This is a genomic window from Sinomonas sp. R1AF57 (assembly GCF_002224485.1).
Lineage (GTDB): Bacteria > Actinomycetota > Actinomycetes > Actinomycetales > Micrococcaceae > Sinomonas > Sinomonas flava.
This window is the reverse complement of sequence record NZ_CP022463.1, coordinates 2,244,661-2,300,808: the sequence shown is the minus strand read 5'-3', so window position 1 is coordinate 2,300,808 and position 56,148 is coordinate 2,244,661. Positions and strand designations below refer to the sequence as shown.

Here is a 56,148-nt window from a genome sequence, read left to right as displayed (position 1 = left end):
CGTAGTCGGAGAACGTCTTCTGGCTCTCCTTGCGCACGGGTGCGTCGTTGGTGATGGTCTCCTCGGTCTCGAGGACCTCCGTGCCCGAATCGTCGGTCAGGAGTTCGTGCGTGTGAACTTCGTTCAAGGGGTAGGGTCCCTCTCCATCGGGGCCCGAGCGGGTCTGGCTCGACGGACGCAGCACAGCCTGATGCTGTCGGCGTCCGGAGCAGGAACGCGCCGGCCATCCAGTGGAAGCCGATCGCGGGCTATCAGGGTGCCGGCGTGCCGGCCGGCAAAATGAAAGAGGATCGCGGCGGTACGATCGGGCATCCAATAACTGTCCAAGGATACCGCGAGCCTGTGGATTCCCGGGAATCGTGGCCCGCGACACACCCTCACGCCTTCTCGAACAGGACCTTCCGCCGCCGCACGTTGGCCTCGACGAGGCGGACGCGGATGGTCGTGCCGGACTCCATCTCGCCCTCGCAGCGCGCCGTGACCGGGGGCTCCGAGAGCTGGACCGTCCCGAACGGCTTCGACTCCGCCGCCCCGTTCGCGTGCCTGCCGTTCTGGGAGCTCGCGATGCGGTCCAGGGGCTGTGCCGGGCGCCCGTTGCCGCCGTTGCCGCCGCCGTCCGCGGCCGGCTTGGACCCGGACACGACCACGGCGTCGAACTCGTGCCCGATGCGGTTCGTCAGGAGCGCTGCCTCGACGATGTCGATCGCGGCCCGGTCCACGCGCGCCGCGAGCTGGTCCGAGGAGGCCATGAGGCCCGGCAGTTCGGGCAGGGCCGCGCGCACCCAGTCGGGGACCTCGCGGTCGTTCGCGATCGCCTCGCACAGCACGAGCACGAACCGGTCCACGAGCCGCCTCAGGGGTGCGGTGGTGTGGGCGTAGGGCGCCCCGATCGCCGCCTGCACGCGCTCGGAGGGCAGCTCGCCGTCGAACGGGGTGTAGGCGGCGCCGCGGAACAGCGCCGCGGCGGCGTGCAGGATCGCGAGCTGGCGGGGATCCGTCGCGTCGAGCGAGCGCAGGTACTCGCCGTACGCCTGGCCGTCGTCCCAGGGCCGGCCGAGCGCCTGCGTCTGCCTGCGGAAGTGCCGCAGGGAGCGCTCGTCCGGTGCGGGCATGGTGCGCAGGATCCCGACGCCCGCGTCCAGCATGAGCTGCGCGGCAGCCATTCCGGTCATGAGCGAGATCTGCGCGTTCCAGTCCTCCACAGGCCGCGGAGCGGACGCGGCGATCCGGTACCCGCCGTCCTCGGTCGGGACGATCTCCTGGTCGGGGATGTTCAGGCTGGCGCCTCCTCGCGCGCGTTCGAGCTCGATCCGCTTCGCGCCGACCTCGCGCAGGAGCAGCAGGGGCTCGACGGCGGTGCCGGCGTCGATCTCCTCCTGCACCTGGGCGTAGGAGAGCTTCGCGCGGCTGCGGACCCGCGCGCGGGCGAGGCCGACCCGTGTCACCGCCCCGTCGGCGCCGAGCGAGAAGTCCCATACGAAGGCTCCGCGCACAGCGTCCTCGAGGAGGCTCCCGGCGTCGTCGGAGATCCCGTGCGGGTGGAGTGGGACCTTCGCGTCCGGTGCGTAGACGGTTTGGCCCCGTCGGCGGGTCTCGGCGTCGAGCTCCCCGTGCGGCCGCACGAAGGCCGGGACGTCGGCGATCGCGTAGCGGACGCGGTACCCCGTGCCATCCCTCTCGATGTGGAGGGCCTGGTCGAGGTCGGTCGAGCTCGGCGGGTCGATCGTCACGAACTCCACCCCAGTGGCGTCGGCCTCCGGCAGCCTCAGGTCCGCGATGGCAGCTTCCGCCTCCCGCAGCGCCGGGGCCGGGTACTCGGAGGCGAGCTGGAACTCCTCGCGGAGCGCGGCGAAGGCCTCGGCGAGGGCGGCGCCGCCGGCCTCCGCCCGGGGTCCCTCGGGGCGGCCTGCCTTCGGGGTGACGTGAGAGTGGCCCATGACGGCCAGCCTAGCCCCGACTAGGCGCCGTGGCCCCCGAAGCGGCGGGGATGGGCGGGAAAGACGCCGAGGATCCGCAGCTCGGTCGAGAAGAACGTGAGCTCCTCGAGTGCACGCGCGAGGGGCGGCTCGTCGGGGTGGCCCTCGACGTCGACCATGAACATCGTCGCGGCGAACTTCCCCTCGACCATGTAGCTCTCGAGCCGGGTCATGTTGACGCCGTTCGTCGCGAACCCGCCGAGCGCCTTGTACAGCGCGGCGGGGATGTTGCGCACCCGGAAGACGAAGCTCGTCACGAAGGGGCCGCCTCCGGCCTGGGGGTACTCGCGCGGCGGGGCCAGGACCACGAACCGTGTGGTGTTGTGCCGGTGGTCCTCGATGTCGCTGGCCAGCACGGTCAGCCCGTAGCGCTCGGCGGCCAGCGGCGGCGCGATCGAGAGCTTCGCGGGATCGGCCCATTCGGCGACCTCCCGCGCCGATCCGGCCGTGTCGCCCGCGACGACGGGCGTCAGCCCGTGCTCGCGGATGAACCCGCGGCACTGCGCGAGCGCATGCACGTGGCTGTGCACCTCGCGCGCGCCCTCGAGCGTCGCTCCCGGGATGCCCATGAGGCTGAACCGGATGCGCAGGAAGTGCTCGCCGATGATCTGGAGGCTCGTGTCCGGAAGGAGCAGGTGGATGTCCGCGACGCGGCCCGCCACAGTGTTGTCGATCGGGATCATCGCCAGATCGGCCTCGCCCGAGGTCACGGCGGCGAACGCATCCTCGAAGGTTGCGCAGGCGAGCGTCCCGGCCTCGGGGAACGCCTCGATCGCCGCCATGTGCGAGTTGGCGCCGGGCTCGCCCTGGTACGCGACCCTCGTCATGCGCGGGTGGAGGATAGCGCCGGAAGCTGCGCGCGGAGGCGTGCGGCGGCGTCGGCCGGATCGTCGGCATCGGTGATCGCGCGCACGACGACGACCCTGCTCGCCCCGGCCTCGACCACCTGGGCCACGTTCGAGTGGTCGATGCCCCCGATCGCGAACCACGGAAGGGGGGAGAGCCCGGCGTCCAAGGTCTCACGGGTGCGGCGCGCGGCGTGCTCGACGAGTTCGAGCCCGACGGCGGCGCGGCCCGGCTTGGTTGGGGTGGCCCAGAGTGGCCCGGTGCAGAAGTAGTCGAGGCGAGCGCCAGGGGCCTGGGCGGCAGAGAGGGCCGCGTCCACGAGGGCCGGGGAGTTGGTCGACAGGCCCACGAGCGGCACGTCGCCGACCACGCGGCGCAGGGCCGCCGCCGGCAGGTCCTTCTGGCCCACATGGAACACCGGCGCGCCCGAGAGGAGCGCAATGTCGGCGCGGTCGTTGACCGCCCACAGCTTCCCGTGGCGCTCGGCGACTGAACGGAGCACTCCGAGGAGCTCGAGCTCCTCGGCGGCCTCGATCTGCTTGTCGCGCAGCTGGATGATGTCCACCCCGCCGGAGAAGGCCGCGTCGAGGAAGGACTCGAAGTCGCCGCGGTCCCTGCGGGCATCGGTGCAGACATAGAGCTGGGCGTCAAGAGCGGGCATTGAACTAGACTAGTCGGCAGTACTGCGGGAGCCCGTGACTGTGACGCCCTGGCAGACGGCCCGACCGGGCCGCGCCGGACGCCACGACGCCGGGCTGAGAGGGCGCAACGCCGACCGCCACACCTGATCCGGGTCATGCCGGCGGAGGGAAGGAACCATGGAGGAAGTCCACGCCGACGTCATCGTCGTGGGGGCAGGCGTCATCGGCCTCGGGATTGCGTGGGAAGCCGCCCGCAGCGGCCGGCGCGTCACCGTCGTCGACCCGGCGCCGGGCAGCGGGGCGAGCTTCGCCGCGGCCGGGATGCTCGCGGCCGTGAGCGAGTACCACTACCAGGAGGAGCAGCTCCTCGAATTCATGGTGCACTCCGCCGCGCTCTGGCCCGCGTTCGCCGCGTCAGCGGGGCCAGGGTGCGGCTACCTCAGCACCCCGACCCTGTGCCTCGCCGGCGATGCCGCCGACAGGCAGGCCTTCGCCGACCTGCGCTCCGTCCAGCAGGCCCATGGCCTCGACGTCCGCCCCCTGACCCTCCGCGAGGCCCGCACGCGCGAGCCGCTGCTTGCCCCCGCGCTCGCGGGTGCGTTCGAGATCGAGGCCGACCACCAGGTCGACCCGCGCCGGCTGGTCGCGGCGCTGCTCGCCCGGCTCGGCGAGAAGTCCGTGGTGAGGGCGCGCGCGGCGCGGCTCGCGTGCGACGGCGGGCGGGTGGCCGGCGTCGTGCTCGAGGACGGCCGGGAGCTGCGCGCAGCCGAGACGGTGGTCGCGAACGGCCTGGGCGCCCGCGACTTGGCCGGGCTTCCCGTGTCCCTGCCGCTGCGTCCGGTCTACGGCGACGTGCTGCGCCTGCGGGTGCCGGCGCGCGTGCGGCCGCTCGTGACGGCAACCGTGCGCGGGCTCGTCCGAGGCCGGCCGGTATACATCGTCCCCCGCGAGGACGGCACGGTGGTGATCGGGGCGACCCAGCGCGAAGACGGCTCCGACGCGGTGTCGGCTGGCGGAGTGTACGAGCTCCTGCGGGACGCGCAGGCCCTCGTCCCGGCCGTCGCCGAGCTCGAGCTCTACGAGACCACCGCCCGCGCACGCCCCGGCACCCCGGACAACGCGCCGCTGCTCGGACGCGTCCCCGCTGCCGCGGGGGAGACGCACGACGGCGCCGGGTGCGTCCCGGGGCTCATCGTCGCCACGGGCTTCTTCCGCCACGGGGTCCTGCTCACGCCCGCCGCGGCGAGCGTGTGCCGGGGGCTCCTCGAGGGCGTCGCGGACCCGCGCTGGCAGGGCTTCCGCCCGGACCGATTCACGAGCACGACACGGCCGCTGGCGGAACGCTCCGCCTCCGCACGCAGCGCGGCCCCTCAAGGAGGCATCCGATGAACATCACGGTCAACGGCGAGCCGCGGGCCCTCCCGCAGCCCGCCACCGTCCGGGCCCTCGTGGCCGAGACGATCGGGCGGGAGATCGGCGACGACGGGCGGCCAGCCGACGGCGGCCGGCTCGGGGTCGCCGTCGCACTCAATTCCGAGGTGGTCCCGCGGGGCCGCTGGGCAGGGACCGTCCTCGAGGCGGGAGACGCCGTCGAACTCGTCACGGCGATGCAGGGAGGCTGACATGACGCAGACAGGAATCAACGCCGCCACGGGGCAGGTGCTGCGGGACGACCCCTTCGTGGTCGACGGGGTGACGCTGGGTTCGCGGCTCATCATGGGCACGGGTGGGGCGCCGAGCCTCGAGGGACTCGGCGACGCGCTCGAGGCGTCGGGGACCGAGCTGACAACCGTCGCGATGCGCCGCTACTCGCCCGCGGAGCAGGGCTCCCTGTTCCAGCTCCTCGTCGACAGGGGGATCCGCGTCCTCCCGAACACGGCAGGATGCTTCACGGCCCGCGATGCGGTCCTGACCGCCGAGCTTGCCCGCGAGGCCCTCGAGACCGACTGGGTCAAGCTCGAGGTGATCGCCGACGAGACAACGCTCCTCCCGGACCCCATCGAGCTCGCCGACGCGGCCGAACAGCTGGTGGGGCGGGGCTTCAAGGTCTTCGCCTACACCAACGACGATCCCGTGCTGGCCCGCCGGCTCGAGCAGCTCGGCGCCGTCGCCGTCATGCCCCTCGGGGCGCCGATCGGCACCGGCCTCGGCATCCTGAACCCCCACAACATCGAGCTCATCGTCGCGCGCGCCGAGGTGCCCGTGGTGCTCGACGCCGGGATCGGGACGGCCTCCGACGCGGCGCTCGCAATGGAGCTCGGGTGCGACGCCGTGCTCCTGGCCACCGCGGTCACGAGGGCACAGGATCCGGTGCGCATGGCGCACGCGTTCCGCCACGCCGTCGCGGCCGGACGGCTCGCCGCGGGCGCGGGACGCATTCCGCGGCGCGAGCATGCCCTCGCCTCGAGTCCCATGGAGGGCCGGGCCCAGTTCCTCTGAGCGTCCACTCGAGGGGCGTGTCCGGGGCTCCTCAGATGAGGACTGCCAGAAGAGGGGCCGTCAGACGAGCGCGGTGAAGCCGCCCCAGCCCCAGCCGACCGCCTCCGCGCCGGTCCAGCCGCCGGCCCCGTCGGAGTAGTAGACGAGGAGGGTCCCGGCGGAGTCGATGGCGTAGAGGTCCGGGGTGCCGTCGCCGTCGAAGTCCCCGCTGCCGCCGATCCTCTGCATGCCGCCCCAGCCGGTGCCGACGATGCTCGAACCGCTCCAGCCGCCAGCGCCGTCGCCGCTGTACAGGCGCAGGTTGCCGGCGCGGTCCCGCGCGATGATGTCGCGGCCCGGCCTGCCGTCGATGTTGCCCGGCGTCGCGAGCGCGTTCAGGGCATCCCATCCCTGGCCGACCTGACGGGCTGCGCCCCAGCCGCCGCGGCCGTTGCCCGGGTACAGGATGAGGGCGCCGCCGGGCTCGCGGGCGAGGATGTCGTTCGCGCCGTCCCCGTCGAAGTCGCCTGGGCCGAGGATGGCGTCGAAGCGGTTCCAGCCCCAGCCGATGGCGCGTGGGCTCCCGAGGCCGCCCGAGCCGGTGCCGGGGTACAGGTACAGCGTTCCGTCCGCCGACCGGGCCAGGAGGTCGTTGACGCCGTCGCCGTCGAAGTCGCCGGGCGAGAGGACGATGGACATCGCGTTCCAGCCGGGTCCGACGGTCCGCGGGGCCTCCCAGCCGGAGCCCCGGGGGTACAGGACGAGCGCGCCGTCGGAGGTGCGGGCCATGAGCTCGGCGGTATCCCGGCCGGTGAAGCCGCTGTTCCTGCTCGAGGCCGCGACCGGTTCCGTCGGCTCACTGGTGGCCTCCATGCCCCAGCAGGCTCCGTTGGCGGCCACCGTCAGGGTGAACTGCGCGCCGAGGTCGGCCGTGGTGAGCGGGTACTGGGAGATCCCGACGGGGGGATAGACCCGGACGCCGTCCCTGTACCATTCCACCCTGTAGTCGGGGCCTGCTCCCTGTCCGCAGCCCCGGTAGGATGCGGGGTCGAAGGACGCGGTGAGCACCGAGCCCACGGCGGCCTCGCCCTGGAGGACCGGGGGTGCAGGGTCGGTGACCGCGTGGGCGGGGGCGGCGAGCGCGGCGGCGGCGGCCATGGCTGCCACGGCTCCGGCAGCGGCTCGTCGGAGGAAATGTGTGACCGTTAGCATGGGATCCCCTCAGCTCCTGGAGCGCAAGCCTGTGACCGATTAGTTGATCCCATTGTCGCACGGTGTCACAGAATCCGTACCGGATGTCGCGGTTTGTTGACTCGCGCCGGCGTTACCCTGTGGTCCATGGGAGAGAATGCTGCGCTGGGCCCGGCCCAGATCGAGGCGGAACTGGAGCGGCTGCCCGGTTGGCGGCATGTCGGCGGCGCCCTTGCCACGGTGTACCGGCTGCCCGGCCCCGCGGCCGCGCTGACGTTCATCGCCGCTGTGGGCGAGGTCGCCGAAGAGCTCAACCACCACCCGGACCTCGACTGGCGCTACAACCGGGTCGTCCTGCGCTTCAGCACCCACGAGGCCGGCTCGGCGGTGACCAGCAACGACATCGAGGCCGCTCACCGCTGCATGCTCAGGGCCGCGGCCCTGGACGCCATCGCGCAGCCCGAGAGGCTGCCGGACGCCTAGGCGCCCGGTGCCCTCGGTGATGCGGCGCGCACCGCCCTCAGGCCCGGAAGCTCCGCAGCAGCTGGGTGAGGGCCTCGCCGTCGTGCTTCACCCGGCGCCGGCCCACGAGCGTGGGCACGGCCACAGCGGCCGCCACCGCGGCCGCCATGGGGAGGACCCAGGGCATCCAGGTGAGGCCGGTCAGATACCCGGTTCCGGCCCACACGAGGATGATCCAGAGGATGCACGCGGAGGCGACCGCCGATGCGATCGGGAGCATGATCCCGTACGCCGAGTGCCGCTTGTCCACGGCCCATACGACGAGGCCCGCAGCCACCGCCACGATCACGACGATGACAAGGGACCAGACGGTCTCCACCCGCTGCCTCAGAGTGCGCCGAAGCCCACGCGGCGCTGCTCCTGGGCGCCGAGCTCGACATAGCCGATGACACTGGCGGGGACGATCACCTGACGGCCCTTCTCGTCCTCGAGGCGGAGCTCCTTGCCGCCCGAGATCGCCTCGGAGACCAGCGCGGCCACCTCGTCCGCGTCCTTGGCGGAATCGAGCACGATCTCGCGGCCGATGTTCTGGATGCCGATCTTGATTTCCACGCCGTTGACTCCCTTGGTTCTGATGACGGTGCAGGCCCTGCGCGGGCTCTCTATGTACCTTAGGCCTTTTCGTTCCCGGCGCCGGGCTCTTTCGGGAACCGCGAGATGCCGCGCCACGCCAGCCGGGAGACGAGGTCTGCCGCGACGTCGATGTCGAGGTCGTTGGACTTCTCGAGCCAGTACCGGGCGCTGACCTGCGCCATGCCGGCGAGGGCGCGGCCCAGGAGCTGGGCCTCGACGAGCGGGAGCTTCGTGTCCGAGGCGATCACCTGGGCGATGGCCTCAGAGAACCCGCGGTTGAACGTCTCGAGCCGGGCGGCGACCTCGGCATCGTTGACCAGGTCCGACTGGAAGACGAGCCGGTGCGCCTGGTCGTCCGCTGCGATGAAGTCGTAGTAGGCGCGGATGACCGCGTTGACCCGTTCCCGGTTCTCGTCGGTGGAGGCCAGCGCGGACCGCATGAGGTCGGTCAGGGACGCGAGGTGGCTGTCCAGGAGCGCGAGGTACAGCTCGCGCTTGGAGGGGAAGTGCTGGTAGAGGACGGGCTTGCTGACCTGGGCGGTCTCGGCGATCTCGTCCATGGCCGCGCCGTGGTATCCATTGGCGGCGAAGACCTCGAGGGCGGCAGCGAGCAGCTGCGCCCGCCGTTCGTCGCGGGGGAGGCGGGGCGATCGTGCGGTAGCGGCTCGCGGTTCGGTGCTCACTGATGGTGCCTTCCTGGGGGTTCGGGCGTGTGGAGCATGGCCCAAACGGTAGTCCTACTCTACTCGCGGGGAGGTGCAGGGATGCGCCGTGTCCCGCGCGCAGGCCTTCCGGGACGCGGACCCGACTGGGGGAGCCGCGCAGTCGGGGCCTAGATTGTCTGTATGGCATCTCAGGAGAACACCACTCTGCCGCCCCTTGTCGACCCGGCGGAGGCGCTCACGCCGGAGGAAGTGCAGCGGTACTCCCGCCACGTGATCATCCCCGAGATCGGCGACGTGGGGCAGCGGCGCCTCAAGAACGCGAAGGTGCTCGTCATCGGTGCCGGAGGGCTCGGCTCGCCGGCCCTGCTCTACCTCGCCGCTGCCGGGGTGGGGACGCTCGGGATCGTCGACGACGACCTGGTGGACCTCACCAACCTCCAGCGGCAGGTGATCCACCGTGTTGCCGATGTGGGACGCCCCAAGGCCGAGTCCGCGCGCGAGAAGATCCTCGAGCTCAACCCCCACGTGGAGGTCCGGCTCCACGAGGTGCACCTCGACTCGTCCAATGCCCTGGAGGTCTTCGCCGGCTATGACCTCGTCCTCGACGGCACTGACAACTTCGCGACGCGCTACCTCGTCAACGACGCCGCCGCGATCCTCGGAAAGCCCTACGTCTGGGGCTCCATCTTCCGTTTCGACGGGCAGGTGAGTGTCTTCTGGGCGGAGCACGGTCCCACCTACCGGGACGTGTTCCCGGAACCGCCCCCTGCAGGCTCCGTGCCGTCCTGCGGCGAGGGCGGGGTGTACGGCATGCTGTGTGCCGCGATCGGCGCCTCCATGGTCACGGAGGCCGTGAAGCTGATCACCGGGGTGGGGAAGACCCTTCTCGGACGGATCCAGCTCTACGACGCGCTCACGGCGACGTGGCGCGAGATCAAGGTCGCAAAGGACCCGGATGCCGCGCCGATCACCGAGCTGACCGACTACGAGGCCTTCTGCGGCGTGGCCCCTGCGGCCTCCCCTGGCACGGACGAGTCGGTGACCGCCGCGCAGCTGGCCACGATGCTCGCCGCGCGCGGCGCCGGGCTCAGGGACTTCGAGCTCATCGATGTCCGCGAGGCGGGCGAGGCCTCTATCGTGGCGATCCCTGGCGCGCGCCTCATCCCGCAGGGCCGCCTGCTCTCCGGCGAGGCGTGGGACCAACTTCCCCGGGACCGCGAGGTGGTCTTCCACTGCAAGGGCGGGGTGCGCTCCGCCAATGTCCTGGCCGCCGCGCACGAGGCCGGGTTCACGAACGTCAAGCACCTCGAAGGCGGCGTGCTCGCCTGGGTCCGGGACGTGGAGCCGGACAAGCCGGTCTACTGAGCGCGAGGCCGGCCTCCTGAGCACCAGGGCCGCCCCGCGAGTGCGGGGCGGCCCTGGAGCGCGTCAGGAAGGCGGTGTCAGCTCACGCGGCTGTGGTCCACCGGGCAGTCCGCGGGGTCCCCGGCAGGCGCGTCCCGGCCGTCCTGGGAGATCATTCCCGGCAGCGCGACGCTGATTCCGTACAGGGCCTCCAGGGCGGCGAGGTACTCGTCCTCGCGGCCCTCGGCGGCGAGCTGCCGGGCGCGCACGGTGGGCGTGTGGAGGAGCTGCTTGACCATGCGGCGCATCGCGAACTCGACTTCCTCGGAGGCTGCTGTGCAGCCGTGGCGCGCGCGGACCTTCTCGATCTCGGCATCGAGGACCGCCATGGTGTGCCGCCGGAGCGCGACGATGGCGGCGTCGGCCTGACGCGCCTGGCGCTGGGACTCGAAGTCCTCGGTTGCCGCGGACACGATGGCGCTGGCCTGGGCGAGGGATTCCGACTGCTCCTGCGGAGCCGCGAGGCGGACCGACTCGAGGGTGATGAGCTCGACGCCGTCGAGCGTGCCGACTGCCGGGTCGAAGTCGTGCGTGAGGGCAAGGTCGATCACGATGAGCGGCTGGGGGGACTCCTCGCGGATGGCCGCAAGCTCCACGGCCTCCATCGCGCTGTCCGATCCGCTGCAGCCGATCAGGACGTCCGCCTCGGCGATCGCGCCGGGCAGCTGCTCGGCGGTCAGCGCGGCGGCGCCCCGGGCGGCCGCGAACTCCTCGGCCCGGCCGGACGAGGAGTAGACAGCCACATCCGCGCACCCGCGCTCGCGCAGGAGGGCCATGGTGGCGCCCGCGTACGCCCCGGTGCCGAACAGGACGGCCTTCTTGGAGGTCCACGCGGGGTCGACGGCGACGTCCTCGGCGAGGTCCAAGGCCACCGAGACGATCGAGAGGCCCCGGCTTCCCAGCGCCGTCTGGGCGCCGACGTCCTTCGCGGTCTTCGACGCGGTCTGGAACAGCCTGACGAGGGAGGGGCTCGCCGTCCCGGTCTGCTGGGCGGAGATCAGGGCCCGGCGCACCTGGCCGGCGATCTCCCGCTCGCCCACGACTGCGGAGTCGAGCCCGGAGCTCACCGCGAACAGGTGACGCGTGACGTCCCGTCCGTGGTTGAGGCTGAAGGAGGAGGACACCCGGTCCTCGGGGAGGCCGCTGCGTGCGCTGATCTCGGCGACGAGCGCCGAGCGGGCGGCGTCGACGTCCGCGGGGGTGGGCGCCTCGGCGTAGATCTCGTAGCGGTTGCAGGTCGCCAGCACCACCGCGCCGCTCAGGGCGCCGGACTGGGTGGCGGCCGAGGCCACGGCGGAAGCGCCGTTGCTCAGTTGGGCAACGGTTTCAAGGTCTGTATCGGCGTGAGTCGCCACCAAGGAGAAAACAACCACAGCCCTCCCATCATAGCTTTTCGCTCGCGTGTAGAAAGTGAGGCGTAGGGCACAATGTCCGTGACAGCCTGTCGCCATCGGCCACCGGGCCCTCTGAGAGAATCGCGGATATGAATCTCAGCGCAGACCACCCCCTCAAGGACGGGCGGACGGCTCAGTCGCCCCTCATCACTGCATACCGCGGGGGCCGCCCGAGCCGGAAGCCCGTGTGGTTCATGCGCCAGGCAGGGCGCTCGCTCCCCGAGTACCGCAAGGCCCGCGAGGGCGTCGGCATGCTCGACTCCTGCCTGCGCCCCGAGCTGGCCTCGGAGATCACCCTCCAGCCCGTGCGCCGCCACGACGTCGACGCAGGCATCTTCTTCTCTGACATCGTCATCCCGCTCAAGCTCGCCGGCGTCGGCGTGGACATCGTCCCCGGCGTGGGGCCCGTCCTCGACACGCCGATCCGCACCGAAGCCGACGTCGCGGCGCTGCCCCGGCTGCAGGAGGCGGCGCTCGAGCCCATCCGGGAGGCCGTCCGCCTGACGGTCGCCGAGCTGGGGAACACACCGCTCATCGGGTTCGCGGGAGCACCCTTCACAGTCGCCGCCTACATGGTGGAGGGCAAGCCGTCCCGCGACCATCTCGGGCCCCGCACGATGATGCACGGCGATCCTGGGACCTGGGCCGCCCTCATGGAGTGGGCTGCGGACGCCTCGGGCCGCTTCCTGCGCGCCCAGATCGAGGCCGGCGCCTCGGCCGGCCAGCTGTTCGACTCGTGGGCGGGCTCGCTCGGCCTGGAGGACTACCGCCGCAGCGTCGCGCCGTACTCGTCCCGGACCCTCGACCACGTGCGCGACCTGGGCGCCCCGCTCGTGCACTTCGGCACCGGCACCTCCGAACTGCTCGGGGCCATGTACGAGGTGGGGGTCGACGTCGTCGGCGTCGACTACCGCCTGCCGCTGCACGAGGCCAACCGCCGGCTCGGCGGCCGCGTGGTGCTGCAGGGCAACATCGACCCCGCGCTCCTCGCCGCGCCCTGGAACGTGCTCGAGGCGCACGTCCGCGAGGTGGTGCGCGCCGGAGCGTCCGCTCCCGGCCACGTGGTCAACCTCGGCCACGGCGTCCCCCCCGAGACCGACCCCGACGTGCTGACCCGGGTGGTCGAGCTCGTCCACTCGATCACCCACTGATGCCCGGAAGCGAGCCGGCGCGCGCCGTCGTGGTCGGCGGGGGGATCTCGGGGCTCGTCGCGGCGCTCGAGCTCCGGCGCGCAGGCCTCGAGGTGACCGTCCTGGAGGCGGCCGACCGCTGGGGCGGCTGCATCGGCGAGCACGAGGTCGCCGGCCTCACGCTCGACTCCGGCGCCGAGTCCTTCGCGACCCGCACCGACGCGGTGCGGACCCTCGTCGACGAGATCGGACTCTCCAGCGACATCGTCCCGCCGCATCCCTCCGGTGCCTGGGTGCTCCTCCCCGACGGCCCCGAGGAGCTGCCCAAGACCGGCGTGCTGGGCATTCCGGCCAATCCCTGGGACCGGGAAGTCCGTTCCGCCCTGGGCCTCTGGGGATCGCTGCGGGCGTCCCTCGACCGCTGGCTTCCGGTGCAGACCGGCAGGGCGCACCAGAGCGTGGCCCAGCTCGTGCGCGCCCGCATGGGGCGGCGGGTCCTCGACCGGCTCGTGGCGCCCGTCGTCGGCGGAGTGCACTCGGCCGACCCTGCCCTCCTGGACGTCGACATGGTGGCGCCGGGCCTGAGGCAGCTCATGGGGGAGAAGGGCTCGCTCGCCGCCGCCGTCGCCGCCCAGCGCGGCGCGTCCCGCGGGACGAAGGCCGGCTCCGCGGTCGCCGGCATCCGCGGAGGGCTGCACCGGATCGTCGGAGCCCTCGTGGATCGGCTGCAGCGCGAGGGGGTGCGGCTTCGGCTCGGTGAGCGCGCCGAGCGCCTCGAGCGGACCACGGACGACGCCGGCAGGAGCCTCTGGCGCGTCGGTTCCACACCGGGCACGGCCGGTGGGTCCGGCGGCGCCTATGACGCCGAGGCGGTCGTCGTCGCGCTCGGGGGGCCCGCCGCCGTCGAGCTCCTGTCGGACGCCGTGCCCGAGCTCGCAGGCCACGAGCCGATCCCGGGCCCGGAGGTCAAGCTCGTGACCCTCGTCATCGACTGCCCGGCTCTGGATGCGCGCCCGCGCGGCACGGGAATCCTCGTCGCCCCCCAGGTCCCCGGCGTGGCCGCGAAGGCCCTCACGCACGCGAGCGCGAAGTGGGAGTGGGTCCAGGCTGCGGCGGGACCCGGCACCCACGTTGTGCGCCTCTCCTATGGGCGCGCGGGCGAGCCGGACGGCGGCGAGGACCCGGAGCGCTGGGAGCCGGAGTCGGACGACGAGCTGTTCGAGGCAGCGCTCGGGGACGCGTCGACGCTCCTCGGCGTCGTGCTGACCCCGCAGGACGTGCTGGGGTGGGACGTGGTCCGCTGGGAGGGGTCGCTGCCGTTCGCCGCTGTCGGACACCGTGACCGCGTGACCGCGATCCGCGGCCTCGTCGCCGCGCGGCCGGGGCTCGCCGTCGTGGGCGGATGGGCTGCCGGGAACGGCCTCGCGGCCGTCATCCCCGACGCCCGGGCACAGGCGATCGCCCTTGCTGCCGCACTCGCCCGCGAGGCGGACGGGTGATCTTCAGCACTTCTACACTTTGTAGAAGAATCTGATTTCGATTTGCCGATGCGTTAGGAGCACACTGGAGACCATGAGCCACACTTCCGCCGAATCTGTCACCAAAAGCCCGACGGGCGAGGAGGCAGCCGAGACGCTGTACTTCACGCTCTGGACGGTGTTCCGCCGCGTCCCCGGGGCCGGAGCCCCGACCGAGGACGCCGTGACCGACTTCGAGGCCTTCGTGGCCCGCCTCGGCGACTCCGGCGTGACCCTGCGCGGTGCCTACGACGTCTCGGCCATGCGGGCCGACGCCGACGTCATGGTCTGGTTCCACGGCGCCGCGCCCGAGGCCCTGCAGCAGGCCGTCCGCGACCTGCGCCGCACCGCGCTCTTCTCGGGCACCGAGCTCGCCTGGTCCGCGATGGGTGTGCACCGCGAGGCCGAGTTCGCCAAGAACCACACGCCCGCGTTCTCCCGCGGCGTCGAGCCGAGCACGTGGCTCACCGTCTACCCGTTCGTCCGCTCCTACGAGTGGTACCTCCTCCCGGCGGAGGAGCGCGGGCGGATGCTCCGCGACCACGGCATCCTCGGCCGCGACTTCCCCCAGGTCCTCTCCAACACCGTCTCCGCGTTCGCGCTCGGCGACTGGGAGTGGATCCTCGCGCTCGAGGCTCCCGAGCTCGTGGACCTCGTCGACATGATGCGCCACCTGCGCTACACCGACGCCCGCAACCACGTCCGCGAGGAGGTGCCCTTCTACACCGGGCGCCGGATCACCGCTTCAGAGATCGCCGAGGTGCTCGCGTGAACGCCGGCAGCCCCGAGACCGCGGTCGACGGCGCCGTAGCGCCGCTCGCGGTCAGCACGGCTCCCAACCCGGTCACCTCCGCGGGCCGCGTGGCGCCGACCGAGTACGACGCGATCCTCCTCGCGTCCTTCGGCGGCCCGGAGGGACAGGACGACGTCATCCCGTTCCTGCGCAACGTCACCCGCGGGCGCGGCATCCCCGACGAGCGGCTCGAAGAGGTCAGCCACCACTACCGCGCCTTCGGCGGCGTCAGCCCCATCAACGGGCAGAACCGCCAGCTCAAGGCGGCCCTCGAAGCCGAGCTCGCAGCCGCGGGCATCGACATCCCCGTGTACTGGGGCAACCGGAACTGGGAGCCCTACATCCCCGCGACGCTGCAGGAGATCTACGACGCCGGGCACCGCACGGTCCTGATGCTCACCACGAGCGTGTACTCGTGCTACTCGAGCTGCCGCCAGTACCGCGAGGACATCGGCGTCGCGCTGACCGAGACCGGACTCGCAGGGCGGCTGCGGGTCGACAAGATCCGCCAGTACTTCGACCACCCCGGCTTCGTCGCCCCGTTCGTCGAGGGCACCGCCGCCGGCCTGGCGACCGTGCGCGAGGCCCTCGGCGCCGCCGACGGCTCCCGCGACGCGGAGATCCGCGTCCTCTTCTCGACCCACTCGATCCCCACGCGGGACGCGGAGGCCGCCGGCCGGTCCGAGGCCGAGCCGCGCTCCTTCGAGGGCGGCTCAGCCTACGTGGCCCAGCACCTCGCGAACGCGCGCGCCATCATGGCGGCCGTGGCCCCCGGCGTGAAGTGGGACCTCGTGTACCAGTCCCGCTCCGGCGCCCCGCACATCCCGTGGCTCGAGCCGGACATCAACGACCGTCTCCAGGCCATCGCCGGAGCCGACGGAGAAGGCGTCAAGGGCGCGGTCATCGTCCCGCTCGGCTTCGTGAGCGACCACATGGAGGTCGCCTGGGACCTCGACACCGAGGCCCTCGAGACCTGCAGGGAGCTCGGCGTCGAGGCCGTCCGTGTCCCGACCCCCGGGGTCCACCGCGACTTCGTTGCCGGCCTCGTGGAGCTCATCCGCGAGCGGACTGCGCAGGGCACCGTCACGGACCGTCCGCACGTGACCGAGCTCGGCCCGTGGTACGACGTGTGCCGCCCCGGCTGCTGCGAGAACTTCCGCGGCGCGAAGCCCGTGATCGCCGAGGAGGGCGTCGAGCTGGGGACCGCCCACGACGGCCGCTCCCCGGCTGCGGGGAAGGGTGCTGAGGCCTGAGCATGTCTGTGCGCATCGGCACGCGCGGCAGCGCGCTCGCCCTGACCCAGTCCCAGCAGACGGCGGACCGCCTGGCCGCTGTGGGAGGCTTCGCCACCGAGCTCGTCCGGATCAAGACCGAGGGCGACGTCAAGACCGGTTCGCTCGCCTCGCTCGGCGGGACCGGCGTGTTCGTCGTCGCCCTCCGCGAGGCGCTCCTGGCCGACCGCTGCGACGTGGCCATCCACTCGCTCAAGGACCTCCCGACCACCGGGGAGCCGGGACTGTCCATCGCGGCCATCCCGGTCCGGGCCGACGCGCGGGACGTCCTGTGCGCCCGTGATGGGCTGACCCTCGCCGGGCTCCCGGCGGGCTCGAAGGTCGGCACCGGCTCGCCGCGCCGGGCGGCCCAGCTGCGCGCCCTGCGCCCTGACCTCGAGGTCCTGGACATCCGCGGCAACGTGGACACGCGGCTCGGCCGCGTTCCCGGCCTCCCAGGGAACGCCCCCGAGGCACCCGGCGACCTCGACGCCGTCGTCCTCGCGGCCGCCGGGCTGGCCCGGCTCGGCCGGACCGAGGTCGTGACCGAGTACTTCGAGCCCGAGGTCATGCTGCCCGCCCCGGGGCAGGGCGCGCTCGCGGTCGAGTGCCGCCTCGAGGACGCGCCCGAGCGCCCCGCCGGGGGAGCGGCCGCCAGCGCCGAGGGCGTGCTCGCCCAGGCGCTCGCCGCGATCGACGACGCCGACACCCGCCTCGCCGTGACTGCCGAGCGCGCCCTCCTGGCCCGGCTCGAGGCAGGCTGCGCTGCGCCGGTGGGCGCGCTCGCACGGCGCAAGGGCAGCATGCTGCGGCTCGAGGCTGTGGTGTGCGCGGTCGACGGGACCAGGTCCGTCCGCCTCGCGAAGGCTACGGATGGGCTCACCGAGGTCGGCGCGACGTTGCTCGGCATCGAGCTCGCGGAGGAGCTCCTCGCCCAGGGTGTGGCCGACTTCGCGGATCTCGGCGCCTGATGGCCTCCGGTGCCGAGGGGGCGCATCCCGGCGTCGAGGGCGCGCCTCTCGCCGGCCGCCGGGTGCTCCTGACCCGCAGCCCCGACCGCGCGGGTGCCATGGCACAGGCCCTCGCCCACGCGGGCGCCGAACCGCTGCTCCTGCCCGTGATCGACTTCGAGCGCGCCACCGACCAGCCCGCGCTGTCCGGGGCCCTGGACCGGCTTGCGGCGGGAGCGTACGGCTGGCTCGTCATCTCGAGCATCACCACGGTCCGGGCGCTCAAAGAAGTCGCGGCCGCACAGGGCCGCGAGCTCGCGGCCATCGTCCCGCCCGGGGTGCACGTCGCGACCGTCGGGCCCAGCTCGCGCCGTGTCCTCGAGGCCGAAGGGCTCCGCGTGGACCTCGCGCCCGAGGGGAAGCAGTCCGCCGAGGGACTCGTCGAGCTGTGGGCCTACGCCGACGACTCCGGTGCGTCCGGGGCCGACGGGGCTGGAACTGTCCGCGTGCTGATCCCCCAGAGCGACATCGCCGCCCCCACGCTCGCCGAGGGCCTCGATGCCCGCGGCTGGGATGTCGAGACCGTCACGGCCTACCGCACGGTGGACTACCCCGCTGACCCCGACCTCCGGCTTGTCGCGAGCCTCGCGGCCGGCGAGCCGGCGGGGGAGGAGGCGCGCGCCGTCGTCCTCACCCCGGGCGAGGCGAACGCGGAGCTGCAGGCGGGCCGGCTCGACGCCGTCGTCGCCGCCTCCCCGAGCGCTGCCCGGCGCATCCATGCCGTGCTGAGTCCCCTCGACGCGACCGCCCTCATCGCGATCGGCGAGCCGACCGCCGGGGAGCTGAACCGCCTGGGCCTCGCCGTCGGCGCCACGGCCGCGACCCCGACTCCCGAGGGCATCGTGGACGCCGTGGCCCGCGCACTGGCCTCCCATCCAACCGTTTCGAAGGAGACACCGTGAGCTTCCCCCAGCACCGGCCCCGCCGGCTCCGCCAGAACTCGGCCCTGCGCCGGCTCGTCGCCGAGACGCGCCTGTACCCGGCTGAGCTCATCCTGCCCGCGTTCGTCCGCGAGGGCCTCACGGAGCCCCAGCCGATCCAGGCGATGCCCGGCGTCGTGCAGCACACCACCGACACGCTGCGCCGCGCCGCCGCCGAGGCGGCCGAGGCGGGCCTCGGCGGCATCATGCTCTTCGGCGTCCCCGAGGAGCGCGACGCCGAGGGGTCGGCGGGCCTCAACCCGGACGGCGTGCTCAACGCCGGCATCCGGGCCGTGCGCGAGGAGGTCGGCGACTCCCTCGTGGTCATGAGCGACGTATGCCTGGACGAGTTCACCGACCACGGCCACTGCGGCGTCCTCGACGCCCAGGGCCGCGTCGACAACGACGCGACGCTCGAGGTCTACGGCCGGATGGCGGTGGCGCAGGCCGAGGCGGGCGCGCACGTGCTGGGGCCCTCCGGCATGATGGACGGCCAGGTTGCCGTGATCCGGCAAGCGCTCGACGCCGCCGGGCACCAGGATGTCTCGATCCTCGCCTACGCCGCGAAGTATGCTTCCGCGTTCTACGGGCCGTTCCGCGAGGCGGTGGACTCGCAGCTCCAGGGCGACCGCCGCACGTACCAGATGGACGCGGCGAACCGGCGCGAGGCGCTGCTCGAGGTCGAGCTCGACCTCGAGGAGGGCGCGGACATGGTCATGGTCAAGCCGGCGATGAGCTACCTGGACATCCTCGCCGACGTCGCCGCGATGAGTCCCGTGCCGGTGGCCGCGTACCAGATCTCGGGTGAGTACTCGATGATCGAGGCTGCAGCCGCCAACGGCTGGATCGACCGGAAGGCGTCCATCCTCGAGTCCGTCCTCGGCATCCGCCGGGCCGGGGCCAACATGGTCCTGACGTACTGGGCTCCCGAGATCGCACGCTGGCTCACGGAGGCCTGACGCTTCGGCGTCGAGGGAATGAAGGCGGAGCGGCCGGGGTTTGAATGCATATGCATGGAACTGATCCGGGTTCTCCCGTCCTCCTCGGCCTCAACACCTTCGGCGACGTCGGGCTCAACGAGCACGGTGCGCCCAAGCCGCACGCGCAGGTGATCCGCGAGATCGTCGACGAGGCGGTGCTCGCCGACCAGGTCGGCCTACACGCGTTCGATGTCGGCGAGCACCACCGGCGGGACTTCGCGGTCTCGGCGCCCGAGGTGGTCCTGGCGGCCATCGCGTCGAGGACGGAGCGCATCAGGCTCGGGTCCGCCGTCACCGTCCTCTCGTCCGACGACCCGGTCCGCGTCTTCCAGCGCTTCTCGACCCTGGACGCTGTCTCCAGCGGGCGCGCCGAGGTCATCCTGGGCCGCGGGTCCTTCATCGAGTCGTTCCCGCTGTTCGGCTTCGACCTCGAGGACTACGAGACACTGTTCGAGGAGAAGCTCGAGCTGTTCGACCGCGTCCGCTCGCAGAATCCGGTCCGCTGGGAAGGCCGGCACCGCGGGCCCATCAATGGACTCACGGCCTACCCGCACCTCGAGAACGGGCTGCTGCCCGCCTGGATCGGCGTCGGCGGGACCCCCCAGTCGGTCGTGCGCGCGGCGCACTACGGCTACCCCGTGAGCTTCGCGATCATCGGCGGGGAGCCCGCCCGGTTCGCACCCTATGTCGAGCTCTACAAGCGCTCGCTCGAGAAGTTCGGCCGGCCCTACACGATGCTCGCCACCCACTCGCCCGGGCACGTCGCCGACACCGACGAGCAGGCCCGTGAGGAGCTCTTCCCGCACTGGCTCGCGATGCGCAACCGCCTCGGCGAGGAGCGCGGCTGGGGCCCCGGCAGCCGGACGGAGTTCAACGCCCAGGCCTCCCGGCCCGGCGCGCTCTACGTGGGCTCGCCAGAGACCGTGGCGCGCAAGATCGCCGACACCCATCGGGCCCTCGGGACGGAGCGGTTCGACCTCAAGTACTCCAACGGGACCCTCCCGCACAGCGCGATGATGAAGAGCATCGAGCTCTTCGGCACCAAGGTCGCCCCGCTCGTGGCGGACATGCTCGCGTAGGCGCCACGCCGCCGTCGTCCGTGTGGCGCGGACGACGGCGGGTGCGCCCCTCCCCGTTCCGGCCCACCGCCCGGCGTGCGGGAGAATGGGGGGCATGACCACCTCCGAGGACCTCTTCGCCCGCGCCCGCTCGCTCATGCCGGGAGGGGTGAACTCGCCCGTGCGCGCCTTCGGCTCCGTAGGCGGCACGCCCCGCTTCCTGGTCTCCGCGAAGGGCGCGTACGTGACCGACGCCGACGGCCGCGACTACGCGGACCTCGTGTGCTCGTGGGGGCCGGCGCTGCTCGGCCACGCAGTCCCCGAGGTGCTCGAAGCCGTCCACGCCGCCGTTGACCGCGGCCTCTCCTTCGGCGCGTCCACCCCCGACGAAGCGGCCCTGGCCGAGCTCGTCATCGGGCGAGTCCCCGCCGTCGAGCGCCTGCGCATGGTCTCCACCGGCACGGAGGCCACAATGACCGCCATCCGGCTCGCGCGGGGCTTCACCGGCCGGGACCTCGTGGTGAAGTTCGCGGGCTGCTACCACGGCCATGTCGACGGCCTGCTCGCGTCCGCCGGGTCGGGCGTCGCGACCCTCGCCCTCCCCGGCTCGGCCGGCGTCACGGCGTCGACGGCGGCGGAGACCCTCGTGCTCCCGTACAACGACCTGCCCGCGGTCGAGGCCGCGTTCGCCGACCACGGCCACCGCATCGCCGCGGTCATCACCGAAGCTGCCCCGGCCAACATGGGGGTCGTGACGCCGGGCGAGGGCTTCAACGAGGGTCTGCGGCGCATCACCGCAGAGCACGGTGCCCTGTTCATCATGGACGAGGTCCTCACTGGCTTCCGGACCGGCCCCGCGGGGTACTGGGGCCTCACGGGGCAGCGGGAGGGCTGGGCCCCTGACCTGTTCACGTTCGGCAAGGTGATCGGCGGCGGGATGCCGGTGGCCGCGCTCGGCGGCCGCGCGGAGATCATGGACTACCTCGCCCCCCTCGGACCCGTCTACCAGGCCGGCACGCTGTCCGGGAACCCGGTGGCGATGGCAGCCGGCGTCGCGACGCTCCGGCTCGCGACGGATGCCGTGTACGCCAACATCGATGCGCGCTCCCTCGAGCTCTCCGACGCCCTCTCGAAGGCGCTTGCCGACGAGGGTGTGGACCACACGATCCAGCGGGCCGGCAACCTCTTCTCCGTCGCGTTCGGCACCTCAGAGCGGGGCGTCGCGAACTACGCCGACGCGCAGGCCCAGGAGGCCTTCCGCTACGGGCCGTTCTTCCACTCCATGCTCGACTCCGGCGTGTACCTGCCGCCCAGCGTCTTCGAGGCGTGGTTCCTCTCCGCCGCGCACGACGACGCGGCGATGAACCGGATCATCGAGGCCCTCCCGGCGGCCGCCAAGGCGGCTGCAGCGGCGCTCCCGGGGGCGTAGCGGGGGGGCTTGCTGCGCGGCCGTCGTGCCGCGCGTCAGGCGACGGCGGCTGCGAGGCCCACGGCCTGCTCGACGAGGAGCAGTCCGCCGATGCCGAGCATGAGGACGCCGCTGACGAGCGTGACGGCCTGCGCGCGCTTCGGCTTGGCGGCCAGGAGGCGCCGCGCCGCGACGGCGACGAGGCTGTAGACGACCACCGTGAAGGCCAGGTGGGTGAGCCCCATGGTGGTCGTCTGGGCGACGACCGGCAGCGGGGAGTCCGTCCGGATGAACTGCGGCATGACGGCGGCGAAGAGCAGCAGCGCCTTCGGGTTGATCCCGCTCGTGCCCAGGCCCTTGAGGAAGTCGAGCACGGGGCCGCGGGTGCCTGCGGCGCCGCCCCGGGTGTCCACGGCGTCGCCGAGGGATCCTCCCGACGGCAGGGTGGCCTCGCCTCCGGTGAAGCCTGCGCGGCGCCAGCCCCGCGCCGTCGTCGCCCCGAGCCAGAGGAGGTAGACCGCTCCGGCGACGGAGAGCCATGCCACGAGATCCGGACGGGCCGCGAGCAGGACCCCGAGGCCTGCCGCGACGAGCGCCGTGTGGACGATGTAGCCCGCGCACAGCCCCGCGACCGACGGCGCCGGCGATCCCGGGCGCAGGCCGGCGGCGATCGTGTAGGCCCAGTCCGCTCCCGGCGTGAGGGCGAGGGTGAGCGAGATCCCGGCGAAGCCGAGGAACGGGGTCAGGTCCATGCCAGCAAGAGTACGGAGAATCCGGGAAGAAGTGCTCGCCGATTTGTCGTGCCTAGCGGCTCATTGGGATAGATTCTGAGAGTGATCGATGCTCTCGACAGAAGTATTTTGCGCACCCTGCAGAAGGACGGGCGGATGACGGCGACGGCGCTCGCCTCGGAGGTCGGCCTGACGGTCGCGCCCTGCCACCGCCGGCTCAAGGATCTCGAGTCGAGCGGGGTGATCCGCGGCTATCGGGCCGAGGTGGACCCGGGCAAGGTCGGACTGGGCTTCGGGGCGATGGTCTTCGTGACCCTCCGCGAGACCTCCCAGGATGCCATCCGGGCTTTCGAGGACGCAGTGGTCGCGGAGCCGCAGATCATCGAGGGCTACCGGCTCTTCGGTGACCCCGACTTCCTGCTGCGCTGCGTCGCAGAGGACCTGCCCGCCTACCAGCGCCTCTACGACGAGCACCTCGCCGCGCTGCCCGGCGTCGCCAAGCTCACCTCGACCATCGTGATGCGCGACCTCAAGGGCGCCGGAGAGCTGCCGCTGTAGTGCCGCGCGGGGCGGCCTCGCACGCACGACGGCGGGGTTCCCACCAGAGTGGGGACCCCGCCGTCGTGCGCGTGCGCGGTTGAGCTGAGCTCCTTGGTCAGAGCACGTCGCTCAGGAACCGCTTCAGCCGCTCGGTCTGCGGCGCGTCGAAGACCTGCTCGGGCGGCCCGGACTCCACGGCGACGCCTCCGTCCATAAACGTGACGTTGTCCGAGACGTTGCGCGAGAAGCCCATCTCGTGGGTCACGACGACCATGGTCATGCCACCCTTCGCGAGATCCGTCATGAGCGCGAGGATGCCCTTGACGAGCTCGGGGTCGAGGGCGGACGTCGCCTCGTCGAAGAACATCACCTCGGGCTTCATTGCGAGTGCGCGCGCGATCGCCACGCGCTGCTGCTGGCCACCCGAGAGGGTGGCCGGACGGACGTCCGCCTTGTGCTTGAGGCCCACGAGGTCGAGCTGGGCGAGGGCCTCCTCGCGCGCCTGGTCCTTGGAGAGCCCGCGCAGCTTGCGGAGCGCGAACGCGACGTTCTCGCCGACGCTCTTGTGCGGGAACAGGTTGAACTGCTGGAACACCATGCCGATGCGCCGCCGCAGCTCGTCCGGATTGTCCTTGAGGACCGACTTCCCGTCGAGGAGGATGTCCCCGGCGTCGGGCTCGATGAGCCGGTTCATCACGCGCAGGAGCGTCGACTTCCCCGACCCCGAGGGCCCGATGACCGAGGCCGTCGTGCCCGCTGGGACCTTGAGGTCGATGCCCCGGAGCACCTTGTTGGCGCCGAAGGCGAGGTGGATTCCCCGTGCCTCGAGCGATCCCGAGGAGAACTGGCTCACGGCTGGGCTCCCTTCCCGACGACAGCTGCGGCCTCGTCCGGTTCGATCTTCTCGGCCCGCTCCTGGGCGCGGCCTGTCCGCAGGCGGGCATCGATCCAGTTCACGAGGTGCGTGAGCGGAATGGTGAGCACCAGGTAGAAGATGGCGGCGGCGACGTACGGCGAGAGGTTCCCGGTGTTGGCTGCGGTGTCCTGTCCGATCTGGAACAGCTCGCGCTCACGGGACGTGACGCCGATGGTGAAGACGAGCGACGAGTCCTTGATCAGGGCGATGAACTGGTTCATCAGCGCGGGCAGGACGCGGCGGACGCCCTGGGGCACGACGATCATCCGCATCGACGGGCCGTAGCCGAAGCCGAGCGCGCGCGCCGCCTCGAGCTGGCCCTTGTCGACACTCTGGATGCCCGAGCGGAAGATCTCGCCGATGTAGGCGGCCGAGATCAGCGACAGGGCAGCGACACCCATCGGGTAGGGGCTCGTGATGCCCGTGAGCTCACGGAGGATCGGGCCGAAGCCCAGGCTGATCGCGAGGATGGTGAGGATCGCCGGGAGTCCACGGAAGATGTCCGTGTACCCCCGGGCGATCCACCGGACCACAGGATTCCGCGAGATCCCCATGAGGGCGAGCAGCATGCCGAGCAGCGTGCCGATGATCCCCGAGGAGACCGCAAGCACGAGCGTGTTCGGCAGGCCGACCGCGAACATGGTCGGGAGGACGTCGCCGATGACCTTCCAGTCGAAGAAGGTCTCGCCGAGTTTGCTGAGGTAATCCATGTGGCCTCTGTCCGTCGACTACTTCGCTTCGCTGACCTTGACGGCCTTGCTTCCAGGCTTCCAGCCCTCCGGCGTCTGGTCCTTCAGCGTTGCGCGGTCCGGGTACCACTGAGCGGTGAGCTTGGACCACGTGCCGTCCGCGATCACGGCGTCGAGGGCCGAGTTGAGGGCGTCAGTGAGGGGCTGGTTGTCCTTCGCGACCGCGTAGGCCGTGAAGTTCTGGGTGTTGACCTTCTTCTGGGCGATCGTGGTCCCGTCGCCGGCCTTGACCTGGCCCTCCGCCTGCTGGGACGGGGCGACCCAGGCGTCGATCTGGCCGCTCTTCACGTTGGCGTACACGGTGTTGTAGTCCGGGAAGCGCACCGGCTCGAGCTTGAGCGTGTTGGTGACGAAGTCGTCCTGGACCGTGCCCTGGACGACGCCGATGCGGACGCCTTCCTTGAGGTCGTCGAAGGTCTTCACCTTCGCGCCCTCCTTGGTCACGATCGCCATGTAGCCGAAGTCGTAGCCGTTCGTGAAGGCGACAGTCTCGCGTCGCGCATCGGTCGTGGAGATCGAGGAGGAGCCCATGTCGAACTGCTTGGTCTTGACCTGCGCGAGGAGGCTCTGGAACTTCGTGGAGACGAACTCGACCTTGAGGCCGAGCTTCGCGGCCATGGCCTTGAGCAGCTCGTTGTCGTAGCCGGTGAAGTTGCCGCTGCTGTCGATGAAGATGTTCGGCGGCGCGTCGGAGAGGGTGCCGACCTTGATCGTGCCGGGCGTGATCAGTCCCAGCTTGGACGTGTCGATCTTGTCCAGCGCGGTGACGGAGTCGGTCGTGTACTTGTCGAGGGTCTGCTGGTCGCTGCCCTTGAGGGCATCGCTCGGAGTGCCCGACGACGACGTCGACCCCCCGCCGCAGGCGGCGAGGGTCAGCGCGAGGACGGCCGCAAGGGGGGCGGCAGTAAGCCACTTGGGTGCTTTGAGCTTCATGGAGCCTTCGCTTTCTGGTATGAACGCCGGACGCGCGCTAGCGACGTGCGATCGGCACGTCGGTGGGAATCATGGGCTGCATACCATTATGAAGGGCGACCGTCCGAGCGTTACAGGCTGAACATATTTCGCAACATTGGGAGGCGCCTCGAAGATCCTTCGACTCCAGTCGTCAGCGGCGCGTGAGGCCGAGCGGTGCGGCGGCCCTGTCCTGAACTGCGCAGGCCGGATCGCCCGGCGCTGCCGGTCAGGGGGCGCTGTGACTTCGCTCTCACTAGAAACCGCCTCCGCCGGCATCGTGCGGTGCGAGGACGGGCCAGTCGCCCTCGACGACGGCGGTGGGCTTGGTCTTGCGGAGGTACGCCTGGAAGTCGGCTGCTTGTGCGGCGGACCAGTCGACCTGGCTCATGTGCAGATGCGGGGCGGGCTTGTGGAGCTCAGGGAAGCGGGACGCCATCGCGTCGAGGAGCTGGGCGGCCGCGAGGGCATCCGCCGCTGACGTGTGCGCGTCGTCGAGGATCACGCCGTACTGTTCGCAGAGCGCTCCGAGGGTGCGCTTGCCCCGCCGGAACTTCTCAACCTGCTTGTTGATGACGTACGGGTCGAGGACCGGGAACCGGGTGAGCTGCGGAAGCCCGTGGCGCGCGCACTCCGCGGCCATGACCGTGAAGTCGTAGGCGGCATTGAAGGCCACCACCGGCGTGCCCGCGTCGAAGAGGGCCTGCAGCGTCTGCGCCACCTCGGCGACGACGACGGCCGCGGGACGGCCCTCCGCCCTCGCCTTCTCGGTGGTGATGCCGTGCACCTGTGCGGCCTCGGCAGGGATATCGACACCAGGGTCGGCGAGCCACTCGTGTTCTGCCTGGATGGCTCCGTCGGGCCCCAGGACGACGATGCTCGCGGTCACGATGCGCGCGGCCCGGGAGTTCGGGCCCGTGGTCTCGAGGTCGAAGGCCGCTCGTGCGTTGGTGTTCCAGCTCATGCGGCCACGCTATCCGGGGGCACTGACAATCCACGGGCGCCCACGCCGCCCGCAGTAGGCTGGGACGATGCGCGAGGAGTTCGTCGAGGCGGTTCTGGCCGTCGTCGACCTCGTCCCTCCCGGCTCGGTGGTGGCCTACGGGGATGTCGCCGAGCTCCTCGGGGCAGGCGGACCGCGGCAGGTCGGTGCGGTGATGTCACACCACGGCGCCGCGGTGTGCTGGTGGCGGGTCCTCAGGGCGAGCGGCGAGGCGCCCGAGCACCATGAGGCCGCCGCCCTCGAACGCTACCGTGCGGAGGGGACGCCTCTCCGGGGGGATCCCGCGAGGGGAACGTGGAGGGTGGACATCCAGCGGGCGCGCTGGGCGCCGACGGATGCCGAGCTCGACACAGCAGAGGCGATCGCAGACCGCCTCTACGAGCGCCTTCACAGGCACCGGTCCGCCCGCGGGCTGGCGGGACGAGGAATGTCGGACCCGGACAGTGGAATGGACCCATGACCGCCACCGCTTCGCACAGCGCCCCGGCCCTTCGCCTCCTGCCCCCGGCGGACACGGCCACAGGGCCCACGTGGTCGCCGTCGCCGGACCAGGCGCAGGTCCTGGCGCTCACACGCGGTTCGGGCCCGGTGCTCGTCTGGGGCGCTCCCGGCACGGGGAAGAGCCGGCTGCTCGTGGAGGCGGCCGCGCTCCGTGTGGAACGGGACGGGCTGGACCCTGCGCGGGTGCTCCTCCTGGCGCCGTCCCGGGCGGCATCCGCGCGCCTGCGTGACGCCTTCACGGCGCGGCTCAAGCGGAGCCTGAGCGCTCCGCCGGCCCGCACCTGGTCCTCCTACGCGTTCGACCTCATCCGCCGTGCCCGCGCCGAGGGCCGACTCGACTGGCTGCCCCGGGCGCCGCGGCTCCTGTCGGGTGCCGAGCAGGACCTCATCATCAAGGAGCTGCTCGAGGGCCACCGCCTGTCGGGGAGCGGGCCGGCGTGGCCGGACGGCTTCGGGCCGGCGCTGTCCACCCGCGGCTTCCGACAGGAGGTGCGGGAGCTCTTCGACCGCGTCACTGAGTACGGAACGACGGCGGACGAGCTCGCCGACCTGGGCCGCCGCGCGGGGCGCCCCGAATGGGAGGCTGCCGCACGCCTGTACACGGAGTACCGGGACGTCCTCGAACTGCGCATGCCGGAGGCGTTCGACCCGGCCGGCATCATCACGGCAGCACGGATGATCCTCCTCGAGGACCCCGGGCTGCTGGCGGACGAGCGCGGCCGCCTCGAGCTCCTCTGCGTCGACGACGTCCAGGAGTCGACCCCCTCGGTCCTCGAACTTCTCGCAGTGCTGGGGGAGGGCCGAGATGTCCTCGCAACCGCGGCGCCGGACGTCGTCGTCCAGGGATTCCGTGGCGCCCGCCCGGAACTCGTGCCCCGTCTCCGCGGGCTCTTGGGCTCCCTGACGGAACTCTCGCTCACCACCTCGCACCGGCTGCCCGAGGGCGTCGCCGAGGCCTGGAAGAGCGTGGCGCAGCGGATCTCCACCGTCCCCGGCGGGCAGGCCGCGCGACGGCTCACCGGGGACGGCTGGGAAGCGGGCACGGAGCAGGACCGGCTGTCCACGGCGGAGGCCCACGTCCTCCACTCCTCGCTCCACGAGCTGCGCTACCTCGCCCACCGGATCCAGGAGGCGAGGCTTCTGGGTGGGATCGGGTACGGCGAGATGGCAGTCATCGTCAGGTCAGGAGCGAAGCTCGAGCAGATCCAGCGGTTCCTCGCGGGGCAGGGCGTCCCCGTCAAGGTGCCCGTCGCCGAGACGGCGGTCCGGGACGAGGCGGCCGTCCGCCCCCTCCTGACCGCGTTCCGCATCGCCCTGGCACCCCACGAGCTCACACCCGAGACCGCCGTCGAACTCCTCACCTCCCGCCTCGGAGGCGCCTCGGCCCTGGACCTGCGAAGGCTGCGGCAGGCCCTGCGCCAGGTCGAGCTCTCCGAGGGCGGAGGCCGTTCGAGCGATGCCCTCCTCGTCGAGGCGCTCGAAGCGCCCGCCGCACTCGACGGGCTCGGGCTCGAGGCGGGCGCAGCCCGTCGGATCGCCCGGGTGATTGCGCGGGGGCGCAGCGCCGCCGCGGAGCCCGGAGCGACAGCTGAGACAGTCCTGTGGGCCCTGTGGGAGGCGGCTGGCCTCGCGCGCCGCTGGTACGAGCTCGCCCTTGCCGGGGGTCCTCTCGGTCTGCGCGCCGACCGAGACCTGGATGCACTCATGGCACTCTTCCACACGGCAGAGCGGTACGTGGACCGGCTTCCCGGCGCATCCCCGGGACAGTTCCTCGACTACCTCACCGAGCAGGAGCTGCCGATGGACACACTTGCTCCCCGCGCCCAGGCGGAGGACGCCGTCGAGCTCCTGACACCCGCCAGCGCAGCGGGCCGCGAGTGGCGGCTCGTGTTCGTCGCCGGGCTGCAGGACGGAGTCTGGCCGAACACCAGGCTCCGCGGTGAGCTGCTGGGCAGCACGCTGTTCACGGACTGCCTGGAGCTCGGCGTGGTCTCGGCTCTGCTCGTGGGGCCACGCGCGAGGGTGAGCGACATCCGGTACGACGAGCTGCGCAGCTTCTCGGCCGCCGTCTCCCGCGCCTCCGAACGGCTCGTCTGCACAGGCGCGTCGAACGAGGACGAGATTCCCAGCCCGTTCCTCGACTACGTGGCACCGCCGCCCGAGGGCGTGGACGCCGTGCGGCCCTACACGGACGTGCCCCGGACCCTGGGCCTGCGGCCCCTCGTCGCCGAGCTCAGGCAGGCCGTCGAGACAGGGGATGGGGATGCGGAGGACGCGGCGGCCCTCCTGTCCCAGCTCGCGGCTGCAGGGGCTCCTGGAGCCCATCCCGGCGAGTGGTACGGGCTCGCACCGTTGAGCAGCACGGGGCCTGTCGTTCCCGAGGACGGCGTCGTCTACGTCTCCCCGTCCCGCATCGAGACCGCGACGAAGAACCCCCTCGACTGGTTCGTGTCGGCCGCCGGTGGCGAGGCCGCGACAGACTTCGCGCGCAGCCTCGGGACCCTCGTGCACGGAATCGCGCAGGATGTCCCGGACGGAAGCGCCGCCGACTACCTCGCCGAGCTCCGGCGGCGCTGGCCCAGTCTCGGACTGCCGGACACGTGGGAAGGGCACGTCGACTTCCAACGCGCCGCCGGCATGGTCGAGAAGCTCGCAGAATACGTGCGCGCCAACGGCCGCGAGCTGCTGGGCGTCGAGGTGGACTTCGAGGCTTCCTTGGCGGGCCACGGCACCGCTGAGGTTGCCGCCCGCACCGTCCTGCGGGGACAGGTGGACCGGCTCGAGCTGGACAGCGCGGGGCGGCTCGTCGTCGTCGACCTCAAGACCGGGCGGCGAAAGCCCACCGCGGACGAGATCGACGAGCACGCCCAGCTGGCCGCCTACCAGGTCGCCGTGGCGGCGGGCGCCTTCGAAGGGCAGGACGGCGCGCCAGGGGGCGCCGAGCTGGTGCAGCTCGGCGAGAAGACGAAGAAGCTCAGCATCCAGCAGCAGGCCGCGCTGGAGGACGCCGCGTGGGCGATCAGGCTCGTCGAGTCGGCGGCCGAGACGATGTCGGCGGCCGCATTCGAGGCCCGCCACGAGCCGGGGGCCGGATTCTCCGGCGGGTGCCGGCTGCCAGACATCTGCCCGCTGTGCGTGCGGGGAAGGCAGGTGACCGAATGAGCGCCGACCTCGCCGCCGGGCTTGAGGACGCAGGCCGAGAGGCACCGGGTGTCCTGCCCGATCCACGCTTCACACCCGAGGAGCTCGCGGACCTCCTCGGCCAGCACCGGCCCACGGCGCAGCAGTCGGAGATCATCTCTTCCCCCCTCGAACCCCGCCTCGTCATCGCGGGTGCAGGCTCGGGGAAGACGGCGACCATGGCGGACCGGGTCGTCTGGCTCGTCGCCAACGGATGGGTCCGACCCGAGGAGATCCTCGGGGTGACGTTCACACGGAAGGCAGCAGGCGAGCTTGCCGCGCGCATCAGGGCACAGCTGGTCCGGCTCGCACGGCTGGCGCGCCGCGGCATCGTGGGGATCGCCGCGGCAGCGGCGGACCCGCAGGCGCTCGAGCCGACGGTCTCCACCTACCACTCGTTCGCCAACACGGTCGTGCAGGACCATGGCCTGCGCCTCGGTGTCGAGCGCGACGCCGTCCTGCTGGGGGCCGCGCAGTCCTTCCAGCTTGCCGCCCATGTGGTCGAGTCGTACGACGGCGCCGTTTGGGACGGCTTCCCCGCGAAGACCACCCTGATCTCCGCAGTCCTCCAGCTCTCGGGCGAGTGCGCCGAACACCTGCGCGACCCCGCGGAGGTCCGGGAATGGCTCGAGGCGACTGCAGACCAGTTCGCGGGTCTCGCGCTCTCGAGCGGTCGCGGCGGCCCGGCCACGGCGGCTGCGAAACTGCTCTCCACCTTCCGGACGCGGGCCCTGGTGGCCAGCCTGGTCGCACGGTACGCGGAGGCGAAGACGGCACGCGGCGCCCTCGACTTCGGCGACCTCGTAGCGCTCGCAGCCCGCATCGCCTCCACGGTGCCCCAGGCGGGACAGCTCTTGAGGCACCAGTACCGCACCGTCCTCCTCGATGAGTTCCAGGACACGTCCCATGCCCAGGCCGTGCTGTTCTCGCAGCTGTTCGGTGCCGGCCACGCGGTGACGGCCGTCGGAGACCCGAACCAGTCGATCTACGGCTTCCGCGGCGCCTCCGCGGGCCAGCTCGAGGGGTTCCCGCACCTCTTCCCGCGGTCGACGGCTGAGGCCGGCTGGGCGCCGGCATGGACCAGCCACCTCACGACTGCGTGGCGCAACAGCGTCCGGGTCCTCGCGACGGCGAACGCCGTCTCCGGTCCCCTCGGGGCGCCGCCCGCCTACTCACCCCGCAGCGCCCTCGTTGACGTGCGCCGGCTCGAACCGCGTCCCGGCGCGGGTGAAGGCCGCGTCCTGCTGGGGAGATTCGCCGACGAGCGCGAGGAAGCGGAGGCCGTGGCGGACCAGCTGGCCGCGTTCCGCCGCGACTGGTTCAGCGGGCGGCCGGGGAAACGGGCCGGTGCGAGCGCCGAGGGCCCCACCATGGCCGTGCTGTGCCGTAAGCGTTCGCAGTTCGCAGCGATCCGGCGGGAATTCGAGCGCCGGGGCCTGCCGTTCGAGGTCGTAGGCCTCGGGGGGCTGCTCGACACCCCCGAAGTCGTAGACATCGTCTCCACACTGCGTGTCATCGCCGACCCGGGCCGCTCCGACGCGCTCATGCGGCTCATGGCCGGAGCCCGCTGGCGGATCGGTCCGGCAGACCTCATGGCGCTGGCTGACTGGTCGCGGCACCTCGCCTCGATGCGGCGGGCAGCGGCACGGCCACGCGACGAGGACCTGGACGCGCCCGGGACGGCCGAGGAGACCCTCGTGGAAGGCGACCTCGCCGAGGCGGCCAGCCTCGTCGAGGCAGTCGACCGCCTTCCGCGGCCGGGGTGGACCTCGGGCGCGGGACGTTCCCTCAGCGACGAGGGACTGTCACGGTTGGGCCGCCTGCGGGACGAGCTCCGCTCCCTGCGCACCCTCGCCGGCGACGATCTGGGAACCGTCATCTCGCACGTCGAACGCACGCTCCTGCTCGACATCGAGCTCGCAGCGCGCCCGGGCGTCTCCATCCATGCCGCGAGGAGGAACCTCGACGCCTTTGCCGAGGCTGCGGCGTCCTTTCTCGCCCAAGCCCAGAGGGCGGACCTGCTCGCGTTCCTCGCATGGCTCGAGGCAGCGGCCCAGGAGGAGTCCGGCCTCGACATGGCACCCTCCGAGCCGACACCCGGGGCGATCCAGCTCCTCACGGTCCACGCATCCAAGGGACTCGAATGGGATGCCGTGGTTGTCGCGGGGCTCAATCAAGGCATGTTCCCCTCGGGCGGGAACGACCGGTGGACCTCGGGGCAGGCGGCGCTGCCCTGGCCCCTGCGGGGAGACCGCAACGACCTTCCGCAGATGGATCTCGACCACCCCGACAAGAAGGGCTGGGTGGAGGCGGAGAAGCTGCTCGCCGAGGATGCCACCGAGCATTCAGAGCGCGAGGACAGGCGCCTCGCATACGTCGCTTTCACACGGGCGCGGTCCCTCCTGATGGCCACCGCCTTCGGGTGGACCAGCACGCGCTCGAAGCCGATGGCGGCGTCCCCGTTCCTCGAGGAGCTCCGCGGGATAGCCGAGCCTGAGGGCTTCGAAATCCTCACGTGGGCCGAGGATGAAGAGCTCCCCGAGGAGAACCCGCTTCGGGCCGATGCCGAACGGTCCCCGTGGCCGTACGACCCGCTGGAAGGTCCGGTCGACGCCGCGACCGGTGCCCGGCGGAGCCTCGCCCCGGGACGTCGCGCCGCCGTCGAAGCCGCTGCGGCCACCGTCCTGGCGAAGCTGCACGACGCGAGTCCCGGGCCGGGACCGGACGGGCAGGCATCGGCTGGGCGTGCCGGACTCTGGGCGAGGGAGGCCCAGCTCCTTCTCGCCGAACGGGCCCGGAGCCGCGACATCTCCTCGGTCCGCCTCCCTCAGCATGTCTCGGCCTCGACGCTGATGGCGCTGGGAGAGGACCCGGCGTCCGTCGTGCGCCAGCTGCGCCGCCCCATCCCGCGGCGCCCCGGCATGGCCGCCCGGCGGGGTACCGCCTTCCATGCCTGGGTCGAGGAGTTCTTCGGCACGAGCGCCATGCTGGATCTCGACGGGCTCGACAGCTCGGACGAGCATGTGGACGAGGCCTACGAGCTCTCGGCCCTGGTGGCCGAGTTCAAGCGCTCGGAGTGGGCGCACCGGCGTCCCGCGCATGTCGAGGTGCCCATTGAGACGAGGGTGGGGCCCGTCGTCGTGCGTGGGCGCATCGATGCGGTCTTCCGGGACGCGGACGGCGGCTGGGACCTCGTGGACTGGAAGACGGGGCGCGCACCGAAGGGCGCGGATGCGAAGGCACGGTCGGTCCAGCTTGCGGTGTACCGGCTCGCGTGGTCGCGCCTCACCGGTGCGCCGGTCGAGAGGATCCGTGCAGCGTTCTGCTACCTCGCGGACGGCACCGTGGTCAGGCCTGACCGGCTTGCGGGAGAGGCAGAGCTCGAGGCCATCGTGGCGGCCGCGTTCGACTGACCGGGCAGAGCCGCGGCCGCATCACGCGCCCTGATCAGCCGAGGTGCGCACCGGGCCGGCGTCCGGGAGCCCCGTCAGCGGCCAGCGTTCTCCGAGGCGGGGACGATGGGGACCGCGTCCGTCAGGGCCTCAGGTTCACGGGACCCGGCGACGACGCCGGCTCCGGCGTCGTCGGAACCACCGGAACCGTTCCCGTCGCCCTCGTCGTCGGCGTCGTCCTCGGCACGCCGCGCCGCCGGGTTGCGGTCCGCCTCGCTGTCGTCCGCCTCGATGTCCTCGGCGAGCTGCCCGAGCATCTGCTCTGCATCGCGGGCAGCGTCCCCGTCGTGCAGGGCGAGCGCCTTGACGAGGTACTGCGCGAGGGCGAACTCGGCCGCCAGCGCCGCGCGGCGGGCCAGCTGGGGGTCGACGGGCTCCTTGCGGGCCGCATGGTAGGCGGCGAGCACAGCATCGATGAATCCCTGCTCATTGGATCCCACGAGCCAGGCCATGTCGTCGGCGGGGTCTCCGATGCGAAGGTCGGTCCAGCCCGTCACGGCCGTCACCTTGTCGTCCTCGATGAGGAGGTTGTCCTCGTGCAGGTCCCCGTGCACAACAGTCGGGTGGAAACGCCAGAGGGTGACATCCTCCATCGCCTGCTCCCAGCGCTTCAGCAGGATGGGCGGGATCTTGCCGGTCGTCGCCGCCTGATCGAGTTCGTTGAGGCGACGCTGCCGGAATCCGTTGGCGGAGTAGGCCGGGAGGTCGGCGTCGTCGACGATCTCCTGCGGGAGCCCGTGAATCGCGGCGAGAGTGGCGCCGATCTCCTGCGCGAGCGCGGTGCTGCCTGCTGCGAGATCGTCGAGCTCGCGGACCGTGCCTGTGAGGTTCGTGTAGACGCAGGTGGTGAGGTCGCCGAGGCGCACCGTCCCGGCGACGGCCGGCATCTGGAACGGAAGCTCGGCACGAACGGACGGTTCGAACGCCCTGAGCACCGTCAGCTCGGTCTCGAGCCGCGCGCTCGCCTCGGTTCCGCGCGGGCAGCGGATCCGCCACTTGCGGCCGTCTGCAGTCTCGAGCACGGCGGCATCGAAGTCCGTCGCGTCGTCGGGGGAGGCGGCGACAGCGGTCGGCCGCAGGCCCGGGACGGCGGCGGTGGCGATGGCGGCCAGCTCGAACGGTGTGCGCTTCACGCTATCCACGCTAGCCCGACGGCCCGGACGGATCACGGATCCACGCCGAGCGGAGTCTGACGAGACATCGAGGTGAGGTGCGGGCGACTGTCCACAGCGGCGGCGAGGATGTGCGGCTGTCGGACCGGGTCAGTACCGTAGAGTCCATGAGTTCCGCCCCTCTCGAGTCGTCCGTGTCCCCCGTGCCCTCCCGCGCCGCGCTCGCGGCGTTCGACGGCGGGGGCCCGGTCGCGGGGCACCTCTCCGAACGGCTCCTGAGGGTGCAGGACGCCGTGCTGGACCGCCGTTCCGCCGAACGGGCCGACGACTCCTTCCTGTCCTCGGTCCTCCGCCTCCCCGGCACGGTCGCCGTCCTCTTCTCCCAGCGCCGTGCCGCGCACAGCGGCGACCGCCTCACGTTCCTCCCCGCGCGCGACCTCCCGGCGGAGTGGCTCAGCGGCCTCGTGGTCTACCTGGGCCGGCTCCCCTCGGAACGCACGACGCCGTGGGCGGCTCCGGGTGCCGACGTGGTCCTCGTCGTCCTGCCCGAACCGGTCGAGCCCGTCGCAGCGGTCATGTCGGAACCGGCGGGGGAGGGCGCGGCCCTTCTGCCGGAAGACACCCACTGGGCCGGATTCCGGGAGTCGGGCCCCGGTCTCGACCTGACCGAGGCCGCGATCCTGCTGGAGGCGACCGCGGTCGCCAACTGGCACGAGACGCACCCGCGCTGTCCCCGCTGCGGTGCCCCGACCGCCGTCGTGCAGAGCGGATGGGTGCGTCAGTGCCCCGACGACGGCTCCGAGCACTTCCCGCGGACCGACCCTGCGATCATCGTGACCGTCGTGGGCCCGGACGGCCGTCTGCTCCTCGGGACTGGCGCCCGCATGCGATCGAACATGTTCTCGACCCTTGCGGGCTTCGTCGAGCCCGGGGAGTCCCTCGAGCAGGCGGTGGCCCGCGAGGTCGGCGAGGAGGTCGGGGTGCGGGTCTCGGACTGCCAGTACCTCGGGTCCCAGCCCTGGCCGTTCCCGGCCTCGCTCATGCTCGGCTTCACAGCGCGCACCGAGGACAGAACGGCCCAGGCCGACGGGGAGGAGGTCCTGAGGGCGCGCTGGTTCACGCGTGAGGAACTGCAGTCCGCCAACCTGTCCGGGGAGATCGCTCTCCCGAGCCGGCTCTCGATCTCACGTGCCCTCATCGAGCACTGGTTCGGAGGGCCCATCGCGGAGCCCGCGCGGGAGGGCAAGTGAGCGAAGCGGCTCCCGGCCTCGCGCCGGACAGCCTGGAGGCGCGCCTGCTCGGCGGCCTCGACGAGGAGCAGCGCGCCGTGGCGACGACCCTCCACGGTCCGGTCTGTGTCCTGGCAGGTGCGGGCACGGGCAAGACGCGCGCCATCACGCACCGCATCGCCTACGGTGTCCACTCGGGCGTCTACTCGCCGCAGCGGCTCCTCGCGGTGACCTTCACCGCGCGAGCCGCCGCAGAGATGCGCTCCCGCCTGCGGGACCTCGGGGCGGGGGGCGTGCAGGCCCGCACCTTCCACGCGGCGGCGCTGCGCCAGCTCCAGTACTTCTGGCCCCAGGCTGTCGGCGGAGCCCTCCCGGGCCTGCTCGAGCAGAAGGCGCAGGCCATCGCCGAATCGGCGCGCCGGCTCCGGCTCACGGTGGACCGGGCAGCCATCCGAGATCTCGCCTCTGAGATCGAATGGGCCAAGGTGTCCATGCTGACCCCGTCCACCTACCTCGAGGGCGCCGCTGGCCGCGGAGAGCCCGGCGGCCTCCAGCCCGCCACGGTCGCCAGGCTGTTCGAGGCGTACGAGGACGTCAAGGTCGACCGTAACCTCATCGACTTCGAGGACGTCCTGCTGATCACGGTCGGCATCCTCCAGGAGGACCCCAAGGTGGCTGCGACAGTCAGGGAGCAGTACCGGCACTTCGTGGTCGACGAGTACCAGGACGTCTCGCCCCTCCAGCAGCGGCTCCTCGAGCTGTGGCTCGGCGGGCGGGAAGAGCTGTGCGTCGTGGGCGACGCGAGCCAGACGATCTACTCGTTCACCGGCGCCACGAGCGCCCACCTGCTCGAGTTCGGCAAGCGGCACCCCGACGCTGCGATCATCCGCCTGGTCCGCGACTACCGCTCGAGCCCGCAGGTCGTGCAGCTCGCGAACCAGCTGCTGGCCTCCCGCCGCCCTGCCGGGCCAGCGGCCGACGCGCGGTGGGCGCAGCCGCTCACGCTCGTGGCGCAGCGCCCGAAGGGGCCGGAACCCGAGTTCGCCGAGTGCACGGACGACGAAGCGGAGGCAGCCGCCGTCGCCCGCCGCATCTCCGAGCTCGTCGCGGCGGGGACGGAGCCGAAGGACATTGCGGTGCTCTTCCGCACCAACGGCCAGTCCGAGGCGTTCGAGCAGGCGCTCTCGTCCGCCGGGATCGGCTACCAGCTGCGCGGCGGCGAGCGCTTCTTCAACCGGCGCGAGGTCCGCGACAGCCTCCTCCAGCTGCGCGGTGCGGCGCGCGCGGCCGCGGACGACGGCGTGCCGGTGGGCCAGCGGGTGCGTGACGTGCTGTCCTCGCTGGGCTACTCGGAGCAGGCCCCCACGGGCGGCGGGGCGACCCGGGAGAGGTGGGAGTCGCTCGCGGCGCTCGTGCACCTCGCCGACGAGCTCGCCCAGTCGCGCGGGGAGGGGTTCGGGCTGTCAGAGTTCGTCGCCGAGCTCCAGGAGCGCTCCACCGCCCAGCACGCGCCGGCCGTCCAAGGCGTCACGCTTGCGTCCCTGCATTCGGCCAAGGGCCTCGAATGGGACGCCGTGTTCCTCGTGGGCCTGAGCGAGGGGCTCGTGCCCATCTCGTTCGCGGATTCGCCCGTGACCGTGGACGAGGAACGGCGCCTGCTCTATGTGGGAATCACCCGGGCGAGGGAATTCCTGCACCTCTCCTGGTCCCTGTCCCGAACCCCGGGCGGACGGGCCCACCGCCGCCCGTCACGGTTCCTGGACGGGCTCCGTCCCGGGGGAGCGGTGGCATCGCACTCCGGCGGGGCGCCGCGGAAGGGCCGCCGCGAGCTCAAGGGACCCACAACGTGCCGCGTCTGCGGTGCCATCCTGTCCACCGGCGCCGAACGCAAGATGGGGCGCTGCTCGAACTGCCCGCCCAGCTACGAGGAAGCCACTTTCGAGGCACTGCGAAGCTGGCGGCTCGAGCAGGCGCGGGAGGCCGACGTCCCGGCGTTCGTCATCTTCACCGACGCCACGCTCACGGCGATAGCCGAGGCCAAGCCGTCGAGCCTTGCCGAACTGTCCCAGGTGGCCGGGGTGGGCAAGGCCAAGCTCGAGCGCTACGGCGACGCCGTCCTGGAGCTGCTCCGTGACGCGTGAGGCACCGCGCGTCGAGGTACGGCGTTCGGCGCGCCGCCGGAAGACGGTGTCGGCGTTCTGGGAGGGGGACAAGGCTGTGGTCGCCATCCCCGCGGGGTTCTCGCGCGCGCAGGAGGCCGACTGGGTTGAGCGCATGGTGGCGCGGCTCCAGCAGGACACCGCCCGGCGCCGTGGGCCTGCGACGGACGCGGCCCTGATGGACCGCGCCCTCGCGCTCGCGGAGGCCTACCTCGGCGGACAGGCGCGGCCGGTGTCCATCCGGTGGGTAACAAACCAGCGCCGCCGGTGGGGCTCCTGCACACCGAGCGAGCGGACCATCCGGCTCTCGCATGAGCTCCAGGGGATGCCGTCGTGGGTTGTGGACTACGTGATCCTCCACGAGCTCGCGCATCTTCTCGTCTCCGGCCACGGACCCGCCTTCTGGCGCCGCCTCGAGGGCTATCCGCGCCTGGCGGAGGCCAAGGCCTTCCTCGCTGGTGCTGCCTTTGGGGCATCTCGCGTCCCGGGAGGCCCAAGGCCCGACGGCGACGACCCGACGGATGCTGGCTGGGGTCTTACCGGAGACGAGGAACACCCTTAAAATCTGGCCATGAGCGAGCTCCCAGCCAGCTACCAGAGGTACCTCCAGGGCCGCGACGAGGCCTTCATCGAGACCGTCCGGCCCATCCTTCTCCAGTCCGCCGCGGAGGAGACGTTCGGGGTCCGCGTCGTGGTTGTCCCGCACGTCCTGCAGGCGCACCTCGACGAACGGATTCCGTACGGGGAAATCGTCGAGGACCTCGACTGAATCGACGGTCCCGGCCGACGACGTCGACCGGACAGAAGGCCTCGGGCCGGCGGGCGGCCGCCCCTCAGGTGCGCGGCGCCTCCGGGCCGTCGTCGTCCCCCTCGGCGTGGCCGTCCGGCGCGCCCCCAGCCGGGTCTTCGTCGGGAGTGCCGTCCGCTGCCTCGGCCTTGGGTTCGGCAGTCCCGCTCCCGGGCTCTCCGCTGGGCGTGTCAAAGCCGCCGGCCAGGAGCTTCGCAAGTGCCTCGTCGACGTCGGAATCCTTGGCTTCGGCGAGCGAGCGGCGGGCCGAGAAGCCCTTCGGGTCGTCGAGGTCTTCCGCTGTGGGCAGCAGGTCCGGGTGCTTCCAGATGTCATCCCTGCCAGCCACGCCTCGCTCCTGCGTCAGCGAGTTCCAGAGGGTGGCGGCCTCCCGCAGGCGGCGGGGACGCAGCTCGAGGCCCACGAGGGAGGCGAACGCGTGCTCGGCGGGACCGCCGGTGGCCCGGCGGCGGCGGACCGCCTCGCGGAGGGCCGCGGCCGAGGGCAGCACACCTTCGGTGGCGGCTGCAGTGAGCTCGTCGACCCAGCCCTCGACGAGGGCGAGCGCGGTCTCCAGCTTGACGAGCGCGGCCTCCTGCACAGGAGTGCGCTGCGGCATGAACACCCCGCCCTGCAGCGCCTGCTGGACGGACTCCGGGTTGCTGGGGTCGATGTCCCGGGCCAGTTCCTCGATCCGTGAGACGTCGATGTGGATGCCGCGCGCATAGTCCTCGATGGCGCCGAGCAGGTGGCTGCGCAGCCATGGAACGTGCATGAAGAGGCGGGCATGGGCGGCTTCGCGCACGGCGAGGTAGAGGCGGACGTCGCCCTCGGGGAGCCCGAGGCCCTCGCCGAACTTCGCCACATTCGCGGGCAGGAGGGCCATCTCGAGGTCGACCAGGGGCACGCCGATGTCGGACGAGCTCACGACCTCGCCCGAGAGGGCGCCGATCGCCGCGCCGAGCTGCATCCCGAAGATTGCGCCGCCCATGTTCGTCAGCATCGAGGAGGCGCCCCCGAGCATGCCCTTCATCTCTTCGGGCATCTGCTCAGTCAGGGCCTTGGACAGTGCGCCGGCGATGCTGTTGGCCACGGGTTCTGTCAGGCGGCGCCACGTGCCCATGGTGGCCTCGATCCACTCGGCCTTGGACCAGCCCCGCCCGATGATGCCCGTCCCGGGGAAATCGGTCACCGGGTCGAGCCACATCTCCGCCAGACGCAGCGCCTCGTCGACATCGCGGTTCTGTGAGGCACCGACGGACGGGTCCGACGCGGCGGCCGCCGTGCGGCGCGCGTGGTCGTGCGCAAGGTTCCAGTTGACCGGGCCGTCCCCCGTGGGGGCGGCCATCATGGCCTGCACCTGCTCGAACATCTGGCGCAGGACTGCGGGATCATCCGGCAGCCCCGCAGCCTTGGCGATCTCGGTGGGGTCGAAGCCGCCAGCGCCCGCGCCGCCCATGAGCTTGCCGAAGAGCTCGGACAGCGGGTCCTGGGGCTCGTCGTCGTGGCCCGAAGGCTTGTCAGGAGAGGTCATCATTCCGCCGATCGATGCGCTGGTCAGGACACCCTCACGGTACCGCGGTGCCGCTGGCGTGTCTCCGGGGCCGGCCACTCTTTCGCTGTCGGCTCAGCGCCGCGGCCCGGTGTGTCGTGCTCCCCACCCGCAGCGCGACGTCGGGCCGGGGCCATGGCTGAGAGCGCGCTGCCAGCGATGGCCCGTAGGCTGTCCTGTGCAGCGGTGAGGACCGCGGAAGGAAGGCGGCGCAGGCGTGAGCGATCCCCAGCTGGCAAGGGAGATGCGGGAGGACGGCGGCCGCGCGTCCGCTGAAGAGGCGGCCCCCTCCGGCCGCGGGCCCTCCCGGACGAACGGCGGCGGGCGTCGCCCCCGGGGTGGCACCCGGATCGGGCGCGGTTTCGCTGCCCTCATGGCCGGCGTCGCCACACTTGTGCTCGGCGCAACCGTCATGAGCGTGCCCGTACCGTTCGTCGTGGGCGTCCCCGGACCCACCTACAACGCGCTCGGGGCTGCCGACGGCAAGGACGTCATTTCAGTCGCCGGCCACGACACCTACCCCGCGTCCGGCGCCCTCGACCTCACCACGGTCTACATGCGCGGGGGTCCTGCGAGCGATGTGGGGCTCGTGGAGCTGGCACGCTCGTGGTTCGACTCGTCCCGGGAGATCCTGCCCGAGGACGTCGTGTACCCCAAGGGGGTCACGCGGCAGCAGATCAGCGATGAGAACGCGGCCCAGATGGACGATTCGCAGCACACTGCCGTGGCGGCCGCGCTCCGCGAGCTCGGCATCCCCTTCGAGCAGCAGCTGAACGTGGGAAGCGTCCCGGACGGCTCCCCCTCGAGCGGGAAGCTCCGCGCCGGCGACCGCCTCCTGAAGGTCGCGGGGCGCGCCGCGGACACGCTGCCCGCGGTTCAGGAGGCCGTCGCGGCCGGGCAGGGCGCGCCCGTCGAGGTGGTCGTGCTCCGCGACGGGGCCCAGGTCACCCAGACCGTCACCCCGACGAACAACTCGGGGCGGTGGCTGCTGGGCATCGGCATCCGCTACAGCTTCACCTTCCCCTTCACCGTCGACGTCCAGCTCAGCAACGTGGGCGGCCCCAGCGCTGGGATGATGTTCGCGCTCGCCATCTACGACAAGCTCACCCCGGGTGACCTGACCGGGGGAAGGCACATCGCTGGAACCGGCACCATCGGGCCCGACGGACGGGTCGGTCCCATCGGCGGCATCGCGCAGAAGCTCCACGGTGCCCGCGACGCCGGGGCGACCCTCTTCCTCGCCCCTGCCGGGAACTGCGACGAGGTCGTGGGCCACATTCCCGACGGGCTCGCGGTCGTCAAGGTCTCGACCCTGAACGACGCGCGCACCGCAGTCGAGGGATACGCCCGTGGGGAGGACCCCGCCGGGATGCCGCAGTGCACTGCGCAGTGACGCCGCCGCGAGGGGGAGCCGATCCGTCGCGGGCCTCGTCTCCGAATCGTTACCCGACAGCCCGCTCCGCGGGGAACTGCTCTGCCGCGCCGGGCGTGCTTGACTAAGACCGACTGGACAACGCAGCACTGGACAACGAGGTACGCCGTGACATCCCGCCCTGAAGGCACGCTCCGCCCACCGCGACGCAGACGAGGGGCGCTCATCCCGACGCTCGTGATCGTCGCCGTCCTCGCTGTCGCCTTCGTCCTGTTCGCCCAGGTCTTCACCGACGTGCTGTGGTACCAGCAGCTCGGCTTCCTGGATGTCTTCATCAGGCAGAATCTCGCCCGGGTCATCGTCTTCATCGTGGCGGTGCTCGTCATGGCGGGCGCGATCTACCTCGCGATGCGCAGCGCCTACCGGGCGCGCCCGGTATACGCGCCCGATGGTGGTCCCCAGGATCCCCTGAGCCGCTATCAGGAACAGCTCGAACCTGTGCGCCGGATCGTCATGGCGGCCGTCCCCATCGTGTTCGGCCTCTTCGCGGGGGCCGCAGCGGCGAGCCAGTGGCAGAAGGTTGTGCTGTTCTTCAACCAGGAGTCCTTCGGGGTCAGCGATCCCGAATTCAACATCGATATCAGCTTCTACCTCATGACGCTGCCATTCCTCGGCACGCTCGTGGGCTTCCTCCTCGGCGTCGTCGTGATCGCCGGCATCGCGGGGCTCCTGACCCACTACCTGTACGGGTCGATCCGCATCAGCGAGAGCGGGATCTACACTGCGCGGCCGGCGCAGCTCCATCTCGCGATCTCGGGTGCGGCCCTCCTGCTCCTCATCGCGGCGAACTTCTGGCTCGACCGGTACAGCGCCGTCTTCAACGCCTCTGGCCGGGTCTCCGGTGCTCTGTACACCGACGTCAACGCCGTCATCCCGACGAAGGCGATCCTCGCCATCGCCGCCGCGATCGTCGCGGTCCTGTTCATCGTCGCGGCCGTGATCGGCCGCTGGCGGCTGCCCCTGATCGGCACGGCCATGCTCGTCATCACCGGCATTTTGGCCGGCGGCGTCTACCCGTGGGCGATCCAGCAGGTCCAGGTGCGCCCGTCGGAGCAGAACGTCGAGCGGCCGTACATCGAGCGCAACATCAACTCGACCCGCGCCGCCTACGGTCTGGACAAGGTCGAGGTCCAGGACTACAAGGCCACGACGGACGCAACTCCCGGCGCGCTCCGCAAGGACGCCCAGACGACGGCCAACATCCGCCTCCTCGACCCCACGCTCGTCTCGTCGACGTTCCAGCAGCTCGAGCAGTACCGTCCGTACTACCAGTTCGCGCCGTCGCTCAATGTGGACCGCTACACGGTGGACGGGAAGGTCCAGGACACCGTCATCGCCGTCCGCGAGCTCAACCCCCAGGGGCTCTCGCCGAGCCAGCAGTCCTGGTACAACAACCACATCGTGTACACCCACGGCTACGGCGTCGTCGCCGCCTACGGCAACAAGTCCACGGTCGAGGGCAAGCCCGTCTTCATGCAGTCCGGCATCCCCTCCACGGGTGTGCTCGGCACCGACGACAGCTACCAGCCCCGCATCTACTTCGGCGAGTACTCTCCCGAGTACTCGATCGTGGGCGGCCCCGAGGGCTCGCCGGCACGCGAGCAGGACAGGCCCCAGGGCGGCACGGGGGAGACCCAGTACACGTTCAGCGGCAACGGCGGCCCCAACGTCGGCAGCTTCTTCAACAAGCTCCTGTACGCGGTCAAGTTCCAGAGCACCGACCTCCTCTTCTCCGACGGCGTCAACCCCCAGTCGCAGATCCTCTACGACCGCAACCCGAGGGACCGGGTCCAGAAGGTCGCCCCGTACCTGACCATCGACGGCAACATGTACCCGGCGGTCGTGGACGGGCGCGTGAAGTGGATCGTCGACGGCTACACCACGAGCCAGTACTACCCGTACTCCCAGCAGCAGCAGCTGCAGCAGGTGACGGCCGACTCGCTGACCGCGGCCGGCCGCACGAGCCAGCTGCCGGCGTCGACCGTCAACTACATCCGGAACTCCGTCAAGGCCACCGTCGACGCCTACGACGGATCCGTGACCCTGTACGCGTGGGACGACCAGGACCCGCTGCTCAAGGCGTGGCAGAAGGTCTTCCCCAGCACGGTGAAGCCGATCAGCGAGATGTCCGGCAGCCTCATGAGCCACGTGCGGTACCCGGAGGACCTGTTCAAGGTCCAGCGCGAGCTCCTCGGCCGCTACCACGTGACGGATCCGGACAGCTTCTACAAGAACGACGACGTCTGGAGCGTCCCGAACGACCCGACCGTAACGACGACGGGCGTCAAGCAGCCGCCGTTCTACATGAGCCTCCAGATGCCGGACCAGACGGCGCCGGCGTTCCAGCTCACCTCGAGCTACATCCCGCAGATCGTCGAGGGCGGGACCTCGCGCGAGGTCATGTACGGATTCCTTGCCGCGGACTCGGATGCCGGCAGCAAGGCCGGCGTCAAGGGCACCGAGTACGGGAAGCTGCGGCTCCTGCAGCTGCCGACCGACACCCTGGTCCCAGGTCCAGGCCAGGTCCAGAACAAGTTCAACTCGGATCCGAACGTCTCGCAGGCCCTCAACCTCCTGAGACAGGGTGCCTCGGACGTGCTGAACGGCAACCTGCTGACCCTGCCTGTCGGCGGCGGCCTCCTGTACGTGCAGCCGGTGTACGTCAAGTCGACCGGCACCACCTCGTACCCGACCCTCCAGCGCGTGCTCGTCGCGTTCGGCGACAAGATCGGCTTCGCCCCGACGCTCGACGCCGCCCTCGACCAGCTCTTCGGCGGCGACTCGGGGGCGACGGCCGGTGACTCCGACAAGAACAAGCCGGGCCAGACCCAGCCGACCCCGCAGGCGCCGACAGGCAACGCGGCCGCAGATGCCCAGGCCGAGCTCAAGTCGGCCCTGCAGGATGCGAGCCAGGCGATCAAGGACGGACAGACCGCCCTCGCATCGGGCAACTTCGCCGCCTACGGCGAGGCGCAGCAGAAGCTGAGCGCTGCACTCCAGCGGGCCATCGACGCCGAGGGGAAGGTCGCCCAGGCCGGCGGCTCGGCCGGTTCCGGTGCGTCGCCGACTCCTACCCCGACCCCCAGCAAGACCGGCTAGCGGATCGGGCCGGAGTCCAGGACTGCGGCGCACGGCGCCCCGACTTCGTGGCCGGGGCGCCGTCCGCCGTTCCGGGAGAGTCCGGCCCGATTTGGTCCCCCGTTCGCCTGTTGGTAATGTTGTTAGTGCGCCGCGGGGTGGAGCAGTTCGGTAGCTCGCTGGGCTCATAACCCAGAGGTCGCAGGTTCAAATCCTGTCCCCGCAACGAGAAGCGAAGGCCCCGGACCATCTGGTCCGGGGCCTTCGCCGTGTCCCGATCTCCTTCCGCGGCCGTCAGAGGCGGCCTCAGAGCTTGTCGTAGTCCGCCTCGTCGACGGCCGGCGTCGAACCCGCACCTGCGGCAGTGCCCGAGGTTCCGGAGCTGCCGATCGCGGCGGGGGAGCCGCCCTGCTTGAGCGCCGCGAGGCGCGCCTCGATCTCGGTCCGCTCGCCGAGGTCCTCGAGCTCGTTGAACTGGGCGTCGAGGCTGCTTGCCGCAAGCTCCTGCTGGCCGCGGACCTTGGCTTCCTCGCGGCGGACCTTCTCCTCGAACCGCGACACCTCGCTCGTGGGATCCATGATGTCGATGCTCTTGAGCGCATCGTGGACCTGGGTCTGGGCGGCGGCCGTCTTGGCGCGGGCCACGAGCTCGTTCCGCTTCGCCGTGAGCTCGTTCAGCTTGTTCTTCATCTGCTCGAGGCCGGTCTTGAGCCGGTCGACGACCTCCGACTGGGTCGCGATGGTGGGCTCCGCGGCCTTGGCCTCGTTCTCCGACGAGATCTGGCGCTGGATCGCCACCTTGGCCAGGTTGTCGAATTTGGCGGCGTCCGCCGAGTTGCCGGCAGCCCGGAATTCGTCCGCCTTGCGGGACGCCGCGAGCGCCTTGTTCCCCCAGTCCTGGGCGGCCTTGACGTCCTCGGCATGGTCGTCCTCGAGCATCCGGAGGTTCCCGATGGTCTGGGCGATCGCAGACTCCGCCTCGGCGATGTTGTTGGTGTAGTCGCGGACCATCTGGTCCAGCATCTTCTGGGGGTCCTCGGCCTGGTCCAGCAGGGCGTTGATGTTCGCCTTCGCCAGCTGGGCGATGCGGCCGAAGATGGACTGCTTGGTCATGGTGCTCCCTTTCGTATGTGTGGAACGGTCGTCGAGGGACGCGTACCCCCGTGTGCGGCCTAGAAGCTGCCGCCGTCGCCGCCGAAGTCCCCTCCGCCGCCGAAGCCTGAATCGAAGCCGCCGCCTCCGCCGCCCCAGCCTCCGCCGAAGCCGCCGCCATCGCCCCAGCCGCCACCGCCGCTGTGGTGGTGGCCGCCCGAGAGGATCGAGTTGATGATGATGCCGCCGAGGACCGCGCCCGCGATGCCGCCGCCGTCGCGGCGCCCCCCGAACATGCCGCCGTAGCCGGGCCCGCCGCCCCATCCGGCGAACTGGTCCACGTCCTGCTGTGCGATCTGCGCGGCCTGGGCTGCCAGGGCGTTCGCCTGCTGCGCGTAGGCGAGGGCGGTGACCGGGTCCGTGCGGGAGATCGAGAGTGCGTAGTCGAGGTTCCGCTGGGCCTCGGCGAGGCGGGTCCTGGCCTCGGTGCCGATCCCGCCGCGGCGTGCCGCGATGTAGTCGCTCGCAGCACCGATCTGTGCCTGTGCGCTCGCAACCGCCTGCTGGAGGGAGGCTTCCGCCCGCTGCACCTGCTGCTGCCGGTCGCGTACGCCGGTGAGGGCCTCGTCGAGCTGCTGATGGGCTGCCTCCACGCGTCCCAGAGCGGCCACCGGGTCGATCTTCGGGGAGGCGGAAAGCTCCTGCTGCACCTGGCCGAGCGCCGCGTCCACGGCGGCGATGGGGCCGGTCAGCTCGGGGTGCTGGCCCGAGCCCGCCAGTGCCTTGGCCTGGGCCAGGTCGCCCTGGGTGTCGGCGAGCGCGGTGTCGAGACGGGTGCGGGCGTCGTCGAGCGAGGACGCCGCCTTGTCGATCGCGTCGAGGAGCACCCTCGCCTGGTGCAGCGCCTCCTCGGCGGCCCGGACTGCGACGGCGGCGGGGCTCGTCTCGCCGTCGGCGAGCTTCTGCCGGGCGGTGGAGGAGGCGTTCTCCACGAAGGCGAGCCGCTCCTTGGCCTGGGTGATGTTGTCGGCGACGTGCTTGAGGGCGGAGTCGGCGTACTTGGCGCGCAGCTGGCCGAGCTCCGCCTCTGCGGCGGTGAGGCGGGCGTTGGCCTCCGCAGAGCCGGTGGCGACGTCGTTGAGTGCGGCCGGCGCGTTGCGCTCGAGTTCGCGGAGGGCATCGAAGTCCGCCTTCTGCTCCGCGAGGGACGCGATTGCCGCCTCGGACCGGCGGATGATCTCGCCGAGCCAGATGCGCTGCTGCTCCTCCGTGTCCGGGATGTGGTCGTCGAGCTGCTGCTGGAGCTTGAAGGACTCGCCCATGTGGGCCTTGGCCTCTGCGAGGGCCTTCGTGAAGGCGCCCACGGCTTCGGTGCCGTAGGAGGCCTCGGCGAAGCCGAGCTCCTGCTCGCTCGATCGGATCGCGTCGTCCGCGCGGACCAGGAGCCCGTTGGCCTTGGTCCGCAGCTCGGCGACGCTCAGGCCCGCGAGAGGATCCCGCTCTCCCTCGCGGGGCCCGAGTGTCTTGGTGCCGCCTTGCCGGGCAGCTGGCCCCTTGCGGCGCCGGGCGATGAGGTAGGCACCTGCAGCGCCCGCGACGACGACGCCGCCTCCGATCAGCCACGGTGCGGCGCCCGCGCCGGAGGAGGGGGTCCCGCTGCCCCCGCCGGCGGCGTCCCCGACGGCCTTCGCGGTGTCGATGGCCGCCTGCGCGAAGTCGCGCTTCCCTCCGGCGAGGTTGGGGGTGACGGCGTTCTGGCCGATGGCCGACAGCTTGGAGTAGACCTTGGCGTTCTGGGTGTTGGCGAGGAGCTGGTACTGGCCGGAGGTCGCGATCGCGAGGAGCACGTCCGCGCTGCCCATTCCGGTGTTCTTCGCCACGGTCTGCGCCCACACCGTGCGGTCGCTCGGGTTGGTGAAGGTGTCCACGATGACGACATAGAGGTTGACCCGATGCTGCGCGAGCAGATCCTGGACGGCCTTCTGGACCTCGTCCTTCCGTCCTCCGAGTGCGCCCTGCGTATCGACGATGTTGGTGCCCGAAGGAATCGCGACGGGGTCGGTGGCCCAGGCCGCTGCCGTTGCCGGGAAGAGCATCAGCAACGCTGCCGCCATGGCACTCAGGAGTGTCTTCGCCGTCGAACGCATGGGCCACCCTTCGCTCAGCCCGGAGGCTCCGGCCCCCGGTTCGGCACAGCCCCCTGCACGCCACGTGACGGGCGGCTGTGGCACGTCACCTTGATTCTAGGGGCGCCCGCAGTGCCCCTGCACGCGTCGGCCTGCGCCCGGAGCGAACGGAGAGGGCTGCGGGAGTGGGAGGCGACCGCTCCCTGCAGACTCCCAGCCAACTTCCAGAGAACGGAAGCGTGCGGCACAGCTTGACAGGGAATAGTAGGTGCAGAGCAGAAAGGACAGCTGAGATGAACGAGACCTATGGTCGCCCTGATCGTCCCGCAGGAGCCGGAAACGACGCCGGGCAGGACGGGCGCCCGACGCCGGCCGGTGCCACCGAGCCGCTGACGTCGCCTCAGCAGGACGGCATGGATCGGCCCGCTCGCGAGGCGCAGAACGGAGCCCCGGCAGGGAGCGGCGCCTCCGGCGCGGAGCACGGCCAGGTTCCCCCGGCGCCTCCGCAGGCACCGCGTTTCGGCCAGTATGCCTCCACCCAGCAGCATCCGCAGGTCCAGCCGCCCACCCAGCAGCAGGGGCAGACGCCGCAGGGCGGCCAGCCCGGCCCCGGCAACGCGCCCCACTGGGGCCAGAGCGCGCCGCACGGCCAGGGCTACCCCGGCCAGCACCCCCAGCAGGGCCAGCCGTACGGAGGCCCGTCGCCCTTCGGGCCGACAGCTCCGCAGGGCTCCGCGTTCTACCGGAACGACACCCAGCGGCAGCGCCAGGGCCGGTGGGGGACCGGCGTGCTCGTCGGCGGCATGCTGGTCGCGGGCCTCGTGGGCGGAGGAGTCGCAGCCGGGACCTCGAGCCTGTGGGCCCCGAGGGCGGGCACGGTGGCCTCCTCGACGGGCGCGGCCCCAGTGATCGTGAACAACCAGGACAGCGTCAACGCGGTCACGGCCGCGGCGGCCAAGGCCGCCCCGAGCGTCGTCACGATCGGCGTCACCTCGGGCAACTCGTCCGGGACGGGATCGGGCGTGGTGATCGACGACCAGGGCCACATCCTGACCAACACCCACGTCGTGACGCTCGACGGCCAGGTCGCCAACCCGAGCATCGAGGTCCGCGCCAGCGACGGGTCCGTGTACAAGGGCACGGTCGTCGGCACCGATCCTCTGAGCGACCTCGCCGTGGTCAAGATCGAGGGCGCGAACCTCCCGGCCGTGTCCTTCGGCGACTCCTCCAAGCTCAACGTGGGCGACATCGCCGTGGCCATCGGCGCCCCGCTCGGACTCGACAGCACCGTCACCGACGGCATCGTCTCCACCCTCAACCGCACCATCTCAGTGGCCTCCTCGGCCGCACCCCAGGGCGGCGACAGCTCGCAGGGGGACAACGGCCAGGGCTTCCAGTTCGCGCCGCCGAACGGCCAGTCGCAGCGGCAGTCGGCCCAGTCCACTGTGAGCATCAACGTCATCCAGACGGACGCGGCGATCAACCCGGGCAACTCGGGCGGCGCGCTCGTGAACAGCAAGGGTGAGCTGGTCGGGATCAACGTGGCGATCGCGTCGACGGGGCAGGGCTCCACGAGCTCGAGCTCCGGCAACATCGGAGTGGGGTTCAGCATCCCCGCGAACTACGCCCACCGGATCGCCCAGGAGATCATCGCCAACGGCAAGGCGACCCACGGCCAGCTGGGCGTCTCGGTCCAGCCCAAGGCAGCCAACGGGTCGAACTCGTCCTTCTCGGTGGGTGCCCAGGTCGCCGAGGTCACGAGCGGCTCGGCTGCGGACAAGGCCGGCATCAAGGTCGGCGACGTCATCACCGGCTTCGCGGGTCGGCACATCGGCGATGCGAGCGAGCTCACCGCGGCCGTCCGCGAACAGGCCGGAGGCTCCACCGCCAAGGTGAGCCTCCAGCGCAACGGGCAGAACATGGACGTGGACGTCACGCTCGGGACGGCCAAGTAGGACGCGGCGCGACCGGCTTCGGGCCGGCGCCGTGACGACCGGCGCGAAGCAGCGCACGACGGCGAGCGCGGGCACCCAGCCTGCGCTCGCCGTCGTGCGTCTGGTCGCCGGGCTGACCGTGCGGCCCTGCTCGCGCATTCGGGACCCGCGAACCGACACACGGAGTCAAACGGGGGAGCGCGGGGGCAGCGGCGTGTGGTTAGCTAGGGCGTGCCCGGCTGCCGCACGCATGCCGGACGCGCGAGCGCGCCCGCCCCGCGGGCCGGCGGCACCCTGCCGCGCGAGTGACCCCGCCCGCGCCAAGCGGCGAAGATGGAAGGCCATGGACTGTGGGAGACACCCTCAAGATCGTCGTGCTGGTCAAGCACGTCCCTGATGCGCAATTCGACCGTCACATCGGCAGCGAGCGCACCCTCGACCGCTCCGAGAGCATCCTCTCCGAGCTCGACGAGTACCCCCTCGAGGCGGCGCTGCAGCTGTCCGAGGCCCGCGGCGGCGACAAGGGCGGCAACGAGGTCATCGCCCTGACGATGGGCGGCCCCGACGCCGCGAACGCCCTCAAGAAGGCCCTGCAGATCGGCGCCAGCTCGGGGGTGCACCTCAGCGACGAGGCGCTCGCGGGCTCGGACGCCTGGGCGACCGCGCTGGCCCTCGCGGCGGCCATCCGCCACATCGGCGACGTGGACCTCGTCCTGACGGGAATGGCCTCGACCGACGGCGAGACCTCCCTCGTCCCGGCCCAGCTCGCGGAGCGGCTCGACCTGCCGCAGCTGACCTTCGCCTCCTCGCTCGAGGTCGAAGGCCGCACCGCCCGCATCCAGCGCGACGGCGACGGCCACTCCGACACGGTCGAGGCCGAGCTGCCGGCGGTCGTGTCGGTGACCGACCAGATCAACGAGCCGCGCTACCCGAACTTCAAGGGCATCCTCGCGGCCAAGAAGAAGAAGATCGCCACCGTGACCCTTGCCGACCTCGGGGTCGACGCCGGCCGGGTCGGCGCCGCCGGCTCGCTCACCGCCGTCGAGTCCGCCGAGCCGCGGCCCGCCCGCACCGCCGGGACGATCATCACGGACGAGGGTGACGCCGGCGTCAAGCTCGTCGACTTCCTGGCCGCCCAGAAGCTCATCTGAGGGAGAGAGAACTCATGACTGCAGCAAATGTCCTGGTTGTCCTCGACGCCCCCGGAGCGTCCCTCACGAAGTCCCAGCGGGAGGTCCTCACCGCCGGACGCATCCTCGGCACGATCGCTGTCGCCGCGACCGGCCCGGTCTCCGACGCGGTGCGGGGCGAGCTCGCCGACTACGGCGCCGAGGCCGTGTACGTGCCCGAGGGCGCCGACCTGTCCGGGTACCTCGTCGGCCCCTCAGCCGCCTGGGCCGCCGACGTGGTCGCGGCGGCAGGTGGGATCACCGCCGTCGTGCTCGACAACTCGCCGACCGGCAAGGAGACCGCGGCGCGGCTCTCCGTGCGGCTCGACGCCGGCGTGGTCACCGACGTTGTGGCCCTCGAGGCCGACGGCACGGTGCACAAGTCCGTCCTCGCCGGGTCCTACGAGGTCAGGGCCCGTGCCACGAGCGCCGTCGCCATCGTCACGGTCAAGCCGAACAGCGTCGAGGCTGCGCCGGCCGAGGCAGCGGGCGCGGCGGAGCCCGTGGCTGTTCCCGTCCCGCAGGCCGCGCTCGCCCGCGCCGCCCGCGTGGCCGGCCGGACCGAGAAGCCCGTCACCGGGCGGCCCGAGCTCACCGAGGCGCGCGTCGTCGTGGCCGGGGGACGCGGGACCGACGGGGACTTCGGGCCCATCGAGGAACTCGCCGACGCCCTCGGCGGGGCCGTCGGCGCCTCGCGCGCCGCGGCCGACGCCGGATGGGTCAGCCACGACCTCCAGGTGGGCCAGACGGGCAAGACCGTCTCGCCGCAGCTCTACATCTCCGCAGGGATCTCGGGCGCCATCCAGCAGAAGGCCGGCATGCAGACCGCCAAGGTCATCGTCGCGGTCAACTCGGACCCCGAATCCCCGGTGTTCGAGATCGCGGACCTCGGCATCGTCGGGGACCTCTTCGAGGTCCTCCCGCAGGCCGCGGCCGAGATCAAGCGGCGCCGCGGCTGATGCCCGAGGCCCCTGAAGCCCCCGGGCCCTTCGACCCGGCACGCCACGCGGTGCGCCGGGTCGTGGCCTTCGGGGCCCATCCGGACGACCTCGACTTCGGCGTCTCCGGGACGGTCGCAGCGTGGACGGCCGCCGGCGTCGAGGTGCACTACTGCATCATGACCGACGGCGACGCGGGCGGCTTCGACCCGGCCCACCGGGCCAGCATCGTCGCCATGCGGCACGAGGAGCAGCGCTCCGCGGCCGCGCTCGTCGGGGTGGACGACGTCCACTTCCTCGGCTACCGGGACGGGTACCTCGAGCCGTCGCACGAGGTGATGCGCGACGTGGTCGAGCTCATCCGGCGGGTGCGCCCCGACGTCGTGCTCGCGATGCACCCCGAGCGGAACTGGGACCGCATCCAGAAGTCCCACCCGGACCACCTCGCCTGCGGCGAGGCGGTCACCCGGGCCATCTACCCGGCGGTGGAGAACCCCTTCGCCTACCCCGAGCTCGCTGAGGCCGGGCTGGACGCCTACCGCGTGCCGTGGCTGTGGCTCTACGCAGGCCCGGCCGAGCGGACCAACCACCGCGTGGACGTGAGCGCATTCGTCGACACGAAGATCACCGCGCTCCAGGTGCACATCAGCCAGCACCCCGATGTCGCCGCCATGGAGGAGTCGGTGCGCAGCCGCATGCGGGCCAGCGCCTCTGCCGCAGGGCTCGCCGAGGGGTCCTCGGCCGAGGAGTTCCACGTCGTCTCGGTCAACAACCCGGAGACGATCGCCGGATTCTGACGGCCGCGGCCTCGCGCCGGAGCCTCAGAGCTGCGCGCCGGCGTACCCATTCTGGCGCCACGCCTCGTACACGGCGATCGATGCCGCGTTGGCGAGATTCAGGGAGCGCCGCGAAGGCTGCATCGGGAGTCGGACGCGCGCGTTGATACGAGGGTCGGCGAGGACGTCCTCGGGCAGCCCCACGGACTCCGGCCCGAAGAACAGCACGTCGCCGGGACGGTAGTCGACGTCCGTGAACTGCGTGTCGCCGTGGGACGTGAAGGCGAAGACGCGGGCCGGCAGGAGTGCCGCGAAGGCGTCGTCCAGGCTCTTGTGCACCGTCACCACGGCGAGGTCGTGGTAGTCGAGGCCGGCCCGGCGGAGTTTCGCGTCCTCGAAGTCGAAGCCGAGGGGCTCGACGAGATGCAGCTCGGAGCCCGTCACCGCGGCGAGCCGGATCGCGTTCCCCGTGTTGCCGGGGATCTCTGGGGTGTAGAAGAGGATGCGGAACACGCCCTCCATCCTACGGCCGCCCAGGAGCAGCCCGGGGCGGTGCGCGTCGGCGTCGGCCGCGAGCCTCAGTGCAGCCCGGTGAGCAGGCGCGCGAAGGCCGGGACGAACACGACGTTCGGCTGGGGGCCGGAGGCGAGGAAGAACGTGAGCTCGCGGAGGAACTTGGCGGCGTTGCGGGGTTCGATGAGCCCCTCCGTCCCGCGGCGGACATCGATCACCGGCTCGTGCAGGTTCTCCTGGGGTGTCTGCACGAGCACGAACCCCTGGACGTTGAGCTCGGGGAACAGGTTCTGGAAGTGCCGGACCTGTTCGGCAAGGCGCGGCGGAGCGACCACGCGGCCGCCGTGCAGCAGGTGCGCGCCGTCCCACGCGTAGTTGCCCGCCGGCACGAGCATCGAGTCCACGAGCGCGAGCCGGTAGCCGGCTAGGACCGCGTGGGCGATGTGCACCGATGAAGCGGGGGAGCGGAGGCCGTTGAAGAGCCGCGCGGCGGGGATCGAGGTCAGGACCTGGCGCCGGATCAGCGCGGCCGTCCGCAGCTCCCGCTGGATGCGGGCGTCTGCGCCGAACAGGCCCCTGCGGCGGGGGATGCCGTGCTCGGCACGCGCGGCGACCTCGGCGGGGACGAGCGGGGTGGTCCCGGGCGCGAACGGAGGCACGTACACCGCAGGCTCGCCCGACGGATTGCGCCGTCCCGCCTCGCGGGAGGCGGCCCGCGCGCGGAAGCTGCCGCCCGGCGTCGTGCGCCCCGCTCCGGACGACGGCGGCGTCCCCGCCCCGGCGCCGCGGGCGGACTCCTGCTGGGGTGCCGAGGTGAAGTAGCTGCGGTCGTACTCGGTGCGCCGCTTCGGGTCGGAGAGGACCTCATAGGCGAGGGTGACGCGCCGGAACTCGATGACGTCGCCGCCATGGTCCGGGTGGTGCAGGCGCGCGGCACGGCGGTACGCGCGCTTGAGGTCGGCCTCGCTGGCTGTCACGGGCACGCCGAGGACCTCGTAGTGCGAGGGGACGTGCGGCGGCATGCTCCCATCCTAGGGGCGCCGCACCCGCAGATTCTGGGCATCCGCTGGAATAATCCTGAGCATGCCCTCCCCGCGCCCTCTACGGCTGGTTCTCGCCGTCAACCCCGCTGCCTCGTCCGGACAGGGCGGGGTCCGGGCGCGGGAGGCCGCTGCCCTCCTGAGGGCCCGCGGCGCCACTGTCACCGAACTCGTCCGGGGGAGCGGCTCGGCCCTTGCGGCAGCGGTGGCCGGGGAGATCGACGGCGCCGATGCCGTCCTGGTGGCCGGCGGGGACGGGACGGTGAACCTCGTGGCGAACGTCCTCGCGGGTACCGGCGTGCCCCTGGGCGTCATCCCGGCCGGGACGGGCAACGACGCCGCGCGCCTCCTGGGCGTCCCGCTCGGGTCGGTGCAGGGTGCCGTGGAGGCGGCGCTCTCGGCGCTGGAGCTCCCGCCGAAGTCCCTGGACCTGGGCCTGATCGAGTGGGACGGCGGCCAGCGGCACTTCCTTGCGGTCGCCTCGGCCGGCTTCGACGCCCGCGTCAATGAACGGGCGAACTCCTGGCGCTGGCCCCGAGGGGCGGCGAAGTACACGCTGGCCCTCCTGCGCGAGCTGGCCACCTTCAGGCCCATTCCGTTCGAGCTCACGGTCGACGGCACGCCCCGGAACGAGCGGGCGATGCTCGTCTCGGTCGCCAACGGGCCGTCCCTCGGGGGAGGGATGCGCGTGGCGCCCGAGGCCCGCGCGGACGACGGCGTGCTGGACCTGTTCGTCGTGCGTCCCCTGACGCGGCTCGCCCTCCTGGGGGTCTTCCCCAAGGTCTTCCGCGGGCAGCACGTGGGGCATCCCGCCGTCGACCTCTCGCGCGCGTCCAAGGTCTCGCTGGGCGGTTCCGGCGTGGTCGTGTACGCGGACGGCGAGCGGGTTGCGCCTGCCCCCGTCACCATCAGCGTGGTTCCCGGTGCCCTCGCGGTCCTGGCCGCGCCGGCCTCCTCGGACCCCCAGCGGTCCGGGGCGGCCTGACGGGCCAGCAGAGAGGCCTGCGGGCCGGCCGGGTCAGGCCCGGCGCGAGGCGAGGCGGTTGAGGGCGAGCGCGCCGACCATGAGGCCGAAGTCGCGCAGCGCGACGTCGAACCCGTGCCCCAGCACGAGCAGATTGACGATGATCCCGAGCAGCCAGAGGGCGACGACGAGCGATCCCCACTTCGCCCGCCACGCGACGAGGAGGCCAGCGATGATCTCCACGACCCCGACGGCATACATGAACGTCTGAGGGCTGACCGGCACCACTGTGGTGGCGACCGGGGCGAGGTAGTTGGGCCAGTACGTGAGGATGTTGAAGAACTTGTCGAGGCCGAAGAGGATCGGCGCCACGACGTAGAGCGTCCGCAGCATGTAGAACGCCTGGTCCGCCGGCGCCATGGCCATGGCTCCCGAGCGGCTTGCTGCCGCGGTCCAGAACCGTCCGTGCGGGGCTGACGTGGCTGACATGATGTCTCCTTCCAAAAT

The 56,148-nt window shown here is 71.8% G+C and carries 50 protein-coding genes, 1 tRNA gene and 1 riboswitch (1 of these 52 only partly in view); of the genes, 30 read left to right on the top strand and 21 right to left on the bottom strand.

The window, feature by feature from the left end:
- The 4 genes from CGQ25_RS10530 to thiE form a co-directional block, all read right to left on the bottom strand.
- Window positions 1-127 carry the 5' portion of a DEAD/DEAH box helicase gene (locus CGQ25_RS10530; protein WP_208709496.1) on the bottom strand. It extends 1,724 nt beyond the left edge of the window, so only the first 127 of its 1,851 coding nucleotides appear in the window; its start codon is at window positions 125-127; its stop codon lies beyond the left edge, outside the window.
- Between the two features lie 250 nt (window positions 128-377).
- Window positions 378-1,937, bottom strand: a complete 1,560-nt coding sequence (locus CGQ25_RS10525; RefSeq protein WP_208709494.1) for an RNB domain-containing ribonuclease — start codon at window positions 1,935-1,937, stop codon at window positions 378-380.
- Window positions 1,938-1,957: 20 nt separating this feature from the next.
- A complete protein-coding gene (locus CGQ25_RS10520) occupies window positions 1,958-2,803 on the bottom strand; it encodes a prephenate dehydratase (protein WP_208709492.1) in 846 nt (281 codons plus the stop codon).
- Window positions 2,800-3,483 carry a thiamine phosphate synthase gene (gene thiE, locus CGQ25_RS10515; protein ID WP_208709490.1) on the bottom strand — a complete coding sequence of 228 codons (684 nt, stop codon included), beginning with the start codon at window positions 3,481-3,483 and terminating at the stop codon, window positions 2,800-2,802. The genes CGQ25_RS10520 and thiE overlap by 4 nt, the downstream gene beginning before the upstream one ends.
- A gap of 14 nt (window positions 3,484-3,497) precedes the next feature.
- A riboswitch (TPP riboswitch) is annotated at window positions 3,498-3,651 on the top strand.
- On the opposite strand from thiE, the gene thiO reads away from it, so the two are divergent.
- The 3 genes from thiO to CGQ25_RS10500 all read left to right on the top strand — a co-directional run bounded on the left by thiO (window position 3,641) and on the right by CGQ25_RS10500 (window position 5,902).
- A complete protein-coding gene (gene thiO, locus CGQ25_RS10510) occupies window positions 3,641-4,852 on the top strand; it encodes a glycine oxidase ThiO (RefSeq protein WP_208709488.1) in 1,212 nt (403 codons plus the stop codon). It overlaps the preceding riboswitch by 11 nt.
- Window positions 4,849-5,085 carry a sulfur carrier protein ThiS gene (thiS, locus tag CGQ25_RS10505; RefSeq protein ID WP_208709486.1) on the top strand — a complete coding sequence of 79 codons (237 nt, stop codon included), beginning with the start codon at window positions 4,849-4,851 and terminating at the stop codon, window positions 5,083-5,085. Before thiO ends, thiS begins: the two co-directional genes overlap by 4 nt.
- A 1-nt stretch (window position 5,086) precedes the next feature.
- On the top strand, window positions 5,087-5,902 hold the full coding sequence (locus CGQ25_RS10500; RefSeq protein ID WP_208709484.1) for a thiazole synthase: 816 nt from the start codon (window positions 5,087-5,089) through the stop codon (window positions 5,900-5,902).
- Between the two features lie 60 nt (window positions 5,903-5,962).
- Here CGQ25_RS10500 and CGQ25_RS10495 read toward each other — a convergent pair whose 3' ends face one another.
- Window positions 5,963-7,039: a VCBS repeat-containing protein gene (locus CGQ25_RS10495; RefSeq protein ID WP_255405774.1), complete on the bottom strand. Its 1,077-nt coding sequence runs from the start codon at window positions 7,037-7,039 to the stop codon at window positions 5,963-5,965.
- Between the two features lie 180 nt (window positions 7,040-7,219).
- Here CGQ25_RS10495 and CGQ25_RS10490 point away from each other — a divergent pair, with 180 nt between their 5' ends.
- Window positions 7,220-7,555 (top strand): 4a-hydroxytetrahydrobiopterin dehydratase, encoded by a 336-nt coding sequence (locus CGQ25_RS10490; protein ID WP_208709481.1) that lies wholly within the window; start codon window positions 7,220-7,222, stop codon window positions 7,553-7,555.
- 37 nt (window positions 7,556-7,592) lie between these two features.
- Here the strand turns inward: CGQ25_RS10490 and CGQ25_RS10485 are convergent, their stop codons facing one another.
- From CGQ25_RS10485 to CGQ25_RS10475, 3 genes are read right to left on the bottom strand one after another with little or no spacing between them, the layout of a single operon-like run.
- Entirely contained in the window at window positions 7,593-7,913 is a 321-nt protein-coding gene (locus CGQ25_RS10485) for a hypothetical protein (RefSeq protein ID WP_208709479.1), read from the bottom strand.
- A gap of 8 nt (window positions 7,914-7,921) precedes the next feature.
- Entirely contained in the window at window positions 7,922-8,146 is a 225-nt protein-coding gene (locus CGQ25_RS10480; RefSeq protein ID WP_208709477.1) for a DUF3107 domain-containing protein, read from the bottom strand.
- A gap of 59 nt (window positions 8,147-8,205) precedes the next feature.
- Complete coding sequence (locus CGQ25_RS10475; protein ID WP_255405247.1) at window positions 8,206-8,850, bottom strand: TetR/AcrR family transcriptional regulator; 645 nt, start codon at window positions 8,848-8,850, stop codon at window positions 8,206-8,208.
- Between the two features lie 162 nt (window positions 8,851-9,012).
- On the opposite strand from CGQ25_RS10475, the gene moeB reads away from it, so the two are divergent.
- Window positions 9,013-10,197: a molybdopterin-synthase adenylyltransferase MoeB gene (gene moeB, locus CGQ25_RS10470; RefSeq protein WP_208709473.1), complete on the top strand. Its 1,185-nt coding sequence runs from the start codon at window positions 9,013-9,015 to the stop codon at window positions 10,195-10,197.
- Window positions 10,198-10,274: 77 nt separating this feature from the next.
- Here moeB and CGQ25_RS10465 read toward each other — a convergent pair whose 3' ends face one another.
- Window positions 10,275-11,609 (bottom strand): glutamyl-tRNA reductase, encoded by a 1,335-nt coding sequence (locus tag CGQ25_RS10465; protein ID WP_208709471.1) that lies wholly within the window; start codon window positions 11,607-11,609, stop codon window positions 10,275-10,277.
- Between the two features lie 110 nt (window positions 11,610-11,719).
- Between CGQ25_RS10465 and hemE the strand changes: the two genes are divergently transcribed.
- The 9 genes from hemE to hemL all read left to right on the top strand — a co-directional run bounded on the left by hemE (window position 11,720) and on the right by hemL (window position 21,738).
- The gene (hemE, locus tag CGQ25_RS10460; protein WP_208709469.1) at window positions 11,720-12,781 is read left to right on the top strand and encodes a uroporphyrinogen decarboxylase; all 1,062 of its coding nucleotides are present in this window, start codon (window positions 11,720-11,722) and stop codon (window positions 12,779-12,781) included.
- Window positions 12,781-14,259 (top strand): protoporphyrinogen oxidase, encoded by a 1,479-nt coding sequence (gene hemG, locus CGQ25_RS10455; protein WP_208709467.1) that lies wholly within the window; start codon window positions 12,781-12,783, stop codon window positions 14,257-14,259. Before hemE ends, hemG begins: the two co-directional genes overlap by 1 nt.
- A 73-nt stretch (window positions 14,260-14,332) precedes the next feature.
- The gene (hemQ, locus tag CGQ25_RS10450) at window positions 14,333-15,049 is read left to right on the top strand and encodes a hydrogen peroxide-dependent heme synthase (protein WP_208709465.1); all 717 of its coding nucleotides are present in this window, start codon (window positions 14,333-14,335) and stop codon (window positions 15,047-15,049) included.
- The gene (locus CGQ25_RS10445) at window positions 15,046-16,323 is read left to right on the top strand and encodes a ferrochelatase (RefSeq protein ID WP_208709463.1); all 1,278 of its coding nucleotides are present in this window, start codon (window positions 15,046-15,048) and stop codon (window positions 16,321-16,323) included. The genes hemQ and CGQ25_RS10445 overlap by 4 nt, the downstream gene beginning before the upstream one ends.
- 2 nt (window positions 16,324-16,325) lie before the next feature.
- Window positions 16,326-17,312 carry a hydroxymethylbilane synthase gene (hemC, locus tag CGQ25_RS10440; RefSeq protein WP_208709461.1) on the top strand — a complete coding sequence of 329 codons (987 nt, stop codon included), beginning with the start codon at window positions 16,326-16,328 and terminating at the stop codon, window positions 17,310-17,312.
- Complete coding sequence (locus tag CGQ25_RS10435) at window positions 17,312-18,253, top strand: uroporphyrinogen-III synthase (protein ID WP_208709459.1); 942 nt, start codon at window positions 17,312-17,314, stop codon at window positions 18,251-18,253. The genes hemC and CGQ25_RS10435 overlap by 1 nt, the downstream gene beginning before the upstream one ends.
- Window positions 18,250-19,230 carry a porphobilinogen synthase gene (gene hemB / locus CGQ25_RS10430; RefSeq protein WP_208709457.1) on the top strand — a complete coding sequence of 327 codons (981 nt, stop codon included), beginning with the start codon at window positions 18,250-18,252 and terminating at the stop codon, window positions 19,228-19,230. Before CGQ25_RS10435 ends, hemB begins: the two co-directional genes overlap by 4 nt.
- 50 nt (window positions 19,231-19,280) lie before the next feature.
- Window positions 19,281-20,330, top strand: coding sequence for an LLM class flavin-dependent oxidoreductase (locus CGQ25_RS10425; protein ID WP_255405246.1), 1,050 nt, complete (start codon window positions 19,281-19,283; stop codon window positions 20,328-20,330).
- An 85-nt stretch (window positions 20,331-20,415) separates the two neighbouring features.
- Window positions 20,416-21,738 carry a glutamate-1-semialdehyde 2,1-aminomutase gene (gene hemL, locus CGQ25_RS10420; RefSeq protein ID WP_369802216.1) on the top strand — a complete coding sequence of 441 codons (1,323 nt, stop codon included), beginning with the start codon at window positions 20,416-20,418 and terminating at the stop codon, window positions 21,736-21,738.
- A 35-nt stretch (window positions 21,739-21,773) separates the two neighbouring features.
- On the opposite strand, the gene CGQ25_RS10415 is transcribed toward hemL, so the two are convergent.
- Window positions 21,774-22,469 carry a LysE family translocator gene (locus CGQ25_RS10415; protein ID WP_208709451.1) on the bottom strand — a complete coding sequence of 232 codons (696 nt, stop codon included), beginning with the start codon at window positions 22,467-22,469 and terminating at the stop codon, window positions 21,774-21,776.
- Between the two features lie 81 nt (window positions 22,470-22,550).
- On the opposite strand from CGQ25_RS10415, the gene CGQ25_RS10410 reads away from it, so the two are divergent.
- A complete protein-coding gene (locus tag CGQ25_RS10410) occupies window positions 22,551-23,006 on the top strand; it encodes an Lrp/AsnC family transcriptional regulator (RefSeq protein ID WP_222703645.1) in 456 nt (151 codons plus the stop codon).
- A gap of 97 nt (window positions 23,007-23,103) precedes the next feature.
- On the opposite strand, the gene CGQ25_RS10405 is transcribed toward CGQ25_RS10410, so the two are convergent.
- The 4 genes from CGQ25_RS10405 to CGQ25_RS10390 form a co-directional block, all read right to left on the bottom strand.
- Entirely contained in the window at window positions 23,104-23,841 is a 738-nt protein-coding gene (locus CGQ25_RS10405; RefSeq protein WP_208709449.1) for an amino acid ABC transporter ATP-binding protein, read from the bottom strand.
- Window positions 23,838-24,614 carry an amino acid ABC transporter permease gene (locus CGQ25_RS10400; RefSeq protein WP_208709447.1) on the bottom strand — a complete coding sequence of 259 codons (777 nt, stop codon included), beginning with the start codon at window positions 24,612-24,614 and terminating at the stop codon, window positions 23,838-23,840. Before CGQ25_RS10400 ends, CGQ25_RS10405 begins: the two co-directional genes overlap by 4 nt.
- Before the next feature lie 18 nt (window positions 24,615-24,632).
- The gene (locus CGQ25_RS10395) at window positions 24,633-25,586 is read right to left on the bottom strand and encodes an ABC transporter substrate-binding protein (RefSeq protein WP_208709445.1); all 954 of its coding nucleotides are present in this window, start codon (window positions 25,584-25,586) and stop codon (window positions 24,633-24,635) included.
- Window positions 25,587-25,860: 274 nt separating this feature from the next.
- Window positions 25,861-26,568, bottom strand: a complete 708-nt coding sequence (locus tag CGQ25_RS10390) for a 3'-5' exonuclease (RefSeq protein WP_208709442.1) — start codon at window positions 26,566-26,568, stop codon at window positions 25,861-25,863.
- A gap of 67 nt (window positions 26,569-26,635) precedes the next feature.
- Between CGQ25_RS10390 and CGQ25_RS10385 the strand changes: the two genes are divergently transcribed.
- Genes CGQ25_RS10385 through CGQ25_RS10375 form a run of 3 tightly spaced genes read left to right on the top strand, consistent with a single transcriptional unit; the run spans window position 26,636 to window position 33,701 of the window.
- Window positions 26,636-27,067: an MGMT family protein gene (locus tag CGQ25_RS10385; protein WP_208709440.1), complete on the top strand. Its 432-nt coding sequence runs from the start codon at window positions 26,636-26,638 to the stop codon at window positions 27,065-27,067.
- Window positions 27,064-30,270, top strand: coding sequence for an ATP-dependent DNA helicase (locus CGQ25_RS10380; protein WP_208709438.1), 3,207 nt, complete (start codon window positions 27,064-27,066; stop codon window positions 30,268-30,270). The genes CGQ25_RS10385 and CGQ25_RS10380 overlap by 4 nt, the downstream gene beginning before the upstream one ends.
- Window positions 30,267-33,701 (top strand): ATP-dependent DNA helicase, encoded by a 3,435-nt coding sequence (locus tag CGQ25_RS10375; protein WP_208709436.1) that lies wholly within the window; start codon window positions 30,267-30,269, stop codon window positions 33,699-33,701. Before CGQ25_RS10380 ends, CGQ25_RS10375 begins: the two co-directional genes overlap by 4 nt.
- A gap of 74 nt (window positions 33,702-33,775) precedes the next feature.
- On the opposite strand, the gene CGQ25_RS10370 is transcribed toward CGQ25_RS10375, so the two are convergent.
- Entirely contained in the window at window positions 33,776-34,873 is a 1,098-nt protein-coding gene (locus CGQ25_RS10370; RefSeq protein WP_208709434.1) for a phosphotransferase, read from the bottom strand.
- A gap of 146 nt (window positions 34,874-35,019) precedes the next feature.
- Here CGQ25_RS10370 and nudC point away from each other — a divergent pair, with 146 nt between their 5' ends.
- From nudC to CGQ25_RS10350, 4 genes are read left to right on the top strand one after another with little or no spacing between them, the layout of a single operon-like run.
- Window positions 35,020-36,102 (top strand): NAD(+) diphosphatase, encoded by a 1,083-nt coding sequence (gene nudC, locus CGQ25_RS10365; protein ID WP_208709432.1) that lies wholly within the window; start codon window positions 35,020-35,022, stop codon window positions 36,100-36,102.
- Window positions 36,099-38,222, top strand: coding sequence for an ATP-dependent DNA helicase UvrD2 (locus CGQ25_RS10360; protein ID WP_208709430.1), 2,124 nt, complete (start codon window positions 36,099-36,101; stop codon window positions 38,220-38,222). Before nudC ends, CGQ25_RS10360 begins: the two co-directional genes overlap by 4 nt.
- Window positions 38,212-38,802, top strand: coding sequence for a M48 family metallopeptidase (locus CGQ25_RS10355; protein WP_208709429.1), 591 nt, complete (start codon window positions 38,212-38,214; stop codon window positions 38,800-38,802). The genes CGQ25_RS10360 and CGQ25_RS10355 overlap by 11 nt, the downstream gene beginning before the upstream one ends.
- Window positions 38,803-38,811: 9 nt before the next feature.
- A complete protein-coding gene (locus tag CGQ25_RS10350; RefSeq protein ID WP_208709427.1) occupies window positions 38,812-39,009 on the top strand; it encodes a hypothetical protein in 198 nt (65 codons plus the stop codon).
- Window positions 39,010-39,073: 64 nt separating this feature from the next.
- Here CGQ25_RS10350 and CGQ25_RS10345 read toward each other — a convergent pair whose 3' ends face one another.
- Window positions 39,074-40,564, bottom strand: coding sequence for a zinc-dependent metalloprotease (locus tag CGQ25_RS10345; protein WP_208709425.1), 1,491 nt, complete (start codon window positions 40,562-40,564; stop codon window positions 39,074-39,076).
- 232 nt (window positions 40,565-40,796) lie between these two features.
- Between CGQ25_RS10345 and CGQ25_RS10340 the strand changes: the two genes are divergently transcribed.
- From CGQ25_RS10340 to CGQ25_RS10330, 3 genes are all read left to right on the top strand, one after another.
- Window positions 40,797-41,972 (top strand): PDZ domain-containing protein, encoded by a 1,176-nt coding sequence (locus tag CGQ25_RS10340; protein WP_255405245.1) that lies wholly within the window; start codon window positions 40,797-40,799, stop codon window positions 41,970-41,972.
- A gap of 147 nt (window positions 41,973-42,119) precedes the next feature.
- Entirely contained in the window at window positions 42,120-45,110 is a 2,991-nt protein-coding gene (locus CGQ25_RS10335) for a UPF0182 family protein (protein WP_208709423.1), read from the top strand.
- Between the two features lie 131 nt (window positions 45,111-45,241).
- Window positions 45,242-45,315, top strand: a tRNA-Met gene (locus tag CGQ25_RS10330).
- Window positions 45,316-45,395: 80 nt separating this feature from the next.
- Here CGQ25_RS10330 and CGQ25_RS10325 read toward each other — a convergent pair.
- Window positions 45,396-46,202 (bottom strand): PspA/IM30 family protein, encoded by an 807-nt coding sequence (locus tag CGQ25_RS10325; protein ID WP_208709421.1) that lies wholly within the window; start codon window positions 46,200-46,202, stop codon window positions 45,396-45,398.
- 59 nt (window positions 46,203-46,261) lie between these two features.
- A complete protein-coding gene (locus CGQ25_RS10320; protein WP_208709419.1) occupies window positions 46,262-48,328 on the bottom strand; it encodes a TPM domain-containing protein in 2,067 nt (688 codons plus the stop codon).
- 272 nt (window positions 48,329-48,600) lie between these two features.
- On the opposite strand from CGQ25_RS10320, the gene CGQ25_RS10315 reads away from it, so the two are divergent.
- The 4 genes from CGQ25_RS10315 (at window position 48,601) to CGQ25_RS10300 (ending at window position 53,145) form a co-directional block, all read left to right on the top strand.
- The gene (locus CGQ25_RS10315; protein WP_255405244.1) at window positions 48,601-50,262 is read left to right on the top strand and encodes a S1C family serine protease; all 1,662 of its coding nucleotides are present in this window, start codon (window positions 48,601-48,603) and stop codon (window positions 50,260-50,262) included.
- 329 nt (window positions 50,263-50,591) lie between these two features.
- Entirely contained in the window at window positions 50,592-51,392 is an 801-nt protein-coding gene (locus CGQ25_RS10310) for an electron transfer flavoprotein subunit beta/FixA family protein (protein WP_208709417.1), read from the top strand.
- Window positions 51,393-51,406: 14 nt separating this feature from the next.
- Complete coding sequence (locus CGQ25_RS10305; protein ID WP_208709415.1) at window positions 51,407-52,369, top strand: electron transfer flavoprotein subunit alpha/FixB family protein; 963 nt, start codon at window positions 51,407-51,409, stop codon at window positions 52,367-52,369.
- Window positions 52,369-53,145: a PIG-L deacetylase family protein gene (locus CGQ25_RS10300; protein WP_208709413.1), complete on the top strand. Its 777-nt coding sequence runs from the start codon at window positions 52,369-52,371 to the stop codon at window positions 53,143-53,145. Before CGQ25_RS10305 ends, CGQ25_RS10300 begins: the two co-directional genes overlap by 1 nt.
- A 24-nt stretch (window positions 53,146-53,169) precedes the next feature.
- On the opposite strand, the gene CGQ25_RS10295 is transcribed toward CGQ25_RS10300, so the two are convergent.
- Complete coding sequence (locus CGQ25_RS10295; protein ID WP_208709411.1) at window positions 53,170-53,637, bottom strand: tRNA (cytidine(34)-2'-O)-methyltransferase; 468 nt, start codon at window positions 53,635-53,637, stop codon at window positions 53,170-53,172.
- 65 nt (window positions 53,638-53,702) lie between these two features.
- The gene (locus CGQ25_RS10290; RefSeq protein WP_208709409.1) at window positions 53,703-54,659 is read right to left on the bottom strand and encodes a J domain-containing protein; all 957 of its coding nucleotides are present in this window, start codon (window positions 54,657-54,659) and stop codon (window positions 53,703-53,705) included.
- Window positions 54,660-54,720: 61 nt separating this feature from the next.
- On the opposite strand from CGQ25_RS10290, the gene CGQ25_RS10285 reads away from it, so the two are divergent.
- Window positions 54,721-55,662, top strand: coding sequence for a diacylglycerol kinase family protein (locus CGQ25_RS10285; protein WP_208709407.1), 942 nt, complete (start codon window positions 54,721-54,723; stop codon window positions 55,660-55,662).
- Between the two features lie 33 nt (window positions 55,663-55,695).
- On the opposite strand, the gene CGQ25_RS10280 is transcribed toward CGQ25_RS10285, so the two are convergent.
- A complete protein-coding gene (locus CGQ25_RS10280) occupies window positions 55,696-56,130 on the bottom strand; it encodes a hypothetical protein (RefSeq protein WP_369802215.1) in 435 nt (144 codons plus the stop codon).
- Between the last annotated feature and the right edge of the window lie 18 nt (window positions 56,131-56,148).

What these genes read in the sequence shown, in the direction of transcription:
- CGQ25_RS10525 (WP_208709494.1), bottom strand. Translation starts at nt 1,937, where the DNA reads ATGGGCCACTCTCACGTCACCCCGAAGGCAGGCCGCCCCGAGGGACCC.
- CGQ25_RS10520 (WP_208709492.1), bottom strand. Translation starts at nt 2,803, where the DNA reads ATGACGAGGGTCGCGTACCAGGGCGAGCCCGGCGCCAACTCGCACATG.
- thiE (WP_208709490.1), bottom strand. Translation starts at nt 3,483, where the DNA reads ATGCCCGCTCTTGACGCCCAGCTCTATGTCTGCACCGATGCCCGCAGG.
- thiO (WP_208709488.1), top strand. Translation starts at nt 3,641, where the DNA reads ATGGAGGAAGTCCACGCCGACGTCATCGTCGTGGGGGCAGGCGTCATC.
- thiS (WP_208709486.1), top strand. Translation starts at nt 4,849, where the DNA reads ATGAACATCACGGTCAACGGCGAGCCGCGGGCCCTCCCGCAGCCCGCC.
- CGQ25_RS10500 (WP_208709484.1), top strand. Translation starts at nt 5,087, where the DNA reads ATGACGCAGACAGGAATCAACGCCGCCACGGGGCAGGTGCTGCGGGAC.
- CGQ25_RS10495 (WP_255405774.1), bottom strand. Translation starts at nt 7,039, where the DNA reads ATGGCCGCCGCCGCCGCGCTCGCCGCCCCCGCCCACGCGGTCACCGAC.
- CGQ25_RS10490 (WP_208709481.1), top strand. Translation starts at nt 7,220, where the DNA reads ATGGGAGAGAATGCTGCGCTGGGCCCGGCCCAGATCGAGGCGGAACTG.
- moeB (WP_208709473.1), top strand. Translation starts at nt 9,013, where the DNA reads ATGGCATCTCAGGAGAACACCACTCTGCCGCCCCTTGTCGACCCGGCG.
- hemE (WP_208709469.1), top strand. Translation starts at nt 11,720, where the DNA reads ATGAATCTCAGCGCAGACCACCCCCTCAAGGACGGGCGGACGGCTCAG.
- hemG (WP_208709467.1), top strand. Translation starts at nt 12,781, where the DNA reads ATGCCCGGAAGCGAGCCGGCGCGCGCCGTCGTGGTCGGCGGGGGGATC.
- hemQ (WP_208709465.1), top strand. Translation starts at nt 14,333, where the DNA reads ATGAGCCACACTTCCGCCGAATCTGTCACCAAAAGCCCGACGGGCGAG.
- hemC (WP_208709461.1), top strand. Translation starts at nt 16,326, where the DNA reads ATGTCTGTGCGCATCGGCACGCGCGGCAGCGCGCTCGCCCTGACCCAG.
- CGQ25_RS10435 (WP_208709459.1), top strand. Translation starts at nt 17,312, where the DNA reads ATGGCCTCCGGTGCCGAGGGGGCGCATCCCGGCGTCGAGGGCGCGCCT.
- CGQ25_RS10425 (WP_255405246.1), top strand. Translation starts at nt 19,281, where the DNA reads ATGCATGGAACTGATCCGGGTTCTCCCGTCCTCCTCGGCCTCAACACC.
- hemL (WP_369802216.1), top strand. Translation starts at nt 20,416, where the DNA reads ATGGGGGGCATGACCACCTCCGAGGACCTCTTCGCCCGCGCCCGCTCG.
- CGQ25_RS10415 (WP_208709451.1), bottom strand. Translation starts at nt 22,469, where the DNA reads ATGGACCTGACCCCGTTCCTCGGCTTCGCCGGGATCTCGCTCACCCTC.
- CGQ25_RS10400 (WP_208709447.1), bottom strand. Translation starts at nt 24,614, where the DNA reads ATGGATTACCTCAGCAAACTCGGCGAGACCTTCTTCGACTGGAAGGTC.
- CGQ25_RS10395 (WP_208709445.1), bottom strand. Translation starts at nt 25,586, where the DNA reads ATGAAGCTCAAAGCACCCAAGTGGCTTACTGCCGCCCCCCTTGCGGCC.
- CGQ25_RS10390 (WP_208709442.1), bottom strand. Translation starts at nt 26,568, where the DNA reads ATGAGCTGGAACACCAACGCACGAGCGGCCTTCGACCTCGAGACCACG.
- CGQ25_RS10385 (WP_208709440.1), top strand. Translation starts at nt 26,636, where the DNA reads ATGCGCGAGGAGTTCGTCGAGGCGGTTCTGGCCGTCGTCGACCTCGTC.
- CGQ25_RS10380 (WP_208709438.1), top strand. Translation starts at nt 27,064, where the DNA reads ATGACCGCCACCGCTTCGCACAGCGCCCCGGCCCTTCGCCTCCTGCCC.
- CGQ25_RS10375 (WP_208709436.1), top strand. Translation starts at nt 30,267, where the DNA reads ATGAGCGCCGACCTCGCCGCCGGGCTTGAGGACGCAGGCCGAGAGGCA.
- nudC (WP_208709432.1), top strand. Translation starts at nt 35,020, where the DNA reads ATGAGTTCCGCCCCTCTCGAGTCGTCCGTGTCCCCCGTGCCCTCCCGC.
- CGQ25_RS10350 (WP_208709427.1), top strand. Translation starts at nt 38,812, where the DNA reads ATGAGCGAGCTCCCAGCCAGCTACCAGAGGTACCTCCAGGGCCGCGAC.
- CGQ25_RS10345 (WP_208709425.1), bottom strand. Translation starts at nt 40,564, where the DNA reads ATGATGACCTCTCCTGACAAGCCTTCGGGCCACGACGACGAGCCCCAG.
- CGQ25_RS10325 (WP_208709421.1), bottom strand. Translation starts at nt 46,202, where the DNA reads ATGACCAAGCAGTCCATCTTCGGCCGCATCGCCCAGCTGGCGAAGGCG.
- CGQ25_RS10320 (WP_208709419.1), bottom strand. Translation starts at nt 48,328, where the DNA reads ATGCGTTCGACGGCGAAGACACTCCTGAGTGCCATGGCGGCAGCGTTG.
- CGQ25_RS10315 (WP_255405244.1), top strand. Translation starts at nt 48,601, where the DNA reads ATGAACGAGACCTATGGTCGCCCTGATCGTCCCGCAGGAGCCGGAAAC.
- CGQ25_RS10305 (WP_208709415.1), top strand. Translation starts at nt 51,407, where the DNA reads ATGACTGCAGCAAATGTCCTGGTTGTCCTCGACGCCCCCGGAGCGTCC.
- CGQ25_RS10300 (WP_208709413.1), top strand. Translation starts at nt 52,369, where the DNA reads ATGCCCGAGGCCCCTGAAGCCCCCGGGCCCTTCGACCCGGCACGCCAC.
- CGQ25_RS10290 (WP_208709409.1), bottom strand. Translation starts at nt 54,659, where the DNA reads ATGCCGCCGCACGTCCCCTCGCACTACGAGGTCCTCGGCGTGCCCGTG.
- CGQ25_RS10285 (WP_208709407.1), top strand. Translation starts at nt 54,721, where the DNA reads ATGCCCTCCCCGCGCCCTCTACGGCTGGTTCTCGCCGTCAACCCCGCT.
- CGQ25_RS10280 (WP_369802215.1), bottom strand. Translation starts at nt 56,130, where the DNA reads ATGTCAGCCACGTCAGCCCCGCACGGACGGTTCTGGACCGCGGCAGCA.